Source organism: Bacteroides sp. AR29 (assembly GCF_900217715.1).
Lineage (GTDB): Bacteria > Bacteroidota > Bacteroidia > Bacteroidales > Bacteroidaceae > Bacteroides > Bacteroides uniformis.
Genome location: NZ_OBMS01000031.1, coordinates 1 through 43330, shown reverse-complemented (window position 1 = coordinate 43330; position 43330 = coordinate 1). Strand labels below are relative to the sequence as shown.

Here is a 43330-nt window from a genome sequence, read left to right as displayed (position 1 = left end):
TTGCAACCATAAAGTTACGAAAATTATTTCAATTAACCAACTGATTAACAGATAAATATAAATAATTTAATCATTTCAAAACAGCTTCTTAAAGAGCAATGACTTACTTCTGCCCGATACACGTTTTATTGGGTTAAGTTTTGACGACCCTAATGTGACAAACCCTAATCAATGTCGTTTCTATGCTTGTGCATCGGTACAAAAGGAAATTATGCCTACTTGTGAATTTGGTACAATCCGGCTACCACAAGGTAAATATGCGGTCTATACGTTGCAGGGGTATTATACTGATTTGCAGGACTGGTATAACATCATTAACGTAAGCCAAGAATATTCACTTCGTCATGGGATGTCTTTTGAGGAGTATATCAATTATTCAAAAGAAAATAAAAAAGAGAGTATCACCAAAATCTACATACCGATAAAATAAATAAAAGCATGGAAAATAGTTTACCTAAATATATAACTCTAACAGAGGATAATATAGATAAAGAACATATCTGCTGCGCATTCTCTGACAAAAAATGCTTGGAAGGATATGAGTCCAAAAAGGAATGGCTAAAAAAGGAATTTGCTAATGGCTATGTTTTTAGGCGGCTTGATGCACGAGCCAAAGTTTTTATAGAATATGTTCCTGCTGAATATGCGTGGCTTCCGGTTACTGCCCCTAATTATTTAATGATTAATTGTTTTTGGGTTTCAGGGCAGTATAAAGGTCAAGGGCATGGATATAATTTACTCCAATTTGTGATTGAAGATGCAAAAAAGCAACAAAAAAATGGATTGGTTACTGTTGTAGGTACAAAAAAGAACCATTTTATGAGTGATACGAAATGGTTGCTGCAACATGGCTTTAAGGAAATAGAAAAACTTCCAAATGGATTTTCATTGTTGGTAATGAGTTTTCATGAGAATAGTGCAGTTCCATATTTTAATGATTGCGTCAAAAGTGGAGAATGCCCCGACAAACTGGGAATAGTGGCTTATTATTCTAATCGTTGCCCATATACGGATTATTATGTAAATGGAGTGTTGCGTGTTCTTGCGCAAGAAAGAAATATTCCTTTGAAAGTAATTAAATTGGAAACGAGAGAGCAAGCACAAAACTCTCCTACACCAGCTACTATATTTTCTCTTTTTTACAATGGGAAGTTTGTAACTACGGATTTAAGTATTTGTACTGAGTCTAAATTTACAAAACTATTAAAGTAGTAAAATGAAAGAACTGGTTAATAACATGTTAGCTGAAATAGAGGTCAATATATCTGAAATCGACCTCTACGGTTATGATATTGTTGAAACTTTTCTTTCAATAGTGCGTCGTTTGCAAGCGGTTCTCAATGATTTAAAAACAAAACTGCAAATTCATTCCTTCTATAAGATTTATCGGATAGAAACACAATGCCCCGATGGTAGTAATGATGTAATCAGAAACTATATTAAGTAAAGAACTGGATAACCTGACCTGCTTCTTTAACCGTAATCTGGACTTTTACCAATATTATCGTTTTCATTCGACCTTGTATGATGAATATTATGTTGTTCGTGGAAAGTTTGATTTACGCCTATGTACCGATAGCGCACAATTCGATAAAGACCTGAATTTCTCAACCTTGTTTCTTCGGGTGGCATTAACAATGGCAACGTGGGAATAAAAGAAATGATGAATTTTCTCAGTACGGTGCTCTAAATGGAGTTAGGCGATTATTATGCCGCTTATATTGCCATGAAAGAACGGAAGAAGGATTGGACGGCATATCTTAGTCGTTTGCAAGACAGCTTAGTCAAACGAATGGACGAAGGATAGTAAATGACAAACTTCTGTTTTTCTTTTCGCCAGTATTATATTGCTTCAATCTTATAAATCAACCATTTAGTCTTGTTGGGGTACCGTGCTGTGGATGCTTTCCAGCATAGAATTGATATGTACGGCTTCTGCGGTTCTGCCGGAAGCCTTGCCTAACTTCACGCTCCAGTGAGCCGGATTTATTTCCAGTTTGGTGTTGAACTGGGCTACAACTTGGTCGATAGTGATACGTGCGATAATCGGTGCGTTGCCGTTCTTCTTTACTGCATTTCGTTTGACGAAATAGAGTAGCTTGAAAGTACTTCTCATAATCTCTTTTTTAGTTACAAAATTAAATTGATGAACTGAAAATGAGATATTTGCAGTACGGACAAATCAAGACAACAAACCGCCAATTTCAGACATTCCGTGACCTAAAATCCGAAAGGTCGGACAAGTCACGAATTGGTCACGAAAGTATGTCTTTTTGTGACCATTTCGTGTCTTAGGTCACGGACTTTATACAAAGAAAAAACTCCTGCAATACCTTGATATTGTAGGAGTTGTCTTTTCTTTGTCTGGTTTTGTCCAGCTTCTTGGTGATCCGCCTGGGGCTCGAACCCAGGACCCCAACATTAAAAGTGTTGTGCTCTACCTGCTGAGCTAGCGAATCAGACCTTATTGCTGTTAAGCGGGTGCAAAGATAGCTACTTTTGTTTAAAAAACAAATGGATTAAGGGAAAAAGTTTTGAGAACGACTTCTGCTTTTACTTTTCTTGTTGATTATCAGTCTGTTCAAACTTGTGAATTTTTTCTCTGTTTATGATGAAACGTTGATAGTAGGAGAGCATAAGGGTGGTAAGCGGAAGTGCTATAATCATACCCAGCATACCCATCAATGAGCCCCAAATTGATAAAGACAGTAGGATGATGGCAGGGTTCAGGCCCGTAATTTTCCCCATGACACGCGGTACGATGAATCCGTCTTGAATGGCTTGTACTATGATGAATACCGCAAGGGCCGATGCAATGATAATCCAGAAGTTTCCTCCCGTATCCGCTGCTTTCAGTATGGCCAGCACGATGGTAGGTATAAAGCCGATAATCTGTAAATAAGGCACTAGGTTTAAAGCACCGATGAACAAGCCGAGCCCAATGGCCAGTGGGAAATCAATAATCAGAAAACCTATACTGAACAGAATACCGACACACAATGCCACGAATGCTTGTCCGCGGAAGTATCTGTTCATGCCGTCTTTCACATCGTTCATTACATTGATTACGAAGGGCCGGTATTTCTGTGGTACCAGGTGGGGCCACCCTTCGGAAATGCTTTCATAGTCCAGCAATATGAAGATTATATAGAGAAGAATGAGAAAGAAAGTGAAGAAGCTGAACAGTAGATTGACGGATTCTGACAGCAAGGACCAGAGCCGGGGAACGGTTTCCTTGATGGCGTTCAGCATATTCTCTTCCTTGAACAATTGGGTGACAAACTGGGTGTCTATGTTCTCACGAAGGAATTCAGAGAGTGTTTTGGGCACATTGCCGTCGTGGGTTCCGTTGGAAAAGTAGTCTATTACCAAATCTTTTACCCTGACGAATTCGTCCATCATGGGAGGCACAAGCAGATAAAATGCGGTTCCTCCTACAATCAGAATACTGAATAAGGCGCAGAAGATGGATATGACCCGGTTCTTGAGCCTTAATCTGTACTGGAAAAAGGTGACCAGGGGGTATATCAGATAGGCAATGAGCCATGCGATGAAGAATGGCAGCAATACGCCGCTTAGACGCTTGAAGAGCATAAGGATGCCGATAATAATGACACCGAGTATGACACCGCGGATAAAACTGTCGAATGTAATCTTTTTGCGTTCCATAATGCTCTGTTTTTTGTATTCTTTAATGACCGCTTTCCTTTTGGTCGGCTTGGATGGCTTGCTGATAGCACTCCCGGCATAGCGGTTCGTACTCTTCGGTTTCTCCCAGCAGTACTTGTTTGTCGTTCTTGACGGTGCGGTGGGAGAAAGAGGCGAGTTGGCCGCATTTCACACAGATGGCATGTACTTTGGAAACTTCGTCTGCAATGGCACACAGTCCCGGCATAGGACCGAATGGAATACCGCGGAAGTCCATATCCAGTCCGGCTACAATGACGCGTATACCATTGTTGGCAAGCTGGTTGCATACATCAATCAGGCCGCTGTCAAAGAACTGGGCTTCGTCAATGCCCACTACATCTATCTCTGAAGTGAACAGCAGAATACTGGCAGATGAATCGATGGGAGTGGAGGCTATGGAATGACTGTCATGCGATACTACATCGGCTTCGGAATAACGGGTGTCTATGGCAGGCTTGAATATCTCTACGCGTTGTTTGGCAAACTTTGCCCGTTTCAGTCTCCTTATCAGCTCTTCGGTTTTGCCGGAGAACATGGAACCGCAAATGACCTCAATTCTTCCCCTGCGTTTTGTTTCCTGTATATGATCTTCTGAAAATAATACCATGCTTTCAAGTGTTATATTTAAGCGCAAAAGTAATTTTATGCACTTTAAGTTGAGCGTGGCAAAGATAATAATTCTTTTTCATCTATAGTCTAGTTGCATCGCTTTATAAGCTCTTTACGGTCTTGACTGATATATTCTGCAAACTTTCCTTTTGAAAACGTTCCCGGTGATTTAACTGGAAATTCTTTCATGTTATCGGCAAAGATTAGATATTTGTGGCATCATTAAATCATAATAAGATACTTATGAAAGAAAATTTATGGCATTGTCTGATAAAAGCACGCAGACGGAAATTAGCGCAAACATTGGTTTGGTTGGCTGTATTTGGAGCAACCCCTATGCTGGCGGCAGAAACATTGACTACAGGGTTTGCATCCGTAGAACAAGCTGGTACCATTACTGTAAAAGGGCATGTTACAGACTCCGCAGGAGAGGCATTAATAGGCGTGTCTGTTGCAGTAAAGGGAGGAAGTACAGGAGCTGTCACGGATTTGGATGGTAATTTCTCTTTGAATGTTCAAAAAGGAAAAACGCTGGTATTTTCTTATATCGGTTATAAAGTACAGGAAATTGTAGTAACTGGGAATGTTCTGAATGTGACGATGAAAGATGATTCGCAAACACTGGATGAGGTGGTTGTTGTGGGTTTCGGTACACAGAAAAAGGTAAATCTAACAGGTTCGGTAGGAGTCGTAGATTCCAAGTCTTTAGAAGCACGACCTATTACTAACCTTTCTCAGGGATTGCAGGGAGTGGTTCCGGGACTCCAAGTCTCATTTACAAGTGGTGAATTGAATCAAAGCGGAAGTATAAAAGTACGAGGTACTGGAACAATAGGTGAAGGATCTTCCGGTAATCCGCTGGTACTTATTGATGGCATGGAAGGGGATTTGAATTCTATTAATCCGCAAGATGTGGAAAATATTTCGGTGTTAAAAGATGCTGCGGCCTCTTCTATATATGGTTCGCGTGCACCGTTTGGAGTCGTGTTGGTTACTACCAAAAGTGGCTCTAAAGGAAAGGCTAAAGTGAATTATAATAATAATTTCCGTTGGGTTACACCAATCGTAGTTCCAGAGATATTAGACTCCTATTCTTTTGCAGCCTATTTCAACGAAGCGGCTTTGAATAATAATTCGGGCGCTCGTTTTGATGAAATGACCATGCAGCGTATTCAGGATTTCCAAAACGGTACTTTAAAGGAACCGATTCCTGTGAAAGCAGATGGAGTGAACTGGGCTGATGCATGGACACAAGGAAATGCCAATACGGATTGGTATGATGCCATTTGGCAGAAACATGCATTTTCTCAAGAACATAATCTTAGTTTCAGTGGAGGTACAGATAAGATGAAATATTATGTGTCCGGTAATATTTTAGACCAGAATGGGCTGTTGAAAGTGAATCAAGAAAAATATGAACGTATGTCTATCAATGCCAAGATGAATGTGAATCTGACAGAATGGGCGCGTTTAAATGTTGGTACCCGCTTTACTCGTACGGAATATGGCAAGCCAACTAAAATGGGGGCTGCATTTTTTGAGGATATGCCACGTCAGACATGGCCAGTTCTTCCGATATATGATAGTAATGGTCATTTGTTCGGTAACTCTAATCCGATTTTGGCGTTACAAGATGGCGGGCGTACAACTTCGCAAACTGACTATATGTATCAACAGCTGGGAATTGTATTGGAACCAATTAAAAACTGGGTGACTCATATTGATTTTAATTATAAATCCAAGAGATATGATTGGCATGAATCTACCTATTATACTTATGTATATAATGCTTTAGGTGAGGCCACGATTAATTCTAAAGGTAATACCTCTGGTATTCGTGAAAATACGGAGAGGACAGACTATGTCAACTTGAATGCTTATTCTGAGTATAATTTTAATCTGAAGAATAATCACAATCTTAAGGTAATGGCTGGTTTCCAAATGGAACACAACAAATGGCATGGCTTTAGTGGAGGAAGACAAGGGGTTATAGTAAATGGTTACGATGAGATTGATATAACAACTGGAATGGATTATAAAGGGAATGCGGTTACTCCTACTATTGGCGGCTCCACTACCAGATGGGCAACAGCTGGTTTCTTTGGACGTATCAATTATGACTATAAAGGGCGTTATTTGGCAGAAGTTAACTTACGCTATGACGGTTCTTCCCGCTTTCGTAATGACAATCGCTGGGATATGTTTCCCTCATTCTCTTTGGGATGGAATATAGCTCATGAAGATTTCTGGAAATCGTTTGCAGAGGTGGTCAATTCATTGAAGATACGTGGCTCTTATGGTGAGTTAGGCAATCAAAATACTTCCAACCCTTATCCCACATATCAGGTGTTGGATATAAAGACAAATGCCGGTACATGGTTGCAAAATGGTAAGAAACCGAATATCACTAAGATGCCGGGTTTGATTAGTTCTACATTGACCTGGGAACGTATAAAGAGTTGGAATATTGGTTTGGACTGGGGATTGTTCGATAATCGCTTCACCGGTAGTTTCGATTATTTTGTACGTAAAACGACGGATATGGTAGGTCCGGCACCGACGTTACCGGAAATATTGGGAACGAATGTGCCTAAAACAAACAATACGGATTTGAAGACGTATGGCTTTGAATTGAGTCTAACTTGGCAGGATCGCTTGAAGAATGGGTTAGGATATAAGGCTACTTTCTTGTTGTCCGATTCACAAACTAAGATTCTGGCTTATCCCAATCCAAATTTGACAATCGGCACTTATACAGCTGGGCATTTGACCGGTGAACTCTGGGGATATGAAACGATTGGCATTGCAAAGTCTCAAGAGGAGATGGATGCTCATTTGGCTACTTTGCCCAATGGAGGACAAGATAAAGTAGGGACCAAGTGGGGGGCTGGAGATATTATGTATGCAGACCTAAATAAGGATGGTAAGATAGACTCTGGAGCCAATAAGTATGACGATCATGGCGATTTGAAAAAGATAGGTAACTCTACACCTCGTTTTCTGTTTGGTTTGGATTTGAGTGCCGATTGGAAAGGATTTGATGTACGTGCTTTCTTTCAAGGGGTTATGAAGCGTGACTATTGGCCTACGACAAGAAACTCTTATTTCTGGGGAGCTACTTGTGAAAATGTATGGTATTCTGTCGGCTTTAAACAACATTTGGACTATTTCCGTGAAGAACCTTATTATGGGCTGGAAGAGAACATCAATTCGTATTATCCACGCCCCTTGCTGAATAATACGAAGAATGTCAAGAAGCAAACCCGTTACCTGCAGGATGCTTCTTACATACGTCTGAAGAATCTGCAGATAGGCTATACCTTACCGGCAGCTTTCACCAATCGGATGGGAATTGCAAAGCTTCGTGTATTTTTCTCTGGCGAAAATCTTTGGACTGGTACTAAATTACCGGATATGCTGGATCCGGAAACTGTATTTGGTGGTGTCTCCACTACTGCTGGCCTCAACGGACAGTCTTATCCTATTTCGAAATCTTTGTCGGTAGGTGTAAACATAACGTTATAATCAATAAGAAAGACTATGAGATATACTATTTTAAAAAGTGCGGGAATTGCATTGATATTTGGTTTATGTACGATTTCCTGCAATGATTTTTTGGATGAGAAACCCACATCTGATATATTTTCTGATGCTTATTTTTCTGATGCTTCTCATTTAGAGGCTTATGCGAATAATTTGTATGTAGATTTTCTACCTTCCCATACAAGTTCGGCGGACTATGGTCTTCATGGCAAAGATAAAGATACTGATAACCAAGCTGCCAGAGGGGCGAATAACCGCTATACGTTGGATCGTTGGATGGTCTCACAACAAAATACATCGGATGGATATTATTTTGACAATATCCGTAAGTGTAATTATTTCTTTGAACAAGTTTTGCCAAAATATGAGGCAGGTGCTATTGGAGGGAATAAAGCAGATATTGAACAGTATATAGGAGAAATTTATTTTCTCCGTGCGCATGAATATTTCAAGCGTCTGCAATTGATGGGCGATTTTCCTATAGTTACCGCAGTGCTACCCGACCAGGAGGATGCGTTGATTAGAGCAAGTAAACGTGCTCCGCGTAACGAAGTGGCTCGTTTTATTATTTCTGACTTGGATAATGCGATTGATTTAATGAAGCCCACAAGTCAGATTGGACGCAAAACTCGCCTTAGCCGTGATGTGGCTCTATTGTTGAAATCGCGTGTGGCCTTGTATGAAGGTAGCTGGTTAAAATATTTTGCGAATACTCCTTTTGTACCTAATGGTCCAGGATGGCCAGGAAAGACAAAGGATTACAATGCGAACTATGAATATCCTACTGGAAGTGTGGAGGCAGAAAGCCTATATTTCCTAAAAATCGCGATGGAGGCGGCTAAGGAAGTGGCAGAAGTCTATAAAAATAGTCTGACTGCCAATACAGGAGTTGTTCCTCAAGATGCTGCTGAGCAGGAGAATCCTTTTATGGCTATGTTTTATGGTACAGATTTGTCCAAGTATAAGGAGGTGTTGCTGTGGAGAGAGTACAGCCAAGCATTGGGAGTTTGCCACAATGTAAACGAGATGGTCAATAAAAGTAATTATGGAGTAGGGGTTACTCGCGGTTTGGTAGAGGGATTCTTGATGGCGAACGGCATGCCTATCTATGCTGCTGGCAGTGGCTATAATGGAGATTTGACTATTGCGGATGTGCGTAAAGACCGTGACTCTCGATTGAGCCTTTTCTTGAAAGAACCGGGGCAAAAGAACATTTTGGTGAAGAATTCGGCCGGAACACAAGCAGTTCCGGTAGAGCCTATGCCTGACATCTTGTCCGGTGTAGATAATGGTTGTTACTCTACCGGATATGCTCTTCGTAAAGGGGGATCTTTCGATCAGATTCATTGTATGCAAGGTAAGGGCTTTACCGGTTGTCCGATATTTCGTGCAGCCGAAGCGTTGTTGAATTATATGGAGGCAAGCTATGAAGTGAATGGAACGGTAGATGCTAATGCTGCTGAATATTGGAAGATTCTGCGTAAGCGTGCCAGAGTAGATACTGACTTTGAGAAGACGATTGCCTTGACTGACATGCAGAAAGAAAAAGATAATGACTGGGGAGCTTATTCGGCTAACGTATTGGTGAATCCGACGTTGTTCAATATTCGTCGTGAACGTCGTAGTGAATTGATGGCAGAAGGTTTAAGAGATATGGACTTGCACCGCTGGAGGGCTATGGATCAGATGATTACTACTCCTTATCATATTGAGGGAATCAATTTCTGGGGTAGCGATATGCATGATGATCCGGCTTATAAAAATCCGAAAACGGGAGAAAGCTTATTGATTTGGGGAGCGGATAATAAAACTTCTAATGTATCGTCACCGGAACTGAGTAATTATCTCCGTCCGTATGAAAAAACGAATGCTTCTACCGTATTTGACGGTTATCGTTGGAAGATGGCCCATTATCTTTCTCCTTTGAGTATTTATCATTTTGATTATACAACGAAAAGCGGAAATATAGAAGATTCTCCTCTTTATCAGAATCCATATTGGCCTACTGTTCCTAATGAAGTAGCGATGCAGTAAGTGTTTTGCATAAACAGGGGCTTTTTGTTCCTTTATTTAAAAGTGAAGGTGTGTCAAAATAAAGTTTAGAACACAAATTACACAAATAATGCTTTCTTATACTTCTGATAATTAGAGCTTATTTGACTTGTAATTTGCGTTCTTTTACTCAGTTTTGGCACTCCCTTGCTTTTTTCTCATGAATAATAATTCTGATGTTTAAAAGTATAATAATATAATAACGTATTGAAAATGAGTATAAAACGCTGTTTGTTTATATTTGTTGCATTGATTGTTTCCCAACTGGCACTTGCTGCCCATCTTTGGATTGAAGCTGAAAACTTTGAGAATAAAGGTGGATGGGTGGTTGACCAGCAGTTTATGGATTTGATGGGGTCTCCTTATCTGATGGCTCACGGAATGGGAGTGCCAGTTAAGGATGCATCTACAACCATCAATTTTCCGGAAGATGGAACTTATTATGTGTATGTTCGTACTTATAACTGGACTTCTCCTTGGAGTGAAATGAAAGGACCTGGCAAATTTGTCTTAAAAATAGATAATAGGAGGCTTACGCCTATATTAGGTGATGAAGGCGAAGAATGGATGTGGCAAAGTGCAGGGAAAGTGTCTGTGAAAGCAGGAGGAAGTATTATTTCTCTGCATGACTTGACAGGGTTTAATGGCCGGTGTGATGCCATTTATCTGACTACAGAAGCCGGAAAATTGCCTCCTGCATCAGAACAAGAATTAGAGGTGTTTCGAAGGAATATGTTGAATTTACCATTCAAGCCGATAGAGACCACTGAATATGATTTGGTAGTAGTTGGCGGTGGCATTGCCGGTATATGTGCTGCGACCTCAGCTGCACGCTTCGGATGTAAGGTCGCACTGGTGAATGACCGTCCGGTATTGGGAGGTAACAATAGTTCTGAAATCCGTGTTCATTTGGGAGGAACTATCGAAGTGGGGCCTAATAAAGGATTGGGACGTATGATACGTGAATTTGGTCATTCTACTGAAGGGAATGCGCAATCGGCAGAAAAATATGAGGATGAGAAGAAACTGAAAGTGGTTGCTGATGAAAAAAACATCACGTTATTTGCAAACTATCGAGCTATAGCGGTAGAAATGAAGGATAAGAAAATATCCGCGGTGGTCATCAAGCATATAGAAACGGGAGAGGAACAGACTTTGGCCGCTCCTCTGTTTTCAGATTGTACGGGAGACGGTACGATAGGCTTTCTGGCAGGGGCAGACTATCGTATGGGACGTGAGGCTAAAGCGGAATATGGGGAGGACTTGGCACCGGAAAAGGCTGATAAGATGACTATGGGAGCATCTGTACAGTGGTATTCCGTTGAAACAGAACAGAAAAGCAGTTTCCCGAAGTTCAATTATGGGATTACTTTTAGTGAGGATAACTGTGAAAAAGTGACCATGGGTGAATGGCAGTGGGAGACAGGAATGAATTTTAATCAGATTGATGATTTTGAACGAATCCGTGATTATGGTTTGTTGGTGGTATATTCGAACTGGAGCTTCTTGAAGAATAGGTTAAAGGATAATCATGAATATTTAAATCGTAAATTAGAATGGGTTGCTTATATTGCGGGTAAACGTGAGTCACGGCGCTTGTTGGGAGATTATATTTTGAAACAAGATGATATTGATAAAAATGTATTTCATGAAGATGCTTCCTTTGCTACTACTTGGAGTCTTGATTTGCACTTTCCCGATTCGGTAAATGCAAGTCATTTTCCTGCATCTCCTTTTAAAGCGGAAACCGAACATATACATATATATCCCTATGCTGTTCCTTACCGTTGTCTTTATTCTAGGAATATTGACAATCTTTTGATGGCGGGACGTAATATTAGTGTAACTCATGTAGCTTTGGGTACCGTGCGTGTAATGCGTACGACGGGGATGATGGGAGAAGTTGTAGGCATGGCGGCTTCATTATGCAAAAAGTATCAGACTACTCCGCGCATGGTCTATCAGAGGCATTTGTCGGAACTACGTTTGTTGATGCAAGAAGGGGCAGGTAAAAAGATAGGTATTCCTGATAATCAGAATTTTAACGAACAACCTCCTTTGAAGAAGCCTCGAATATTTTATTTGGGACAACATTTAAAGTGATGAAAAGAGTTTGTATATTTTTTATTGGCATACTTTGTTTTGTATCTTTGTATGCACAGTCATTTGATTATGAAAAAATAGCGCCTCATCCTCGTTTATTGTGGCCTTTAGAAGGAGATGTGGCTATTAAGAAAATGATGGCCGAATATCCTCAGTTGGCAAACGTCCATGAACGTATTTTGAGTGAATGTGCTATGATGCTGCTTCAGAAGCCGGTAGAACGTATCTTGGAGGGTAAACGTTTATTGGGTATATCTCGATTGGCATTTAAACGTATTTTTTATCTTTCATACGCATACCGTATGACAAAAGATGAGCGATATGCACAACGTGCAGAGCAGGAGATGTTGGCGGTAAGCCGTTTTAGAGATTGGAATCCTTCTCATTTCTTGGATGTCGGTGAAATGGTGATGGCATTGGCTATAGGCTATGATTGGCTTTATGATTACTTAAAGCCGGAGGCGCGTGGCATTATCGGTGATGCTATTATTGAAAAAGGCTTTGATGCCGCTGACCCTGATGCGTTTTTTTATACTTCGGCCAGTAACTGGAATTCGGTATGTAATAGTGGATTGACTTATGGGGCTATAGCCTTATATGAAACGGCTTCTGATAAGGCTAAGGCAATAATCGAGAGGTGCTTGGCTACAAATCCTAAAGTGATGAATGTATATGGACCTGATGGAGGGTATCCGGAAGGTTACCATTATTGGGGATATGGTACCAGCTTTCAAGTTATGTTGATAGCAGCCTTGGAAAGTGCCTTTGGTGATGACCGGAGGCTTGCTGAAGCTCCGGGTTTCTTGAACTCTGCATATTTTATGGAGTATATGATGGCTCCAAGCGGAGGATATTTTAATTTCTCGGATGCGGTTAACGAGGTAAAGTGCAATATGATGATGTTTTGGTTTGCTAAAAGGTTAGATGATTTATCTTTATTGTGGCTTGAGAACCAGAATCTGAAGAATGCGTCCGTTGAATTTGTGGAAGAGCGTTTGTTGCCATGTCTGATGATTTTTTGCCTGGACCAGAATCTGAAGAATATTCAGCAACCGGTACGTCGTTTCTGGTGTAATCGCGGGGCAACCCCTGTTTTTGTTTATCGGGGTGGATGGGAGAGCGAAAAGATAGTTATCTGGCAGTGAAAGGAGGTTCCCCCCGTACTCCTCATGCGCATATGGATGCCGGTTCATTCATTTATGAGAAGAACGGTGTACGATGGGCCATAGACCTTGGTATGCAGAATTATTTTAGCTTGGAGAGTAAAGGAGTGGATTTATGGAATCAATCTCAGGAAGGACAACGTTGGGAAGTGTTTCGCCTCAACAATATGGCACATAATACTCTTACGATAAATGGTAATCGACATTTGGTCAATAGTCATGCGACTTTTGAACAAACGTTTGAAACCAATGAACGAAAAGGGGTGAAAATAGATATGACGAGTGTCTTTGCTGATTGTATAAAGAAAACTACGCGTACCGTTTATCTGAATAAAGAAGATGAGTTGGTTGTAGAGGATGAATTGGTTACGGGTGGGGAGCAGGCCATGGTTACATGGATAATGGTAACTCCGGCAGATGCAAGGATTATTAGTAAGAATCAGATAGAGTTGACTGAAGCTGGTCAGAGGATGTTACTGACTGTAACATCCTTAAAAGATGTTGAGATGAAAATATGGTCGAACACTCCTTCTCATGATTATGACGAGTCCAATCCTGAAAGCATACGTGTAGGATTTGAGACCCGGCTTCCGGCAGACCGGAAATCTTTGTTTAAAACAACTTTAGTTCCTATCGGATAAATTACGCTTGATTTATAATTTGATAAAAAATGAGTTTATGAAACAGAAATGGCTTTTATTTAGTTTACTTGTTATTATGGCTTCTTGCACAAAGCAAGAGCCGATGGAGGCATTGATAGACCGTGTATTCAGTGTAGCCGAACAGCAATATGTTGCAATGGACGCTCGTTTGGACGATAAGACGATGCCGCAGACCATTACCCATGATAGTACATTCAAGTCTTCTACCATTTATTGGTGGTGCAGTGGATTTTATCCAGGTTCCCTTTGGTATATTTATGAATATACGCAAAACGATACAGTTAAATTATTGGCTGAAAAGAATACTTTGAAACTTGATCCGATCCAGTATGTGACTCATGACCACGATGTCGGTTTCCAATTGAATTGCAGTTACGGTAACGGTCTTCGCTTGATAGGAAACAAGGATTATGAAAAGGTGCTTCATCAGGGAGCGAAATCATTAGCTACTCGTTTCAGCCCTATAACGGGAGTTATACAGAGTTGGGATTTTCTACGCCGTGATTGGAAATACCCTGTTATCATCGATAATATGATGAATCTAGAATTGTTGATGTTTGCTTCGAAAGCCTTTGATGATGATTCTTTGGCCTATGTAGCCCGAAGCCATGCGGATACTACTCTCAAAAATCATTTCCGGGAGGATTATTCTTCTTATCATTTGGTTGACTATGACCCAAAGGATGGACATGTTCGTAGTAAACAAACAGTCCAGGGCTATTCCGACGAATCGTCATGGGGACGTGGGCAGGCATGGGCTTTGTATGGTTATACAATGATGTATCGTATGACAGAAGACAAAAGGTATTTGTCTCAGGCAGAATGCGTGGGAAATATGTTGCTTTCACGTTTACCGGTCGATGGCATTCCGTATTGGGACTTTGATGCTCCCAACGGTAACGAATATCGTGATGCTTCTGCTGGTGCAATAATGGCTTCGGCTTTTGTTGAATTAAGTTCTTTCACTGAAGATGCAAAGGCCAGACAAAACTATTTGAATGTGGCAGAGAAACAGCTCCGTACGCTTGCTTCATCGACATATTTGGCGGAACCGGGCACAAACTGCAATTTTATATTAAAGCATAGTGTGGGCAATTTCCCTGAGAAAAGCGAGGTGGATGTACCGCTTTCTTATGCAGATTATTATTTTCTGGAAGGGTTGTTACGTTATAAAAAGGCACTGAAATAAGAAGGATATATAAGTTTATTCATCTACAAAAAGAGAGGGCTGTCTCATCATAGAAAAATGAGGCAGCCTTACTTGTAGTTGATGTGAACTCAATATACGACTGAGATAGGTTAAGCATCATATTGAGATATTAAATACGTGCTTGAACCCGCAAATGTTTTGTTATGTAAATATTCACTTAGGTTTCGTAAACTCAACTTTTTCTGTTGATAAGGGGTAAGGTGACATAGAAAGAATGCCAGTCTATCAATAGGAACACGATACATGAGAATCGTTTTCGATGCTTTCTCTCTTGTCTCCCTCGTTTCTTTGTTTCCTCGTCTGTCCCCTTTCACTGATATTGCTTTGTGATGCTATTTGCGTAATAGCTTCAATGCCCATGATACAGCCGCCTCTTTCTGTTCCGGATACATGAAATGATAGGAATCAGGGATAATGAGGGAAATAACCGGACAATTCATTTCGTTCATGACAGAATAAGAAGTTGTAGGCGGGCAAGTCGTGTCATTATATCCGAAGGACATGAACACTGGAACTTGGATGTCTGCAACGAAATTGGCTACATCGTAGTAACGTATCGTTTCCACTGCTTGGGGATTGCAGTATTGGGGTTTCTTGAACATGTGAGGCCAGCCTCCGGCTCTTCCATGAAGATACCCTTCCATGTCACATAAAGCAGGATAGAAGCAGACAGCTCCTTTGATGCGCCGGTCGATGGCTGTCGTGACAAGAGACAAGGCTCCGCCTTGGCTGCCACCGAAAGTCATGACGTTTTTGCCGTCGAATTCCGGGAGGGAATAGATGAAATCGACGGCGCGCTTACATCCTAAATAGACCCGTTTGTAATAATAGTCTTCCTTATATTCCAATCCTTTGTCGTGGTAGTTCAGCAAAGGACCTCCTCCTATTGTATATGCTTCGTTGGGAAGATTCACGGGGATGCCATGGATGCCTATTTCCAGGGTAATGACACCTTGTGATGCTAAAGAGACTTCTCCATGATAGGCACGTACTCCGGCTCCCGGAACTTTCAGTATGGCAGGATATTTCCTAGAAGTATCTTTAGGAATACAAAGAATGCCGTAGATGCGCGAACCGGCCCAGTTGTTACGGAAGCTTATGTGATAGACATTTACGTTGGATGTGCATTTCTCCGGCAGTAAAGTAATCCGTGGGTCAAGAGGCTGTTCCGCGACTTTTTTCAGTTCTTTTTCCCAGAATTCCTTGAAGTCTGCAGGTCGTTTCGTTGTGGGGCGAAGCTCTTCGGGAGAAAAACCTATGGTTACCGCATCTTCATATTTGCGGTTTTCGTAATTCACAATAACTTTGCAGCGTAGAAAGCCGGCTTTTTTCAAAGTGCCTAATGACAATTTGAGTGTACCGTCTTTCAGAATCGTATTTTCCGCTTTGTGGGGCTTCATTAAATCTTCTGAAATTTCATAGTGTATGGAAGCATTCTGCATGGGAACTTGGTTTTTCCATACGCAAATAGAGACGATTGCTTTCTCTCCGGTTCTGTACAGCCAGTCTGCATGATCGGGAGAAACGGTGATTTTTATTAGTTTTTCGGGTGGCTGTGGAAAAACATACATTGTCTTCATTACCACTAAAGACAACAAGACTAATTTGATGATAAGTGTTTTATTCATTTCTTGTAATATTTAAAAAGTTATATTGAGTTTTAAAGCCGTGGGCAGATGGTTTATTTGAACCATTTATCTGCGAACTTCACATATTGTTTCCAATCATACAGAGTGATGTCGTGTCTGCCGGAACGAATGTGGTAGGCAATGCTGCCGTCTTGCAGGGGTGTATCGTTTGGGGGCATTTCTTGGGCATTCAGCCCTTTCTTTCTGAAGATGGATTCATATACCGGAGTGGCGTGTATTCCGGATAGAAATTCTCCTTTAGGGTCGGCCCATTGGTCTTCGGTGGCGCTGGCAATATAAACCGGACGTGGGGCTAAAAGGGCTATTAACTCATGCTGGTCAAAAGGAAGCGTGTTTTCCTTGTCATTGTATTTCCGGAAATTGCGGCAGAACCAGTGAGGAAACTGGTAGTTGACAGCCTGAACTGTTTCTCCGATGACGCGTCGGGAAAGAGCGACCCCTCCGCAACCGGAGCAATTGGAGATAATCATGGCAAAGCGTTGGTCTGTGGCTCCTGCCCACAATGCAGCTTTGCCATGCCGTGAATGACCGAACACGGCTACCTGGGATGCGTTGATATCTTTGTCTGTCTCGAAATAGTCCATTGCACAGCTCATGCCCCATGCCCATGCGGCTATGGTCCCCCATTCGTCATCAGCTGGATGATGTTGTCCTTTTTTGTAGAATAGCGGGTGCACGCCATTCTTGAATGCGTCATCAAAATCGGGGTCAATGTCTCCGCGATAGACAGTGGCAAGGGCGTAACCATTTTTTATCAGCATTTTAATGGGCCATCGGGCGGTCGCGATGCCTCGGGGAGGCAGTCTCTTCCAACGAAATTCTTTTTGTTTTTCGGGAGTTGGATAGGATATGCCCGGATCCCGGCTGATGGTGTGATTGCCTTTGAAGTTTAATCCGAAGAATAGAGGCGCTGCTCCTGAGCGCTTGTTCGGAATATACATGAGGACTGTAAAGTAGTACTTGTCGCTTTTTGTTAGGTAAACCGCAATCTCCTTACGTGTGGCTATGCCGTCTAACGCATTTTTATCTTCTGTCAGAACTTTGAAGTGCATCTCCTTCGGATGCTTGGGTGCCTTGCCGAACATTTCCGTCTCGAAGAGCCGGAGCAGTTCCGGTCTGCGTCTTTGGTTCCATTGTTTCATGGTATTTACGGTGGTTCCGTTTTCCATTATCAATGGGTTAGGTAGATTGTAATCCGGAATGTTTGTTTCTTCATAATTTGCTTTAGAAGCAAGATATCTGTAGATAGTGTCTTTGGAGAGGCTTTCGGCCGATGTGTTAAGGGAGAAGAACTGTATGGAGAAGAACAGAGCCCCTATAATTTTATTCAGAGTGTTCATGATAAGTAGTTTATATTGTTTTAAGTTGATGAATATACTTCTAAAAATAATATTTTTCTCTTTTTGATGATTTATTGTTGTAAAATAGATAAAATTAATGCTTTTCACGGTTGAAAAACATATGACAAATTTTAAAATAAATATTTATATATACATAATGTATTTCGAATAAGACCGGAAACGATTTCGTAAGTTTGTAATGATTAATGATTTGTATATTAATAATATATGTATACGTGATAGCCTCTGATTTATAGTATATGCTTTAAGATATTCCTAATTAATGGTAAAGCTGAATCCGTGATGTATCTATACCGTATATTACACAGGGAGCACCGGTCAATTCTATAGTCACTTTGTTGTTTGCAACAGGTATTATCTGTTTTTGTCCGATAGCATTTAACAAAGTGACACAAGGGGCGTTGCTTGGCAGAGTCAATTGTCTGTTTGTTCTCCATGAACTCACCCAAGGTTCGGGGAAAGCTGCTCCATTGGGATGGTTCAGAAAGTATCCTTCCGTTCTGTCCCAAAGCACGGCCATGCTTCCCCGGGGAGTGTCAAACAAAAGTCCTCTGCTTAGTGGGTTCTTTTCATCCATTCGTATCCAACCTTTGAATACGGCTTTATCCAATACCTCTGCCGTATTGCAGAAGGACATTAAAGAAGGTTTGAAACTTAAATCACGGTTAATCATTCCGAAAAAATATTCCCTGTTGCCGGCATTCACTCCTAACTGGTCGAACCATACGGAATTAAACAGCTGATAGTAAAGCGCATTTTTAACTCCCTCTGCTGCGGCAAGCGCATACGATAATAGTAAATTTTCCGCTGCTTCACGGGGAGTGTCGTTCCAGGAATGATTGGGGTAATCAAGTGCATATATTTCAGTGAGGTACAAATCTTTGTCACCTCCATGTTTTTGTATGAAGTCTTTGACTATTCGGATGGAGCCGTAGTAATTCCAGTATGAATATCCGGAAACAGGTTTCTTGAATTCTTTCCAGGGAACAGTTATCGGAAAATCAGGCGTGAAATTACCTCTGCCCGGGTGTAATGCGATTCCGTCCAGCAAGTCCCATCCTCCTAATTCTACAATCTTTTCCAAGAAGGCTTCATCCGCTCCCGCTATTCCGAATGAGATAATCTGGATATTCTGCCATTCAGGCTTCTCTTTTTGAACTTTGCGTATAGCTTTCAGCCATTCTATGTAAGCACCGGCCAAACGGGCTTTGCCAATTCCTTCACCAGCACCGGCAATATCCGGTGAACTCATGTTCAGTTCATTGCCGAACTCCCATATCTTGTTCCCATTCTTCACGATTTTTCGGAAGAAGGAACGTATCAACTCTTCTCGTTCTGGGTTCTCCCATTTCTTATTCCAGTTTATGTTATTGTGAAATGTTGCTTCTGTATTCTTGAAGCTGCTGGTGATTCCGTTACGTACCCATCGGACTCCCATCCGGTTTAGTAAACGTTTTAGGTTTGTGGAATCGGGAATGGCCCAATAGGCTGAAAGTCCCATAATGTTTTCATCGGGTAAAGCTTTAAAATCATGGGAAGGTAACAAAGATAGATTTGTTCTTGAAAAAGTCTGTTCTTTTCCGTTTTCATCTTCAATGGACACTTCCACAAAATAAATCTCACGTTCTGTGTTTGCTATAAACTCAATGGGGTGGACTTGTACTTCGTCTGTTTCCAAGAAGCACTTTTTGGAATGATTCACTATCTCATTTCCGGCATAGTCGCGAATCCAATACTTAAGTACGTACTTTTGAGGAGTCGATGACGTATTGATGATTTTAGCCTGCACGCTGATAGGGGCAGTTGCATCTTTCCACCAGTTGTAAACTTTATCTGTAGTAAGTGTTAAGGCAACCGGGCGTTTTTGCCATTTGGCGCTGATAGCTTCATAAGGCCATCCGTAAGGTGGAAATAGAATTGAAAACCGAGTAGAATAGTTACCGTCTTTCTGGTGGGACATATTTGTGTGCCTGTAGTTTTCTCCTTTCCAGCTTGAATTGACTTTGTTGTCGGCTCCATAAGCCAGGCAAATCAAGCGGTTTCTTACCAGGAACGGAAATATCTTGGCATCGGCTGTTTCTAATGGGAGTCCTCCTTTGGCATCTCGTTGCCATATACCCAATTTGGCTTCCGGCAGTTCCTGAGCACCGGCATTTTCGGGTAAGCGAAAACGGAACTGGCATCCTCTCCAATCAGTATTATATTTTTTAGGAACTCCAGATAGTAGGTATTGTACGTCTACTCGGTCTTGGTGTACTGTGAATGTTCCTGTAAGTTTCATTGAAGCAGGTACTGGCGAAGGGAAAAAATAATGGATACGAATGGTGCTGGCTCCATCTACTTCGGTTATTTCATATTCGCAATTGTTTGCAAGTTTCGGTTGAGGCCACTTGTCAAACTTTAGCTCTCCAAGTTGCACTAACGTTTCCGATTGTTTGTCTTGCAACAGCAACCTCCCTTCGGATGCCACTTTTAAAATATAATTGGAAGATTCAATTTTATAGTTTGCCAGCATCTTTACGGGTGCTATACACATACTGATTATTAAAAATAGCAACCTTTTTCTTTTCCATGCGGACAGTGAAGTGTTATGTAAAGGCTTGTACATATTCTTACTACTTTATAAATTATGGTTTGTTGTGACAGATTTTATTTAAGCAACCCGTTGGCGGAATTAATTCATTACCGCTATGAAATTTAATTCCGCCAACAGGTTTAAGCATATCTTTGAGGATATTGTTTTAAGGCTGCTGCAATGGGATTAGGCCGGTAATGCAGCTTTTTTGCTAAAGATTGTACGGCTTTCCGGGTCTTTTTACTGATATCTTGTTTGTTGGCAAGTGCACGCGATACAGTAGAAGGTGCCAAATCAAGTTGTCTCGCAATTTCTTTAAGCGTCATTTTAGGCTTTTGCTCATTTCCCTTTTTGTTTTTATGGCAACTTTTTAATTTGACAGCCATAATGTTAGGTTTGTAGTTAAGTTTAACGGCTAAAGCTACGACAAGTTCTTTGGTCTGTCTGTTCACATCCCATTGATCGCTCAAAGCTCTGGATATGGTGGAAGTCGAAAGATTCAACTCTTGTGCGAGTGTTTTCAATGTTACTTGGTTTTTCATGGTGTTCATCTTTTAAGATTGATAATTTTTTATTTCATGTGGCAAAAGTATGATGAGTTGAATATGAAGGCTTTACGACGTGTCTCAAAAACTTCCTAATTTGTATCATTGAGGAATAAGAACTATATTTGCGGCATGTTTAGCCGATATATACTGTTGATGTTTTTGTTCTGCTGGTTGGGTGGGAATGCCCGAAATACAACAGACAAGTTATTCTTCGAGCATTTGACTACCGAAGATGGGCTCTCCCATAATTATATACAATCAATATTTCAAGATGAAGATGGGTTTATCTGGTTGGGTAGCGACAATGGACTGAATTGTTATGATGGTCAGCGCATTGATGTCTTTACTACTCATACGCAGCCAATCACTCTTGGAGGAAACAGAATACGCGGAATTGTCCAGGACAAGGATAAAAACTTATGGATATTGCATGAAAATGGGGTGGACAGGCTGATGCATTCTACTCGACGAATCAAGACCATCTACTATGAAGGTGAGCATAAGAAAGGTCTTTACGGAATGGGAATCGATATGGATGGTAATTGGATTGGGTATTCGGAAAAACATCTGGTAAAATGCGATTCGGGAAAAGATACTCTATATGTTTTTAAAGAAGCCCCTAAAGAATATCATTTTACGACGTTTGTACAATGTAATGGAATTTATTATTTGGGTACTCGTCAACATGGTATCATCATGTATGACCGGCATTGGCAATCCGTAGGACATATTTCTATGGAATCCATAGAAAAAGGAGTATTAGGTAACGGAATGATAAGTGTATTGCGCACAGATTCAGAAGGTTGTGTGTGGAGTGTAAGTATTGGAAATTGTATCAGCAAGTATAATCCGAAATCCCATGAGCTTAAGGTCTATAAATTATCTGGTAATTCGGTTATTAGTAGAGAAGTAAGAGATATCATTGAACTGGATGACGAATATATGCTTGTAGGTACTTTCAATGGGCTTTTCAGATTAGATAAGGTTCATCTCAAAGAGGTCGTGGTTGAAAACGGCGAAGTGGGAAGTGCGGGGAGTTTGAGCCATTATTCTGTTTATTCCTTATATAAAGACAAGCAAGGTATATTGTGGGTAGGTACTTATTCCGGTGGTGCTAACTTTAGTCATTCCTATAACCGGCGTTTCCGTTTTTATGCTCCCCCACATTTGTTTGGGCGTATAAGAATGGCAAAGGAAGACGGAAAAGGAAATGTCTGGTTTGCTACAGAAGGGAACGGATTGCTTTGCTATCATCCGGAAACCGGGCAAACGGATATGCATTGGTTGAACGCAAATCGGCATTTCAACGATAATATCATCAAGTCGATATGTATATCCGGTGATACCATTATGTGTGGAAATCAACGAGGAGAACTATATGCCTATTCTATTCGGAAAGGTACCTTCTCTTTGGTGAAAAAATATGATGATACGAACATCCTGTATATTTACAAAGATTCTAAGCAGCAGTGGTGGGTCTCTGTACAGGATCGTTATACTCTTTGCATGAATCATGACTTTCTGCGAATACCTTGTACCAATTTGATAGATGAAATAGAACCGGGAACCGTTTTGTTCGCCACTCAGAAGGAAGGATTGTATGTGTATGACTTGAATACTGCTCGTTGCCGGAATGTAACTGCTGGGGAATTAGGTGGGACTACAAACAAACCGCTGAATATCACTTCCTTTTATCGGGATGCTAAAAAAAATCTATGGCTGACCACTCAAGGGCAGGGATTGCTTTCACTAGACGAACAGTGGAAACTGCGTCCGGTATCATTGTCATACGCACAAGTTTATTCTGATAAACTTTATTTTGTTGGGGAACATAGTGAGGATAAACTTTGGCTGATGGGAGCGCATAGACTGTTCTTGTTTGATGTAGCACAAAATCAACTGCATCTCTTCGATAAGAATAATGGATTGCGCTTGACAGACATGGATGCTTCCGGACTGATAGATTCTCATAACCGTTTCTGGGTACCTGGCAATATGGGATGTGTGATGATTGATAACCATACTTTTACTTTGAATGATACACCGGCCAACGTGGTACTCACTACTTTGCGTATCAACAATGTCCTTCAGGTTCCTGGTATGGAACATTCGGTGCTTGACAAATGTCTATCGGAGACTTCCATTTTATGTTTGAAGTACAACCAGACTAATATATCTGTGGCCTATACCAGTGACAACCATATTTATGGAAACAGTGACCGTTTCTTCTATCAGATGGAAGGAGTAGATCCGGACTGGGTAGATGCCGATACTCGTAGAGAAGTGTTTTACAGTAACCTTTCTTCGGGCAATTATACTTTAAAGATAAAAGCACTCAATAATGATGGAATGTGGGGACCCGAAACACGATTGAAGATAAAGGTTCTTCCTCCTCTATGGGCTCGTTGGTGGGCATTTGGAATTTATGCATTGCTTCTATTTTATATATTGCATCGCTATGTAGCTTATAAACAGAGAAAGCAAAACTTGGAGCACGAATTATATTTGAAGCAACTTGAAAAGGATAAATCCGAAGAATTTAGCAGGGAGTTACAGACTTTCTTCACACAAGTTGCCCATGAGTTCCGCACTCCGCTAATGCTGATTATAAATCCGTTGGACGAGATACAAAACAAGATTGTACATATCTCCGGGGTACAAGAAAATCTGCAACTCGTCAAGAGCAGTGCCCATCGCTTGCTTGCGCTTGTAAACGATTTGATGGATTTGAAGAAGATTGAAAATGGCAATCGGGAGTTGGAACTCTCTTCCTTCGATTTCAAGACTCTTATTCAGGAAATCTATTATTCGTTTCAGGCCATGGCCCACCAAAGGGGTATAACATTGAAACTTTCATTGCCCGAACAGGAAATGTTGGCGACGTTTGATAAAGCCAAACTGGAAAAAGTGTTTTTTAATCTGCTCGCTAACGCTTTGAAGTTCACTCCCGAGGGTGGCACGGTTATGCTGTCCGTTTCTGCTGTTCAGAGAGAGAAGTCGTCAATTCATGTGGAAGTAAAAGACACTGGTGTTGGAATATCCGATGAAGATATATCGAAGATATTCCAGCCTTTTGCTTTGTCGCGTCAAGACCTGCATGGGCAGATGGGAGGTAGTGGGGTGGGGCTGACCATTGTAAAATCTATAGTAGAAAGACATGGTGGAAATATATCCGTGCACCGTGTCAATCCGTGCGGTACTTGTTTTTCTATCGACTTGCCTTGGCATTATGACAAACGATATGAGGTGGCAGTGCTTGCTACGATTGATGAGACAGGAGATATGGTGGACGAAGTAACTTCTTTTGGGGCAGCCTCCATTACTGAGACGGTTTTGTTGGTGGATGATAATCTGGAGATTCTTGCTTATCTTCAGAGGGAGTTGGCTAAAGGATTTAAAATTTTTACAGCTCGGAATGGTTGTGAAGCATTGGAGGTATTGGGAAAGGAAAATGTCTCACTGGTTGTGAGTGACATCATGATGCCTGAAATGGACGGTGTGGAACTGTGCACTCGCATTAAGGAAAATCCTTCGCTTTGTCATATTCCGGTTATCATGCTGACGGCTAAGTCTATGACTGTATATGTAGAAGAAGGCTTTCGGGTCGGTGCCGATGATTATCTAGTTAAACCTTTCAAGGTATCTACTTTGATAATCCGCATCAATAACATTTTGAATGGACGAAAGAAGCTAAAAGAAATATATGGCAAGCGACTCTCTTTGAAAAGTGTAGGCATTGAACTGAAATCGGCTGACCAAACCTTTGTAGAGCAGTATGAAGCTGCTGTAAAGAAACACCTTTCCAATCCTGATTTTGATGTGGAGATGTTGTGTGAAGAGATAGGGGTAAGCCGGGCACAACTATATCGAAAAGTGAAAGCCATAACCAATCTCTCACCGGCAGAATTTATCCGCAATATAAGATTGGAATGTGCGGCAGAGTTATTGCGTACCTCCCAACAGACAGCGACGGAGATTGCAGACCAGATAGGTTTTGGCAGCTACAACCACTTCAGTGAATATTTCAAAAGTGTATATGGTGTGTCTCCTAAAATCTATAAAGACAAATACAAAAAATAGGTAAAGAACCATAAAATGGTACATTCCATCTTGAAAGTTCTGTGCAAAAGCATTAAGAATAAAATTCCAGCATAAAAGTATTACGGTTTAATGAATTATTCTTTTGATTATCAGGTTGATATGTGTTATTTTTCTTTGCAATCGTTCCCGGTGATATTAATTTTTAGTAATGGCTGAGAAAAGCTGAAAACCTATATTTGTAGGAGAAAATTGTATATAATTAAAATGAATTTATGAAAAGAATTATTCTCTTACTTACATTATGGAATGTATGTTTCGGCTTATGTATGGCTCAGAAACAATATCAGTTGAAGTCACCGGATGGAAAACTGAATATTAATATTGAAATGGGTGATAAGATTTATTACTCGTTGTTCCATGAAGGGGATCGGATTCTAAATCCATCTCCTGTTTCTATGTTGTTGGGTAATGGCAAAACATTGGGATTGAATCCTGAGGTGAAACGCATACAGAAACATGAAATTAACGAAATCATACCTGCTGCATTTTATAAATGCAAGGAAATAAAGAATGTGTGTAATGAGATGACTATTACTTTTAAAGGAGGTTTTCAGCTGAATTTCCGTGCTTACAATGAAGGGATGGCCTATCGTTTTGTAATTAACGAGAATAAGCCTTTTATAGTTGTAAATGAGGAGGTTACATTTAATTTTGATAGGGATTATATGTCTTACGTACCTTTGGTGAGAGGAGGAAAGAATAAAAAGATGGAGGAACAGTTCTTCAATTCCTTCGAGAACGTATATACACATCTTAACTTGAGTAAGATGCCTGTCAATCAGATTGCTTTTACTCCGTTAATCGTTGAGTTGAAGAATGGGAAGAAACTCTGTATTGCAGAATCGGATGTAGAAAGCTATCCGGGAATGTTTGTACGTAGTGAAGTAGGAGCAAATTCTTTAAGAGGAGTTTTTGCATCTTATCCAAAGGTGTTGGTGCAAGGTGGCCATAATAATCTGCAAATGTTGGTGAAAGAACGTGAGAACTATATAGCGAAGTGTTCCGGTAAACGGACATTCCCGTGGCGTATCGCTATTGTGTCTTCTGAAGATAAGGAATTGCTCAACAATGATTTAGTCTATAAGTTGGCTGCACCTTCACGCATGGATGACATTAGTTGGATTAAACCTGGAAAAGTTGCTTGGGAATGGTGGAATCATTGGGGACTATCAGGAGTTGATTTCAAGGCGGGTGTGAATAATGCCACTTATAAGGTTTACATTGATTTTGCAGCTAAATATGGGATTGAATATGTGATTTTGGATGAAGGCTGGGCTGTAAATCTGAAGGCGGATTTGTTTAAGGTGGTACCGGAAATCAATCTGGAAGAATTGGTGGCTTATGCTGATTCAAAGAATGTCGGACTAATTTTATGGGCAGGATATTATGCTTTTGAACGGGATATGGAGGCTATATGCAAATATTATTCAGAGCTAGGTATTAAAGGCTTCAAAGTGGACTTTATGGATAGGGATGACCAACCGATGGTCGATTTCCATTATCGTGGGGCTGCTGTAGCGGCTAAATATCATTTACTGTTGGATTATCATGGTACGTATAAACCAACGGGATTGAACCGCACTTATCCGAATGTAATAAACTTTGAAGGAGTACATGGATTGGAACAATTAAAATTTGCTGGTAGTGATAAAGTAGATCAGGTAACTTATGATGTGATGATGCCTTTTGTCCGTATGGTGGCAGGTCCGGTTGATTATACTCAAGGGGCTATGCGAAATGGTAGCAAGCAAACTTTCCGTCCTGTAAACGAGGCACCGATGAGTATGGGGACACGTTGTCGCCAACTTGCGGAATATGTGGTATTTGAATCTCCTTTATCTATGTTGTGCGATAGTCCGGTACTTTACGAACGTGAAGTTGAATGTACATCTTTTATAGCGGAGATTCCTACGGTATGGGAAGAGACAATAGCTTTAGATGGCAAGATTGGTGAATATATTGCCATGGCTCGCCGTAAGGGAAATGTTTGGTATGTAGGTACGCTCACTAACTGGGAAAAACGTTCCTTGAATATTGACCTGGATTTTTTGGGAGAGGGAGAATGGGTAGCTGAGGTTTATAAAGATGGTGTGAATGCCGGTACTGTTGCTTCTGACTATACGAAGTCGGTAATTCTTGTTCCACAAGACCGGAAACTGTCGGTTACAATGGCAGAAGGTGGAGGATGTGCACTGAAAATCTATAAAAAATAGCTATGAATATGTTGGCACGAATCAAAATTATGAGGTGGTGGATATGGTTATTCATATATATATGTAATGTGCAAGGTCTTGGTGCTCAGGAACTGCTTGCAAACGTATATGGAAGACAATACACATTGCTGAATGGTAAATGGAACGCCATAATTGATCCTTATCAACAAGGGCGTAGAACTGCTATTTATAAGAATAGGGTTTTAAGAGATAAAGCTGATTTTAAGGAGTATGCTTTTGAGGGCGGTTTGCGCTTGAATGTTCCTTCTGACTGGAATTCACAGCTTTCGGAGCTTAAGTATTACGAAGGAACAGTGTGGTATGCACGTAAGTTTGAGATAAATAGGAAATCGGACGAAAACTTGTTTCTTTATTTCGGAGCAGTCAGTTATCGTTGCAGGGTCTATTTGAATGGAGTTCAGATTGGTGGGCATGAAGGAGGTTTTACTCCTTTCCAGTTCAATATAACCAATGCGGTAAGAGAAGGAGAAAATTTTCTGGCAGTAGAAGTGGACAACACGCGTACAGTGGATGCCATTCCTGCACTTTCATTCGATTGGTGGAATTATGGTGGGATTACTCGTGATGTCATGCTTATATGTACACCTAAAGATTATATTAGTGACTACTTTATACAGTTGGATAAGTATAAACCGGATTATATTCATGCTGAGGTACAATTGTCTGCACGGAGTGTAGGTCAAATGGTAAAGATTGAAATACCGGAACTGAAAGTTGCCAGTGAGGCTTTTACGGATGAAAGAGGTTTGGCTAAAAAAACTTTCCGGGTTAGAAACTTGAAGCGTTGGTCTCCTCAGAATCCTAAATTGTATCAGGTGATTGTATCTTCGGAATCGGATAAGGTTGAGGAAAATATTGGTTTTCGCAATCTTTATGTGAAGAATACACGGATTTATCTGAATGATTCTCCGGTTTTCATGAAAAGTATTGGCTTGCATGAAGAAATAGCTCAACGCCAAGGACGTGCTTATTCAGAGCAAGATGCGGTAGCACTATTATCCGAAGCGAAGGAGTTGGGGGTAAACATGATTCGTTTGGCGCATTACCCGCAGAATGAGTATATTGTCCGTTTGGCAGAGAGAATGGGGCTTATGCTATGGGAAGAAATCCCTATCTGGCAGGGCATTGATTTTAAGAATAATGATACACGTCTGAAAGCACAAAGAATGTATGCGGAGATGTTGAAGCGTGACCGGAACCGATGTGCTCTTTCTTTTTGGGGGATTGCCAATGAGACAGTTCCTTCAGAGGCCCGCAATGCTTTTCTTAAAAGCCTGGTCAAACTATGTCGGGAGATGGATACTACTCGTTTGATAACGGCTGCTTTTGATTTGCCTAAATTAAATCCCAAGACGAACACTTTTGAGATGGAGGATTCTTTTATCGAAGAGTTGGATGTAGTTTCTATTAATAAATATATGGGATGGTACCATCGTTGGCCTATGTCGCCATCCGAAGTTCGCTGGAATATAGCCCTTGATAAGCCGCTGATATTTTCAGAGTTTGGTGGAGAAGCGCTTTATGGTCAGTCAGGTGATGCTACTGTAACAAGTTCCTGGAGTGAAGAATATCAGGAAAAACTGTATAAAGATAATTTAGAAATGTTTAGGCATATACCTAATCTTGCAGGGATTTCTCCTTGGATTCTGTTTGACTTTCGTTCTCCTTATCGTTTTCATCCGACGAATCAGGAAGGATGGAACCGGAAAGGACTGATTTCGGATCAGGGATATAGAAAAAAAGCGTGGTATGTGATGAAAGAATATTATGAATCTATAAAATAAATATATGAACAAATATAAGCTTCTGTATGCACTTGCTTTGAGTTGTATAACAACAGTGCTGCCTGCCCAACTAAAGGATTATAGCTTTAAAGTGGATTCTGTATTGAATCTTATGACTCTTCAGGAAAAGGTGGGGCAAATGATTCAATACTCGAACAATAAACTTCTCACGGGACCTGCTCTTGACAGCAGTAATCGTACTGAAGAAATAAAGAGGGGAGAAGTCGGTTCTGTCTTTAATATCATAACGGTGGAACGGGCTAAGCAATATCAGGATTTGGCTATGCAATCTCGTTTACGCATCCCCTTGCTTTTTGGGCTGGATGTTCTTCATGGATTGAAAACGATTTTTCCAATACCTTTGGCAGAAGCAGCAAGCTTTGATTTGGATTTGATGCGTAAAACAGCAAGTGTGGCTGCAGCAGAGACTTCCTCTTTGGGAATCCATTGGACTTTTGCTCCTATGGTAGATATTTCTAGAGATGCCCGTTGGGGACGTTCAATGGAAGGAGCTGGCGAGGATACCTGGTATGGTTCTCAAGTGGCAAAAGCACGCATCGAAGGGTTTCAGGGGTCTAATTATGACGAGAAGCGAACAGTATTGGCTTGTGCTAAGCACTTTGCCGCTTATGGTGCAGCAGTAGGGGGGAGGGATTATGCTGAAGTGGATATTTCGGGACATACGCTTCTGCAAGTCTATCTGCCTCCTTTTCGGGCGGCAGTAGAAGCCGGTGTAGCTACCTTTATGAATGCTTTTAATGAGATAAATGGCATTCCTGCGACAGCTCATAAGGTTTTACAAAGGGATCTCTTGAAGGGAGAATGGGGATTTAAAGGATTTGTAGTTAGCGATTGGGGATCTGTTGGTGAGATAGCTAAACATAGGATGGCTAAAGATAATAAAGATGCAGGACGATTGGCTACTATAGCAGGTTGTGATATGGATATGCATTCTATGACTTATACCAAACATTTGGTCGATTTAGTGAATGAAGGTAAAGTGGATATGGCTTTGATTGATGATGCCGTAAGGCGTATTCTTACTAAAAAGTTTGAGTTGGGGCTTTTTGACAATCCTTATTGTTATAATAATAGAGCAAAGGAAATAGAGGATAAGGAAATTGTAACAGCTAATAGACAAGTTGCTCGTGAGGCTGGTTCAAGTTCTATTGTGCTTCTTAAGAATAAGTCAGTTTTACCAGTTGCTGAAACTGCGAAGCGAATCGCATTGGTTGGTCCTTTAAATAAGGCTTCTAAAGAAATGTTGGGCAATTGGTCTGCTTTAGGAAAAGCTGAAGATGTAATAACTGTTTATGATGGACTGCGGGCTGCTTTGCCTCATGCTGAAATAACATATATAGAGGGATATGATTTGGAAACAAATGAGTTGAAAGCACTACCGAAACTGACAGAATATGATATAATTATTGTATCTGTCGGAGAACGTGCAATGGAGTCCGGAGAGGCTAAATCTAAGGTAGATATTAATGTTGATGCTAATCAGCAGTACATGGTAAAGAAGATAAAGGAAACAACGCAAAAACCTGTAATCACTTTAGTAATGGGAGGACGCCCGTTGATATTCTCTCAAATGGAACCCTATACGGATGCTATTCTTTTTACTTGGTGGTTGGGTACGGAGGCCGGTAATGCAATAGCGGATGTACTTACCGGAAAATATAATCCATCAGCGAAGCTACCTATGACTTTTCCCCGTAATGTAGGTCAATGTCCTTTGTATTATAACCATAAAAGTACTGGCCGTGCATGGACTCCCAATAATCCTTGGGTAAGCGGCTATATGGATGAGAGTGTGTTGCCTGCTTATGCTTTTGGTTATGGATTGAGTTATACAACATTTGATATTGCAGCTCCTATACTAACCAAGCAACAATATAAACCGGGAGAACATATTATATTGACAACTATAGTTAAAAATACGGGAAGTTATCGTGGAAAAGAAACTGTTCAACTATATTTACAGGACGTTGTGAGTTCTCTGACACGTCCAGTGCTTGAACTCTGTGGGATAAAACAAGTAGAATTGGCTCCGGGAGAAATTAAAGAAGTAAGATTCATTTTGTCCACAGAGGAACTTGGATTTTTTAATGCAGAAAAGAAATTTGTCACAGAACCGGGTGAGTTTAAACTTTTTGTCGGCAATAGTTCAGATAATCTGAAGACTGTAAGTTTTGAACTTATAGAGAAATGATGCTATTTTTGTTAAACTTCTATAATAACCTCATTACTGTCCACTAAAAATGGACGGGGTTAAAAATTAAATAAATTCGGTTCACGGAAACCATAGAGATCATTGACATTTTTGATATTCGATTTGTTGAAGAGGGCGCGCAAGTGTGTTTTATCGGTCAGTGAAATGCCGAGGATTTGCAAAACCTCATATATGTTCCGCTCTAATTGCATATCATGTTGCACAATTACCACTAAGCAGTAAGTGATTATGGCACAATAGATTTGGATACGAACTGCATTTCCCGATGTCCCCCAAAACTTCTTGATTTTGAAATCTTGTTTGATCCATTTGAAGAACAGCTCTACGCTCCACCTATTGCGATAAAGCAAGGAGATTGTTTGAGGGGAAGCCTCAAGATTGTTAGTCAGAAAGATGTATCTTGTGCCGTCTTTAGGGTCGGTGCAGATAACTTTCCTAATCAATTCCGGGTAATCGCGGACGCTTTTACACACTGTAAAGTGCCCGATTGCATCGGAAACGATTCCCGAAGGGAGTCTGCGTTTCCATAATTTGCGGCTTGAACCGCACGTTGGTTTTGGCTCTCAAAACGAACTTCGCACCGATGAGATTTATCTTGTATAGGTTGGCAAAATCGTTGTAACCACGGTCGAAGATATAGTGTGCATTAGGCTCATACGGTATTTCCGGCATTGCCTTGGAATCGTGAGCCAAAGCAAGTGTAATATGCACGAAGGCAGGCACTTGGGTCTCAATATCGTACAAAGTGTGCATTTTTATGCCGCCCTTGCGAGACCGGAATTTAGCCCATTCAAATACTGACAGACAGAGGTCGATTGTGGTCGAATCAAAGGCATAAACGTTACCGCCGAGTTTGAAAATACCGGTCTGTCGTTTGCATCTTGTCTGGCCAATCATGAAGAAAGCAAACTCCTCGAAGATGCGGTAGTCGAGCCGTTCGTTAGCCTTGCTAAGATTGCTAAGCGTCACAGATTTGCCCATGCCCAAATGGTACAGCTTCCGACTGTGAGCTTCCAGTGCAACAATAAGCATATGCAGACTTTCGCGATTGGATAACTGCCCATACATCAACGTAAGTAGCTGATTCCAACAAGTATAGCTCTTGACATACTTGTCGCCATTATACTTATCTACGATATGTCTGAACTTGTCGGCATTGAGGAATTGGATTAATTGGGCAAAAACGTACTTCTCTTTATTCATAACAGTCTGATTCAGACCGCTAAAGTAAATTGAAATCGTCGCATCAACAAAACCATTATAACAAACTGAATATCAATAATTTCAAAAAGATCCTGTGATTTTTAAGTGGACACTAATGTAATAACCTTTTTAAAAGAATAAAACGAATGTTGCGTATGATACGATTTATTTTCTTTCTATTGTTTCTATGCATGACAGTTGGAGTAAAAGCAGATGATTTATCTGTGATAAAAAAGAAATATATAGAAAGTATTCTTTGTACTAATTCTGATTCTCTGCTTACAACGCTGATGTGTCAAACTCCTCGTGAAAAGATTGTGGGGGACCAGATGATTGTTGAATTGATGGAGCGTTATCCTATAGAAGTGGAGTATGTTCAGAATTTAATTCATAAACTGAGTGTAGAGGGTTGTTGGTCCGACTTGGATTTTGCAAATAATGCAGCAGGGTGGGCTCCAAGAGTACACGCTTCTCGAGTTCTTGAATTAGCTAAAGTATATAGGAACCCGAACCATGTTCTATATAAATCTCAGGAAGTGGCAGAGGCTATTCATAAAGCATTAGCTTATTGGTTTCAAGTAAAGCCGATTTCTTCTAATTGGTGGTATAATGAGATCGGTATTCCCAAGGTGCTAGGAGCAGCATTCATATTGTTTGAAGACCAGATGTCTGAACAGGAAAAAAGTGGAGCCCTTGAGGTAATGGATAAAGCTAAAATTGGCATGACTGCTCAAAATAGAGTATGGCTGGCTGGCAATGTAATTGTAAAAGGCTTGTTATTAGGGGATATTCAGATGATACAGAGAGCGAGAGATGTTATAAATAGTGAGATAAAAATGGCTTATGGAAAGGCTGAAGGCATCAAAGCAGATCAAAGTTTTCATCAACATGGGCCTCAGCAGCAGGCGGGGAACTATGGTGCAGCCTATTTGGCTACAATGAGTTTCTGGGCATATATTCTGGATGATACGTCATTGGCTCTTGAACAAGAGCATTTTAAAATTATCAGTGATTATGTGAATACTGGTGTTAGGAGAATCTTGTGGAAAAATAAGATGGATATCAATAATCTTGGTCGTCAACTTTATAGACAGGCACAACGGCATAAGAGCTTTTCTACATTATTTTCAGTAAATGCATTGGCTGGTATTAATAGCAACAATAATAATGCTTATCAAGCACTTATTGATGAGAATTTGGGAAAGACGCCAGTAGGTCTATTGGGGCAATATCATTTTTGGAAGTCGGATATTACTATTCATCGCTGTTCGGATTGGATGGCGTCTCTTAGAATGGCATCTGATAGGGTAATTGGTACAGAATCGGGTACTGATAATGTGAAAGGCTATTACTTGGCAGATGGTGCGCTATATACTTATGTGGATGGAGAAGAATATACAGATATATTTCCTTGTTGGGATTGGAGAAAAGTCCCAGGAGTGACTTGTTATCAAGAGGATAAACGTGTGCATGTGATGGGATGGCTTGAAAAGCAAAATAAGGGTTCGTTTGTAGGTAATGTGAATGACGGTAATGTAGGCATGACTTCAATGGAATTGGTTCGTGATGGACTTTATGCAAAAAAGGCATGGATATTTACTTCGGATTATGTCTTGTGTCTTGGTGCAGATATTCATTCGGATAGCAGCTATTTGGTAAATACGTCTATTGAACAGGCACTACTAAAAGAAAAACTCTTGCATTTGGAAAATGGTAAATGGAATACGGTGAAAGATGTCTGTTTTTCAGCAGATAAACCCGAGCGTTTCTTTCATCATCAAACGGGGTATATTGTGCTTGATGGAAAAGGAAGAGCTTTTTCCGAAAAGAGAACTGGCCTATGGAATAACATTATGAAGATTTATCCTAAAAGTGAGCAGATAACGCAAAATATCTATACGCTTTATTTCGATCATGGAACACTTCCACAGGATGCTTCTTATCAGTACATGATACTTCCCGCCAGCTCTCCCGAGCAAGTCAGACGTTTTGATTTGTCCTCTTTTAAAGTAATAAGTAATACATCACAATGTCAAGCTGTACAGATTGATAAAGAAACTTATTTGTTGGCGATGTATGATAAGGGAGAAGTTACTTTATCCAAAAAAGTGAAATTTGAGAGTGATAGGAAAGGACTTTTTATTTTACGTATCAATGCTAACGGTTGGAAGGTGTACGTATCAGATCCTACTCAACGTGAAAATATTTTAGTAGTGGCGGTTAATGGAGAGAAGAAAGAAGTAAAGTTGCCGGATGGGGAATTAAAGGGAACTGTTATTCAAATAGGAAATGAATTCCAATAGAATAGTTAGCTTTAATTATAAAGTATTTCTATGGGAAAAGGTTGTGCTAGGAGAATAGTCACAACCTTTTCTTTTGGATGTATTCAAATTCATCTTTTCCGGATAATGATAACACTTTTGTTTGCTTTCCGATATTTTTTCATTATTTATTTCTACATTTGTAGCGTTAACACGGACTGTGTAAAGGATATGCAAACCTTATTAAACGACATAGAATTAGATATTCAGGAATTGAAATGTTTAATGCAGGCCATTTCAAGTGATGCCAATCCGACATTGAAGATTGTGGCAAAACGGAATATCCAGCAGATGAAGGCACGCTTGGAGGCGTTGCAAGAACTGCTTGAGGAGGCGCCAACGGCTGTTGTGCCGCCCCTGGAGGAACTCCCTGCTGTTACTACTCCTTTGACCGGACCGGCTTCTCCGGTTGAACCGGTCGTCCCTGATACAATGAAGCTGGATTGTGAAGAACCGGAAACTGTTCATACGGCTGAAGCGCTCCAGACTGTTGTAGCTTCGGCATCTCCTATTTTGGCAGAACGCATCAAGCCTGCCAAGGACTTGAGACATGCCATCAGTCTGAACGATTCATTCCGTTTTGTCCGCGAGCTGTTCGCAGGCGATGCTGCACGGATGAATGAAGTGGTACGACGTTTGGGTGAGGCTCCTTCTTTGGACAAGGCTATGGATATTTTTGCTTCGGAAGTACACCCGGATGAAGAAAATGAAGCCGCCGTCGATTTTATGGAACTCCTCAAAAAATATTTCAGCTAAACAACCGATAAGTATGGGAAAACTTTATGTAGTACCTACCCCGGTAGGAAATTTGGAAGATATGACATTCCGTGCTATCCGGACTCTGAAAGAAGTGGATTTGATACTTGCTGAGGATACACGTACCTCCGGCATATTGCTGAAACACTTCGAAATAAAGAATGCGATGCAATCTCACCATAAATTTAATGAACATAAAACGGTTGAAAGTGTTGTTAATAGAATAAAGGGGGGAGAAACTGTAGCTTTGATTTCGGATGCAGGTACGCCGGGTATATCCGACCCGGGCTTTCTGGTAGTCAGAGAGTGTGTGCGTAACGGCATCGAAGTGCAATGCCTGCCGGGAGCGACAGCTTTTGTACCGGCATTGGTGGCTTCCGGACTGCCGAATGAGAAGTTCTGTTTTGAAGGTTTCCTTCCACAGAAGAAAGGAAGGATGAGCCGCCTGAAGGCATTGGCCGAGGAGCGTCGTACCATGGTGTTCTATGAGTCTCCCCACAGATTGGTAAAAGCTTTGACGCAGTTTACCGAACATTTCGGTGCCGAACGTCAGGCTTCTGTTTCGCGGGAAATCTCAAAGATGCACGAAGAAACGGTGCGTGGAACGCTTACAGAATTGATTGAACATTTCACGGCGAACGAACCGCGCGGTGAAATTGTGATTGTAGTAGCAGGAATAGACGATTAAATAACTTCATTAACCAAACGTAAAACGAAAGCGTATGAAAAAGTTAGCAGTTTTAATTGTATGCGCGGCTGTAATGGCTTCGTGTGACAGCTTCTCTGGTGGCAGTAAGAACCAGCTGAAAGCTGAAAATGATTCTTTATTGATGGAACTGACTCAGCGTAATGCTGAATTGGACGAGATGATGGGCACTTTCAATGATATTTCAGAAGGATTCCGCCAGATTAATGCAGCGGAGAGCCGTGTGGATTTGCAACGTGGCGCTGTGGCGGAAGGCTCTTTGAATGCCAAGCAGCAGATTGCGTCGGATATTGAGTTTATCCGTAAGCAGATGGAAGAGAACAAGGAGCAGATTGCCAAACTGCAGTCCATGCTGAAGAACAGTAAGAATAACTCTGCCCAGTTGAAGAGGGCTGTGGAGTCCCTGACTCAGGAGTTGGTGGCAAAGACCCAGCGTATCGAGGAATTGCAGGCTGAGCTGGCTTCCAAGAATATCCGTATCCAGGAACTGGATGCTGCCGTAACCGGTTTGTCTACTGAGAAAGAAGAATTGACTGCCGAAAATGAGGCGAAGGCTCAAACCGTTGCCGAACAAGATAAGGCACTCAATACGGCTTGGTTTGTATTTGGTACGAAGAAAGAGTTGAAGGACCAGAAGATATTGACAAATACCGGACTTTTCAAAAAAGGCCAGGTGCTGAAAGATTCTGATATCAACAAGGACTACTTTACACAAGTGGATATCCGTACGACAAAAGAGATTAAACTATACTCTAAAGATGCTGATATCTTGACTACTCATCCCGCGGGCTCTTATGCGTTGGAGAAGGATGATAAAGGACAGTTGACTTTGAAGATTACAAATCCGAAAGACTTCTGGAGTGTGTCCAAGTATTTGGTAATCCAGGTAAAATAATACTGTTATAGACTGATACAGAACGGACGCAGGTTATTGGAATTGATAATCTGCGTCTATTTTTATATATCCCTTTCCTTTAAATTATGGCATCCCAATATAAGAACCTGTTTTTTGACCTGGACGATACGCTTTGGGCATTTTCCCTTAATGCACGCGATACATTCGAAGAGATGTATCAGAAGTATGATTATGACCGTTTCTTTCGGTCTTTCCAGCATTTCTATACACTTTATCAGTATCGCAATGTAGAGCTATGGGAAGAATACGGTAGGGGGCAGGTCAGTAAGGAAGAGTTGAACCGCCAGCGTTTCCTATATCCTCTGGAGGCAGTAGGGGCGAGGGATGCAGCTTTGGCCGAGGCTTTTTCTGATGATTTCTTTTCGGTCATTCCCACAAAAAGCAGGCTGATGCCGCATGCGTATGAGGTACTGGAATATTTGGCAGAGAAATACAACCTCTATATCCTTTCCAATGGTTTCCAAGAGCTGCAATGTCATAAGATGCGTTCGGCGGGTATCGACCGCTTTTTTAAGAAGATTGTTCTCTCTGATGACATCGGTGTCTTGAAGCCTTGGCCTGAAATTTTTCATTTTGCCCTTTCTGCCACACAATCCGAGGTGCGTGATTCTTTGATGATAGGCGATAGTTGGGAAAATGATGTGATAGGAGCCAAAGGAGTGGGTATGCACCAAGTGTTTTATAATGTAACCGGGAAGGAAGAACTGCCTTTTCAACCGACTTATCATATCAGTAATCTGAAAGAATTGATGCAGATTCTGTGACATTGAAATTTTTAGTTGTACTTTTGTCTGCAGAAACGTATATTATACAGCTATGGACACAATCTTACCTTTCGCTCTACTTTGTTTTACCTCCTTCTTTACGTTGACAAACCCTCTCGGCACCATGCCGGTGTTTTTGACCATGACGCATGGAATGACAGACCGTGAACGGCAGTCGGTAGTATCGCGCGCCACTTTGGTTGCCTTTATAACAATTATGGTCTTTACGTTTGCAGGGCAGTTCCTCTTTAAGTTCTTCGGTATCTCTACCAATGGTTTCCGTATTGCCGGTGGAGTTATTATCTTTAAGATTGGCTTCGATATGCTGCAAGCCCGTTATACCCCAATGAAGCTGAAAGACGAGGAAATCAAGACTTATGCCGATGATATTTCCATTACTCCTCTTGGTATTCCGATGCTTTGTGGTCCAGGTGCCATAGCCAATGCCATTGTGCTGATGCAGGATGCCCACACCATTCAGATGAAAGGAGTTCTTATAGGAATGATTGCCTTTATTTATCTGATTACCTTTTTCATATTGCGTGCTTCCACGCGGTTGGTCAAAATCCTGGGTGAGACGGGAAACAATGTGATGATGCGCCTGATGGGACTTATCTTGATGGTTATTGCCGTTGAGTGTTTTGTCAGCGGAGTGAAACCTATATTGGTGGATATATTGAAAGAAGGAGGCATACCATCACTGGCACACCTCCTCTAAACACTTTATTTATAAAAACACATTGGGAAAATTCCCAAGTTTCTTTAGGCTACTATTGATTAATAGCCTGGATTTTGTTCTATGTTCGGATTGGCATTGATTTCACCGACGGGAATCAACGGGAGCGCTTTCTTGGAGTCGCGGTTGAATGTACGCGCTTCTTCGCTCAGTACGTCGTGCCATCCTCTGTCATTAACGTCCGTGTAGCGTGTAACGGTTTCACCTCGGCGCATAACATCGAAGTAGCGCTGTCCTTCACCTACAAGTTCCTTGCGGCGTTCGATGTATATGCGGTCTAATGTGATGTTTCCGCTGGTTACTTGTTTGCTTTCATCCGTTGTGCGGTTGGAGATGATATCGTTCAGCAAGTTGGCAGCCTTGTTCTTGTCTCCGGCTTGGAAAGCTGCTTCTGCTGCTGACAAGTAAACCTCTGACAAACGCAGCAATGGGACATTGGAGTAACGTACATCTCCGTTTACAGCAGGCATTTTGTTGATGTAAACTTTACGTTTGTCAAATCCTCCTGCTGCCGCTGCCAATAATATGTCGTTACGGATGTCTGCCGGGTCGGATGTAAGCATGTCAGAGAAGTCTTTTGTGACAATTACATCTCCATATCCGGGAGAAGCGCCAGCCTTGTCTGCATATAAGTAGGCAATACCTTCACGGTCTGTCCAGTCAGTATTGTTGTTGATGGAAATCTCGAACATGATTTCTTTTGAATGATTGGCATCACTTTTGCTCCATGCAGCAACATATTCTGACGGTTCCCAAAGTTTGTAAGACGAGTTTGATATGATGTCTTCAGCTACGGATAAAGCCTTGCTCCATTCGCCTTTTGTCATATATACACGTACCTGCAAGGCTTTGGCAGCCCAAAGGTTGACATAACCCACTTCATTAGTTTTGGGCAGTGCATTTGAGTTGATTGCATCTGTCAAATCCTTTTCAATAGCCTCATAACATTGGGCTACCGTGCTGCGGCTTGGCTTTTCTGTCGATTCTAGTGGGGAGGTAGCGATGGGCACACCGAGTGAGCTGCCTTGATCTACCGTATAAGGTTTACCGTAGATACGTGTAAGGTCAAACAGTGCCATGGCGCGCAGAACTTTTGCTTCTGCATCATATTGGTCAATAGTGGCTTTTGCCTCTGCCGCGTCGGTCAGGTTGCCACTTTCTGCTGCCTGAATCAGACGGTTGGCGCGTGCTATGACTACATAAGGCATCTGCCATACGGCTGTTGAGGTGGTGAAATTGTCGGCAGTTGTATATTCCATATAATAGTAGAAGTTTGCTCTTCCACTTCCACCGTTATATTCATATTGGATATCTTCCCCTCTCATGTCACCGTATACGAACATGAGGCGTCCATAATAATTAATCAGGCTACTGTTACCTTTAACGGCAGCATAAAGTCCCGTCCGCACATTGGCCAAATCATCGCTGTTCTTGATTGCGGTTTCAGCATCTATTCCGTCTGCGGGTGACTGATCCAGCCAACTGTTGAGGCATGATGAAGTGCTGACTGCCATAGCTGCGCAAAGCGTTGCTGTGTATAATGTCTTTAATATTTTCATTTTCGTATCTTTATTAGTTAGAAATTCAATTCTATTCCGAATGTATATGTTCTCAATGCCGGAGTCTCAAATGTGCATAGTCCGTCTACACGCATTTCCGGATCTACAAATAAGTCTTTAGATTTCCATGTAAGCAGGTTGGACCCCGAGAAGTAAATTCTTGCCTTGCTAAGTCCAAGCTTGTTGATATAGTTTTGCGGAATGCTTACACCTAATGTGAGGTTCTTCAGACGTAGATAATCAGTAGGCATCAGCCAGCGTGAAGACAGTGAAGCTGCGCTTCCATATTCAAATTTAGGCAATGTGGCATTCGTATCGCCCGGGCCCGTCCACATCTTTGAGATGTCGTAGTATGTCGGTACGGCACCACCGTATAGATGTGAACCGCCATTGGAGTGCTGCCAAGTGGAGTAGTCAAAAGCATCACCACCCAATGAATAAGTGAAAGTGAAGCCCAAGTCAATAAACTTCCATTTGAGGTTGTTGGTAAGACCGCCTTCTATACTAGCCTGATGCTTGCCTACAATAGTTTTGTTGGCTTCAGAGATATTTGTAGTAGTCTTGCGGGCGTTCTCTGTTCCGTCATTCAGATAGAACATTTCTTTACCGGTCTCAGCGTCGACTCCGGCGTATTCATAAACATAGTATGAATAGTAAGGTTCGCCTACACGGTGAATCAGCGGTCCTGATACGATTTCATTCTGCTGGCCATCCAATTTAGTCAGTTTGTTGCTGTTGTGTGCCATGTTCAGAGAAGTGGTCCACGTGAAATCCTTGTTTCTGAAATTGGTTGATGTAATGGTCAACTCAAAACCGGAGTTCTTCAGTGAACCGATGTTTTGCGGGGTGGTATACCCATAATTGCCATCATAATATCCGCCGACTTGTGATACGGGGAGGTCATATATAAGGTCGCTGGTTTTACGCTGATAGTAGTCGAATGTTACAGAGATACGGTCGATGAATGAAAGGTCGAGACCGATATTCCATGTTTTGTTCTTTTCCCATTTCAGGTCCGGGTTTGCAATTCCGACGATTGACATTCCTGACTGTCCATTGTATATGATTCCGTATTTATAAAGATTCATATAAGCGTAATAGTCTGATGGTTGCGTTCCGTTTACACCGTATGACACACGGAGCTTTCCATCTGTCAATACACTCTTGACAGGATTCAGGAAACTTTCGTCTATGAATCTCCATGCTCCGGAAACCGACCAGAAACTTCCCCAACGGTTTTCTCTTGCCAGACGTGAACTTCCGTCGGTACGATAGCTGAGACCGAGATAATATCTGTCTGCGTAGTTATAATTGGCACGTCCGAGGAACGAAGTCATGCGATAGCTCTGTCTGTTGGTTTCGGCACTTGTTGAACCGGCATTTGTCAATTCGTACAAATCACCCGGATAGTCTTGGCCTGCCATGTAGTTGAAAGCATATTCCGTATCTTGTGTTTCAAAACCAAGCAGGGCGTCAATATTGTGCAGACCGAAAGAGTTGATGTAAGAGAGCTGGGTTTGTGTATTCAGCTGGTCATTACGATTGACAATGCGCTGCATGACACCACCTGGAGCGCCATTGTTTGAGTGTCTGTCCCAAAGAACATCATTGGTACCTTGTGCGTAATCATAAGCAATCTTTTCACTTAAATTCAACTTGTCCCAAATATTATAGGTCAACTTGATTGTATTGAATGCCTTCATCAGGGTATAAACGTCGGAGCTGTGTTCTCTTTCATACAAAGGATTGACTCCAAATATGCCGCAACCATTGTTTAATGTGCCGTCTTCATTATAAGGGGTTGATGAGGGGCTCTGGAAGAATGCGTAATTGGCCACAGGCCCATCATAGGAGGTCGCTTCATTGGTTTTGTTTTGTCTTACTTTTGAGAATTGGCTTGTAACTTGAACCTCAAAGTCTCCAAACTTATGAGTGAGGTTTGCATTACCAGTGAAACGTTCCAGACCTTGTTTGTAAATGATACCTTCCTGATTGGTATAAGCGGCTGAGGTGTAGAATTTGGTACGGTCGTTGCCGCCAGATACGCTCAGCTGGTAGTTCTGATGAGAACCGTTACGGAAAAGCAGGTCTTTCCAATCCGTCCATCCGGTTGAGGGTTTTGAAGCGAAGTCCTCGATGTTCTGGTCTGCAAAAGTTGCGGCATCTGCATCGGACATGTTTCCGCTGTATAATCCATAATTCTTGAGACCGGTCCATAAGAGTTCGCGGCGTGAGTCACCGTCGAGCATAGGACGATAATCTATTGCCATGTTTGAAAAACCCCAGTCAGAGCGGAAACTTACATTTGTTTTACCTTGTTTTCCGCTTTTCGTCGTAATGACCACAACACCGTTAGCAGCACGCGAGCCGTAAAGAGAGGCAGCCGCCGCATCTTTGATAACTGTGATAGACTCGATGTCATTGGTATTGAGTGAAGACAGAATATCAGTTCCTGCATCACTATAAGTGAACTCGGATAAGTCTCCACTTGTGACCGGTGTTCCGTCAATAACATAAAGCGGATTGTTTCCGGCATTGATGGAACCCATACCACGTACACGGATACTGCTTACAGAACCCGGATTACTTGAACTTGAGCCAAAAGTAACACCAGCGACATTACCAGAAAGCTTGTCGGCAACAGAAAGAACAGGTACATCTTCCAAGGTGGAAGTGTTTACAGTAGAAGCAGCTCCGGTAAATGATGCTTTTTTAAATGTACCGTAACCGGTAACCACAACCTCTTCAAGCAGCTCAGAATCGGATTTCAAAATTACCTTTACATGAGGTTTAATCGTTACTTCTTGGGTTTGCATACCAACAAACGAAATCACCAGAGTTTTCGCGGAACT

Annotated in this window: 25 protein-coding genes, 1 tRNA gene and 4 pseudogenes; 19 read left to right on the top strand and 11 right to left on the bottom strand. The window is 41.4% G+C overall.

Annotated features, from left to right (window positions below; genetic code table 11):
• Window positions 1-85: 85 nt before the first annotated feature.
• The 3 genes and pseudogenes from CSD97_RS17125 to CSD97_RS17115 all read left to right on the top strand — a co-directional run.
• A pseudogene (locus CSD97_RS17125) lies at window positions 86-430 on the top strand (GyrI-like domain-containing protein); the annotation flags it as partial.
• An 8-nt stretch (window positions 431-438) separates the two neighbouring features.
• Window positions 439-1212, top strand: a complete 774-nt coding sequence (locus CSD97_RS17120; RefSeq protein WP_098032793.1) for an N-acetyltransferase — start codon at window positions 439-441, stop codon at window positions 1210-1212.
• Window positions 1213-1216: 4 nt separating this feature from the next.
• Window positions 1217-1807 (top strand): annotated as a pseudogene (locus CSD97_RS17115) (RteC domain-containing protein).
• Between the two features lie 81 nt (window positions 1808-1888).
• On the opposite strand, the pseudogene CSD97_RS17110 reads toward CSD97_RS17115, so the two are convergent.
• From CSD97_RS17110 to CSD97_RS17095, 4 genes and pseudogenes are all read right to left on the bottom strand, one after another.
• A pseudogene (locus CSD97_RS17110) lies at window positions 1889-2116 on the bottom strand (Arm DNA-binding domain-containing protein); the annotation flags it as partial.
• 267 nt (window positions 2117-2383) lie between these two features.
• Window positions 2384-2459 (bottom strand) — tRNA-Lys (locus tag CSD97_RS17105).
• A 94-nt stretch (window positions 2460-2553) separates the two neighbouring features.
• Window positions 2554-3669: an AI-2E family transporter gene (locus CSD97_RS17100; RefSeq protein ID WP_098032792.1), complete on the bottom strand. Its 1116-nt coding sequence runs from the start codon at window positions 3667-3669 to the stop codon at window positions 2554-2556.
• 22 nt (window positions 3670-3691) lie between these two features.
• Window positions 3692-4297: a thymidine kinase gene (locus CSD97_RS17095; RefSeq protein ID WP_005828444.1), complete on the bottom strand. Its 606-nt coding sequence runs from the start codon at window positions 4295-4297 to the stop codon at window positions 3692-3694.
• A 245-nt stretch (window positions 4298-4542) separates the two neighbouring features.
• On the opposite strand from CSD97_RS17095, the gene CSD97_RS17090 reads away from it, so the two are divergent.
• The 6 genes from CSD97_RS17090 (at window position 4543) to CSD97_RS17070 (ending at window position 15011) form a co-directional block, all read left to right on the top strand.
• Complete coding sequence (locus tag CSD97_RS17090; RefSeq protein WP_244284052.1) at window positions 4543-7824, top strand: TonB-dependent receptor; 3282 nt, start codon at window positions 4543-4545, stop codon at window positions 7822-7824.
• Between the two features lie 15 nt (window positions 7825-7839).
• Entirely contained in the window at window positions 7840-9876 is a 2037-nt protein-coding gene (locus tag CSD97_RS17085; RefSeq protein ID WP_098032790.1) for a RagB/SusD family nutrient uptake outer membrane protein, read from the top strand.
• 231 nt (window positions 9877-10107) lie between these two features.
• Window positions 10108-11997: an FAD-dependent oxidoreductase gene (locus CSD97_RS17080; RefSeq protein ID WP_098032789.1), complete on the top strand. Its 1890-nt coding sequence runs from the start codon at window positions 10108-10110 to the stop codon at window positions 11995-11997.
• Complete coding sequence (locus tag CSD97_RS19140) at window positions 11997-13142, top strand: DUF4962 domain-containing protein (RefSeq protein WP_244284051.1); 1146 nt, start codon at window positions 11997-11999, stop codon at window positions 13140-13142. The genes CSD97_RS17080 and CSD97_RS19140 overlap by 1 nt, the downstream gene beginning before the upstream one ends.
• A complete protein-coding gene (locus CSD97_RS19135) occupies window positions 13109-13801 on the top strand; it encodes a heparinase II/III family protein (RefSeq protein ID WP_244284050.1) in 693 nt (230 codons plus the stop codon). Before CSD97_RS19140 ends, CSD97_RS19135 begins: the two co-directional genes overlap by 34 nt.
• Before the next feature lie 37 nt (window positions 13802-13838).
• Entirely contained in the window at window positions 13839-15011 is a 1173-nt protein-coding gene (locus tag CSD97_RS17070) for a glycoside hydrolase family 88 protein (protein WP_098032788.1), read from the top strand.
• 353 nt (window positions 15012-15364) lie between these two features.
• Here the strand turns inward: CSD97_RS17070 and CSD97_RS17065 are convergent, their stop codons facing one another.
• The 4 genes from CSD97_RS17065 to CSD97_RS17050 all read right to left on the bottom strand — a co-directional run bounded on the left by CSD97_RS17065 (window position 15365) and on the right by CSD97_RS17050 (window position 21159).
• Window positions 15365-16660, bottom strand: coding sequence for an acetylxylan esterase (locus tag CSD97_RS17065; RefSeq protein WP_098032787.1), 1296 nt, complete (start codon window positions 16658-16660; stop codon window positions 15365-15367).
• Window positions 16661-16713: 53 nt separating this feature from the next.
• A complete protein-coding gene (locus tag CSD97_RS17060) occupies window positions 16714-18021 on the bottom strand; it encodes an acetylxylan esterase (protein ID WP_098032786.1) in 1308 nt (435 codons plus the stop codon).
• A 280-nt stretch (window positions 18022-18301) separates the two neighbouring features.
• Entirely contained in the window at window positions 18302-20578 is a 2277-nt protein-coding gene (locus CSD97_RS17055) for a T9SS C-terminal target domain-containing protein (protein WP_244284049.1), read from the bottom strand.
• 179 nt (window positions 20579-20757) lie between these two features.
• Window positions 20758-21159 carry a LacI family DNA-binding transcriptional regulator gene (locus CSD97_RS17050; protein WP_098032797.1) on the bottom strand — a complete coding sequence of 134 codons (402 nt, stop codon included), beginning with the start codon at window positions 21157-21159 and terminating at the stop codon, window positions 20758-20760.
• Window positions 21160-21294: 135 nt separating this feature from the next.
• Here CSD97_RS17050 and CSD97_RS17045 point away from each other — a divergent pair, with 135 nt between their 5' ends.
• The 4 genes from CSD97_RS17045 to CSD97_RS17030 all read left to right on the top strand — a co-directional run bounded on the left by CSD97_RS17045 (window position 21295) and on the right by CSD97_RS17030 (window position 31496).
• Entirely contained in the window at window positions 21295-25245 is a 3951-nt protein-coding gene (locus CSD97_RS17045; protein WP_098032784.1) for a response regulator, read from the top strand.
• A 233-nt stretch (window positions 25246-25478) separates the two neighbouring features.
• Complete coding sequence (locus tag CSD97_RS17040) at window positions 25479-27479, top strand: glycoside hydrolase family 97 protein (protein WP_098032783.1); 2001 nt, start codon at window positions 25479-25481, stop codon at window positions 27477-27479.
• Window positions 27480-27508: 29 nt separating this feature from the next.
• Entirely contained in the window at window positions 27509-29284 is a 1776-nt protein-coding gene (locus CSD97_RS17035; protein ID WP_098032796.1) for a glycoside hydrolase family 2 TIM barrel-domain containing protein, read from the top strand.
• 4 nt (window positions 29285-29288) lie between these two features.
• Entirely contained in the window at window positions 29289-31496 is a 2208-nt protein-coding gene (locus tag CSD97_RS17030; protein WP_098032782.1) for a glycoside hydrolase family 3 N-terminal domain-containing protein, read from the top strand.
• 59 nt (window positions 31497-31555) lie between these two features.
• On the opposite strand, the pseudogene CSD97_RS17025 reads toward CSD97_RS17030, so the two are convergent.
• Window positions 31556-32720, bottom strand: a pseudogene (locus tag CSD97_RS17025) (IS4 family transposase).
• Between the two features lie 155 nt (window positions 32721-32875).
• Between CSD97_RS17025 and CSD97_RS17020 the strand changes: the two are divergent.
• From CSD97_RS17020 to CSD97_RS16995, 6 genes are all read left to right on the top strand, one after another.
• The gene (locus CSD97_RS17020; protein WP_244284048.1) at window positions 32876-35023 is read left to right on the top strand and encodes a polysaccharide lyase family 8 super-sandwich domain-containing protein; all 2148 of its coding nucleotides are present in this window, start codon (window positions 32876-32878) and stop codon (window positions 35021-35023) included.
• Window positions 35024-35212: 189 nt separating this feature from the next.
• Window positions 35213-35797 carry a hypothetical protein gene (locus CSD97_RS17015; RefSeq protein WP_098032795.1) on the top strand — a complete coding sequence of 195 codons (585 nt, stop codon included), beginning with the start codon at window positions 35213-35215 and terminating at the stop codon, window positions 35795-35797.
• Between the two features lie 13 nt (window positions 35798-35810).
• Window positions 35811-36485 carry a 16S rRNA (cytidine(1402)-2'-O)-methyltransferase gene (gene rsmI, locus CSD97_RS17010; RefSeq protein ID WP_098032780.1) on the top strand — a complete coding sequence of 225 codons (675 nt, stop codon included), beginning with the start codon at window positions 35811-35813 and terminating at the stop codon, window positions 36483-36485.
• A gap of 34 nt (window positions 36486-36519) precedes the next feature.
• A complete protein-coding gene (locus tag CSD97_RS17005) occupies window positions 36520-37398 on the top strand; it encodes a hypothetical protein (protein WP_005835026.1) in 879 nt (292 codons plus the stop codon).
• A gap of 86 nt (window positions 37399-37484) precedes the next feature.
• Window positions 37485-38183 carry a YjjG family noncanonical pyrimidine nucleotidase gene (locus CSD97_RS17000; RefSeq protein ID WP_098032779.1) on the top strand — a complete coding sequence of 233 codons (699 nt, stop codon included), beginning with the start codon at window positions 37485-37487 and terminating at the stop codon, window positions 38181-38183.
• A gap of 52 nt (window positions 38184-38235) precedes the next feature.
• Window positions 38236-38901: a MarC family protein gene (locus tag CSD97_RS16995; RefSeq protein ID WP_008665785.1), complete on the top strand. Its 666-nt coding sequence runs from the start codon at window positions 38236-38238 to the stop codon at window positions 38899-38901.
• A gap of 59 nt (window positions 38902-38960) precedes the next feature.
• Here CSD97_RS16995 and CSD97_RS16990 read toward each other — a convergent pair whose 3' ends face one another.
• Window positions 38961-40478 carry a RagB/SusD family nutrient uptake outer membrane protein gene (locus CSD97_RS16990; protein WP_005828430.1) on the bottom strand — a complete coding sequence of 506 codons (1518 nt, stop codon included), beginning with the start codon at window positions 40476-40478 and terminating at the stop codon, window positions 38961-38963.
• A gap of 17 nt (window positions 40479-40495) precedes the next feature.
• Window positions 40496-43312 carry a SusC/RagA family TonB-linked outer membrane protein gene (locus tag CSD97_RS16985; protein WP_098032794.1) on the bottom strand — a complete coding sequence of 939 codons (2817 nt, stop codon included), beginning with the start codon at window positions 43310-43312 and terminating at the stop codon, window positions 40496-40498.
• Window positions 43313-43330: the final 18 nt, after the last annotated feature.

What these genes read in the sequence shown, in the direction of transcription:
- CSD97_RS17100 (WP_098032792.1), bottom strand. Translation starts at nt 3,669, where the DNA reads ATGGAACGCAAAAAGATTACATTCGACAGTTTTATCCGCGGTGTCATA.
- CSD97_RS17050 (WP_098032797.1), bottom strand. Translation starts at nt 21,159, where the DNA reads ATGAAAAACCAAGTAACATTGAAAACACTCGCACAAGAGTTGAATCTT.
- CSD97_RS17090 (WP_244284052.1), top strand. Translation starts at nt 4,543, where the DNA reads ATGAAAGAAAATTTATGGCATTGTCTGATAAAAGCACGCAGACGGAAA.
- CSD97_RS17000 (WP_098032779.1), top strand. Translation starts at nt 37,485, where the DNA reads ATGGCATCCCAATATAAGAACCTGTTTTTTGACCTGGACGATACGCTT.
- CSD97_RS17085 (WP_098032790.1), top strand. Translation starts at nt 7,840, where the DNA reads ATGAGATATACTATTTTAAAAAGTGCGGGAATTGCATTGATATTTGGT.
- CSD97_RS17035 (WP_098032796.1), top strand. Translation starts at nt 27,509, where the DNA reads ATGAGGTGGTGGATATGGTTATTCATATATATATGTAATGTGCAAGGT.
- CSD97_RS16990 (WP_005828430.1), bottom strand. Translation starts at nt 40,478, where the DNA reads ATGAAAATATTAAAGACATTATACACAGCAACGCTTTGCGCAGCTATG.
- CSD97_RS19135 (WP_244284050.1), top strand. Translation starts at nt 13,109, where the DNA reads ATGGGAGAGCGAAAAGATAGTTATCTGGCAGTGAAAGGAGGTTCCCCC.
- CSD97_RS19140 (WP_244284051.1), top strand. Translation starts at nt 11,997, where the DNA reads ATGAAAAGAGTTTGTATATTTTTTATTGGCATACTTTGTTTTGTATCT.
- CSD97_RS17095 (WP_005828444.1), bottom strand. Translation starts at nt 4,297, where the DNA reads ATGGTATTATTTTCAGAAGATCATATACAGGAAACAAAACGCAGGGGA.
- CSD97_RS17005 (WP_005835026.1), top strand. Translation starts at nt 36,520, where the DNA reads ATGAAAAAGTTAGCAGTTTTAATTGTATGCGCGGCTGTAATGGCTTCG.
- rsmI (WP_098032780.1), top strand. Translation starts at nt 35,811, where the DNA reads ATGGGAAAACTTTATGTAGTACCTACCCCGGTAGGAAATTTGGAAGAT.
- CSD97_RS17045 (WP_098032784.1), top strand. Translation starts at nt 21,295, where the DNA reads ATGTTTAGCCGATATATACTGTTGATGTTTTTGTTCTGCTGGTTGGGT.
- CSD97_RS17030 (WP_098032782.1), top strand. Translation starts at nt 29,289, where the DNA reads ATGAACAAATATAAGCTTCTGTATGCACTTGCTTTGAGTTGTATAACA.
- CSD97_RS17020 (WP_244284048.1), top strand. Translation starts at nt 32,876, where the DNA reads ATGATACGATTTATTTTCTTTCTATTGTTTCTATGCATGACAGTTGGA.
- CSD97_RS17015 (WP_098032795.1), top strand. Translation starts at nt 35,213, where the DNA reads ATGCAAACCTTATTAAACGACATAGAATTAGATATTCAGGAATTGAAA.
- CSD97_RS17120 (WP_098032793.1), top strand. Translation starts at nt 439, where the DNA reads ATGGAAAATAGTTTACCTAAATATATAACTCTAACAGAGGATAATATA.
- CSD97_RS17080 (WP_098032789.1), top strand. Translation starts at nt 10,108, where the DNA reads ATGAGTATAAAACGCTGTTTGTTTATATTTGTTGCATTGATTGTTTCC.
- CSD97_RS17065 (WP_098032787.1), bottom strand. Translation starts at nt 16,660, where the DNA reads ATGAATAAAACACTTATCATCAAATTAGTCTTGTTGTCTTTAGTGGTA.
- CSD97_RS17040 (WP_098032783.1), top strand. Translation starts at nt 25,479, where the DNA reads ATGAAAAGAATTATTCTCTTACTTACATTATGGAATGTATGTTTCGGC.
- CSD97_RS17070 (WP_098032788.1), top strand. Translation starts at nt 13,839, where the DNA reads ATGAAACAGAAATGGCTTTTATTTAGTTTACTTGTTATTATGGCTTCT.
- CSD97_RS17060 (WP_098032786.1), bottom strand. Translation starts at nt 18,021, where the DNA reads ATGAACACTCTGAATAAAATTATAGGGGCTCTGTTCTTCTCCATACAG.
- CSD97_RS16995 (WP_008665785.1), top strand. Translation starts at nt 38,236, where the DNA reads ATGGACACAATCTTACCTTTCGCTCTACTTTGTTTTACCTCCTTCTTT.
- CSD97_RS17055 (WP_244284049.1), bottom strand. Translation starts at nt 20,578, where the DNA reads ATGTGTATAGCACCCGTAAAGATGCTGGCAAACTATAAAATTGAATCT.